The organism is Planococcus halocryophilus, from assembly GCF_022489025.1.
Taxonomy (GTDB): Bacteria; Bacillota; Bacilli; order Bacillales_A; family Planococcaceae; genus Planococcus; species Planococcus halocryophilus_A.
On sequence record NZ_JAKVTG010000007.1, the window covers coordinates 115,343 to 158,296 of the forward strand.

At 38.9% G+C, this 42,954-nt stretch carries 39 protein-coding genes and 1 riboswitch (1 of these 40 running past the window's edge); of the genes, 30 read left to right on the forward strand and 9 right to left on the reverse strand.

Translation table 11 applies throughout. The features are described 5' to 3' along the window. Both MLE13_RS10330 and MLE13_RS10335 read left to right on the forward strand, forming a co-directional pair. On the forward strand, positions 1 to 572 hold the 3' end of the coding sequence (locus MLE13_RS10330; protein WP_240749629.1) for an ABC transporter ATP-binding protein. The gene continues 1,153 nt to the left of window position 1, outside the view; the window shows 572 of its 1,725 coding nt (coding positions 1,154-1,725); its start codon lies beyond the left edge, outside the window; its stop codon occupies positions 570 to 572. After that, positions 569 to 2,395: an ABC transporter ATP-binding protein gene (locus tag MLE13_RS10335; protein ID WP_240749630.1), complete on the forward strand. Its 1,827-nt coding sequence runs from the start codon at positions 569 to 571 to the stop codon at positions 2,393 to 2,395. The genes MLE13_RS10330 and MLE13_RS10335 overlap by 4 nt, the downstream gene beginning before the upstream one ends. 33 nt (positions 2,396 to 2,428) lie before the next feature. Here MLE13_RS10335 and MLE13_RS10340 read toward each other — a convergent pair whose 3' ends face one another. Continuing rightward, positions 2,429 to 2,944 (reverse strand): CPBP family intramembrane glutamic endopeptidase, encoded by a 516-nt coding sequence (locus MLE13_RS10340; protein WP_240749631.1) that lies wholly within the window; start codon positions 2,942 to 2,944, stop codon positions 2,429 to 2,431. After that, the gene (locus MLE13_RS10345) at positions 2,902 to 3,240 is read right to left on the reverse strand and encodes a hypothetical protein (RefSeq protein ID WP_240749632.1); all 339 of its coding nucleotides are present in this window, start codon (positions 3,238 to 3,240) and stop codon (positions 2,902 to 2,904) included. The genes MLE13_RS10340 and MLE13_RS10345 overlap by 43 nt, the downstream gene beginning before the upstream one ends. 157 nt (positions 3,241 to 3,397) lie before the next feature. Between MLE13_RS10345 and MLE13_RS10350 the strand changes: the two genes are divergently transcribed. The 8 genes from MLE13_RS10350 (at position 3,398) to MLE13_RS10385 (ending at position 10,909) form a co-directional block, all read left to right on the forward strand. Continuing rightward, positions 3,398 to 3,571 carry a hypothetical protein gene (locus tag MLE13_RS10350; RefSeq protein ID WP_240749633.1) on the forward strand — a complete coding sequence of 58 codons (174 nt, stop codon included), beginning with the start codon at positions 3,398 to 3,400 and terminating at the stop codon, positions 3,569 to 3,571. Positions 3,572 to 3,932: 361 nt separating this feature from the next. After that, positions 3,933 to 5,918 (forward strand): penicillin-binding transpeptidase domain-containing protein, encoded by a 1,986-nt coding sequence (locus MLE13_RS10355; protein ID WP_240749634.1) that lies wholly within the window; start codon positions 3,933 to 3,935, stop codon positions 5,916 to 5,918. 358 nt (positions 5,919 to 6,276) lie between these two features. Further along, positions 6,277 to 6,663 carry a MerR family transcriptional regulator gene (locus tag MLE13_RS10360; RefSeq protein ID WP_240749635.1) on the forward strand — a complete coding sequence of 129 codons (387 nt, stop codon included), beginning with the start codon at positions 6,277 to 6,279 and terminating at the stop codon, positions 6,661 to 6,663. Positions 6,664 to 6,701: 38 nt separating this feature from the next. Continuing rightward, positions 6,702 to 8,018: a hemolysin family protein gene (locus tag MLE13_RS10365; RefSeq protein WP_240749636.1), complete on the forward strand. Its 1,317-nt coding sequence runs from the start codon at positions 6,702 to 6,704 to the stop codon at positions 8,016 to 8,018. A gap of 50 nt (positions 8,019 to 8,068) precedes the next feature. Further along, positions 8,069 to 9,121 carry a hemolysin family protein gene (locus tag MLE13_RS10370; RefSeq protein ID WP_240749637.1) on the forward strand — a complete coding sequence of 351 codons (1,053 nt, stop codon included), beginning with the start codon at positions 8,069 to 8,071 and terminating at the stop codon, positions 9,119 to 9,121. Between the two features lie 97 nt (positions 9,122 to 9,218). Beyond that, a complete protein-coding gene (locus tag MLE13_RS10375) occupies positions 9,219 to 9,707 on the forward strand; it encodes a DUF4306 domain-containing protein (protein WP_240749638.1) in 489 nt (162 codons plus the stop codon). Positions 9,708 to 10,046: 339 nt separating this feature from the next. Beyond that, positions 10,047 to 10,508: a LytTR family DNA-binding domain-containing protein gene (locus MLE13_RS10380; protein WP_240749639.1), complete on the forward strand. Its 462-nt coding sequence runs from the start codon at positions 10,047 to 10,049 to the stop codon at positions 10,506 to 10,508. Then, the gene (locus MLE13_RS10385) at positions 10,505 to 10,909 is read left to right on the forward strand and encodes a DUF3021 domain-containing protein (protein ID WP_240749640.1); all 405 of its coding nucleotides are present in this window, start codon (positions 10,505 to 10,507) and stop codon (positions 10,907 to 10,909) included. The genes MLE13_RS10380 and MLE13_RS10385 overlap by 4 nt, the downstream gene beginning before the upstream one ends. A gap of 281 nt (positions 10,910 to 11,190) precedes the next feature. Here the strand turns inward: MLE13_RS10385 and MLE13_RS10390 are convergent, their stop codons facing one another. Both MLE13_RS10390 and MLE13_RS10395 read right to left on the reverse strand, forming a co-directional pair. Next, positions 11,191 to 11,358, reverse strand: coding sequence for a hypothetical protein (locus tag MLE13_RS10390; protein ID WP_240749641.1), 168 nt, complete (start codon positions 11,356 to 11,358; stop codon positions 11,191 to 11,193). Positions 11,359 to 11,371: 13 nt separating this feature from the next. Further along, positions 11,372 to 11,638: a hypothetical protein gene (locus tag MLE13_RS10395; RefSeq protein WP_240749642.1), complete on the reverse strand. Its 267-nt coding sequence runs from the start codon at positions 11,636 to 11,638 to the stop codon at positions 11,372 to 11,374. 228 nt (positions 11,639 to 11,866) lie between these two features. Here MLE13_RS10395 and MLE13_RS10400 point away from each other — a divergent pair, with 228 nt between their 5' ends. The 13 genes from MLE13_RS10400 (at position 11,867) to MLE13_RS10460 (ending at position 26,037) form a co-directional block, all read left to right on the forward strand. Beyond that, on the forward strand, positions 11,867 to 13,354 hold the full coding sequence (locus MLE13_RS10400; RefSeq protein WP_240749643.1) for a flotillin family protein: 1,488 nt from the start codon (positions 11,867 to 11,869) through the stop codon (positions 13,352 to 13,354). A gap of 421 nt (positions 13,355 to 13,775) precedes the next feature. After that, positions 13,776 to 14,327: a helix-turn-helix domain-containing protein gene (locus MLE13_RS10405; protein WP_240749644.1), complete on the forward strand. Its 552-nt coding sequence runs from the start codon at positions 13,776 to 13,778 to the stop codon at positions 14,325 to 14,327. 34 nt (positions 14,328 to 14,361) lie between these two features. Further along, positions 14,362 to 15,369 (forward strand): ABC transporter ATP-binding protein, encoded by a 1,008-nt coding sequence (locus MLE13_RS10410; protein ID WP_240749645.1) that lies wholly within the window; start codon positions 14,362 to 14,364, stop codon positions 15,367 to 15,369. Between the two features lie 29 nt (positions 15,370 to 15,398). Beyond that, on the forward strand, positions 15,399 to 16,418 hold the full coding sequence (locus tag MLE13_RS10415; RefSeq protein ID WP_240749646.1) for an ABC transporter ATP-binding protein: 1,020 nt from the start codon (positions 15,399 to 15,401) through the stop codon (positions 16,416 to 16,418). Between the two features lie 36 nt (positions 16,419 to 16,454). Continuing rightward, on the forward strand, positions 16,455 to 17,678 hold the full coding sequence (locus MLE13_RS10420; RefSeq protein WP_240749647.1) for a dipeptidase: 1,224 nt from the start codon (positions 16,455 to 16,457) through the stop codon (positions 17,676 to 17,678). A gap of 21 nt (positions 17,679 to 17,699) precedes the next feature. After that, a complete protein-coding gene (locus MLE13_RS10425; protein WP_240749648.1) occupies positions 17,700 to 19,322 on the forward strand; it encodes an ABC transporter substrate-binding protein in 1,623 nt (540 codons plus the stop codon). 77 nt (positions 19,323 to 19,399) lie between these two features. Beyond that, positions 19,400 to 20,335 (forward strand): ABC transporter permease, encoded by a 936-nt coding sequence (locus MLE13_RS10430; RefSeq protein ID WP_240749649.1) that lies wholly within the window; start codon positions 19,400 to 19,402, stop codon positions 20,333 to 20,335. A 44-nt stretch (positions 20,336 to 20,379) separates the two neighbouring features. After that, positions 20,380 to 21,267 (forward strand): ABC transporter permease, encoded by an 888-nt coding sequence (locus MLE13_RS10435; RefSeq protein ID WP_240749650.1) that lies wholly within the window; start codon positions 20,380 to 20,382, stop codon positions 21,265 to 21,267. Between the two features lie 14 nt (positions 21,268 to 21,281). Beyond that, entirely contained in the window at positions 21,282 to 22,148 is an 867-nt protein-coding gene (locus tag MLE13_RS10440) for an alpha/beta fold hydrolase (RefSeq protein WP_240749651.1), read from the forward strand. A gap of 10 nt (positions 22,149 to 22,158) precedes the next feature. After that, on the forward strand, positions 22,159 to 23,001 hold the full coding sequence (locus tag MLE13_RS10445) for an alpha/beta fold hydrolase (RefSeq protein ID WP_240749652.1): 843 nt from the start codon (positions 22,159 to 22,161) through the stop codon (positions 22,999 to 23,001). Positions 23,002 to 23,332: 331 nt separating this feature from the next. Beyond that, complete coding sequence (locus MLE13_RS10450; RefSeq protein WP_240749653.1) at positions 23,333 to 23,479, forward strand: hypothetical protein; 147 nt, start codon at positions 23,333 to 23,335, stop codon at positions 23,477 to 23,479. 19 nt (positions 23,480 to 23,498) lie between these two features. Then, a complete protein-coding gene (locus MLE13_RS10455) occupies positions 23,499 to 24,545 on the forward strand; it encodes an aldose epimerase family protein (RefSeq protein ID WP_240749654.1) in 1,047 nt (348 codons plus the stop codon). A gap of 172 nt (positions 24,546 to 24,717) precedes the next feature. After that, entirely contained in the window at positions 24,718 to 26,037 is a 1,320-nt protein-coding gene (locus MLE13_RS10460) for a short-chain fatty acid transporter (protein ID WP_240749655.1), read from the forward strand. A gap of 70 nt (positions 26,038 to 26,107) precedes the next feature. Here MLE13_RS10460 and MLE13_RS10465 read toward each other — a convergent pair whose 3' ends face one another. Together MLE13_RS10465 and MLE13_RS10470 are read right to left on the reverse strand one after the other, a co-directional pair. Next, the gene (locus MLE13_RS10465; RefSeq protein ID WP_240749656.1) at positions 26,108 to 27,340 is read right to left on the reverse strand and encodes a GGDEF domain-containing protein; all 1,233 of its coding nucleotides are present in this window, start codon (positions 27,338 to 27,340) and stop codon (positions 26,108 to 26,110) included. Positions 27,341 to 27,462: 122 nt separating this feature from the next. Further along, positions 27,463 to 28,926 (reverse strand): S8 family peptidase, encoded by a 1,464-nt coding sequence (locus MLE13_RS10470; protein ID WP_240749657.1) that lies wholly within the window; start codon positions 28,924 to 28,926, stop codon positions 27,463 to 27,465. A 144-nt stretch (positions 28,927 to 29,070) separates the two neighbouring features. Further along, positions 29,071 to 29,160, reverse strand: a riboswitch (cyclic di-GMP riboswitch). A 679-nt stretch (positions 29,161 to 29,839) separates the two neighbouring features. Here MLE13_RS10470 and MLE13_RS10475 point away from each other — a divergent pair. Both MLE13_RS10475 and MLE13_RS10480 read left to right on the forward strand, forming a co-directional pair. Continuing rightward, positions 29,840 to 30,646: an Ltp family lipoprotein gene (locus MLE13_RS10475; protein ID WP_240749658.1), complete on the forward strand. Its 807-nt coding sequence runs from the start codon at positions 29,840 to 29,842 to the stop codon at positions 30,644 to 30,646. A gap of 293 nt (positions 30,647 to 30,939) precedes the next feature. Further along, on the forward strand, positions 30,940 to 31,953 hold the full coding sequence (locus MLE13_RS10480; protein WP_240749659.1) for a DnaJ domain-containing protein: 1,014 nt from the start codon (positions 30,940 to 30,942) through the stop codon (positions 31,951 to 31,953). A gap of 207 nt (positions 31,954 to 32,160) precedes the next feature. Here the strand turns inward: MLE13_RS10480 and MLE13_RS10485 are convergent, their stop codons facing one another. Continuing rightward, positions 32,161 to 32,433 (reverse strand): hypothetical protein, encoded by a 273-nt coding sequence (locus tag MLE13_RS10485; RefSeq protein ID WP_240749660.1) that lies wholly within the window; start codon positions 32,431 to 32,433, stop codon positions 32,161 to 32,163. Positions 32,434 to 32,920: 487 nt separating this feature from the next. On the opposite strand from MLE13_RS10485, the gene MLE13_RS10490 reads away from it, so the two are divergent. The 5 genes from MLE13_RS10490 to MLE13_RS10510 all read left to right on the forward strand — a co-directional run bounded on the left by MLE13_RS10490 (position 32,921) and on the right by MLE13_RS10510 (position 40,945). Then, a complete protein-coding gene (locus MLE13_RS10490; protein WP_346429160.1) occupies positions 32,921 to 34,369 on the forward strand; it encodes a DNA/RNA helicase domain-containing protein in 1,449 nt (482 codons plus the stop codon). A gap of 458 nt (positions 34,370 to 34,827) precedes the next feature. Beyond that, complete coding sequence (locus MLE13_RS10495; RefSeq protein ID WP_240749662.1) at positions 34,828 to 35,691, forward strand: hypothetical protein; 864 nt, start codon at positions 34,828 to 34,830, stop codon at positions 35,689 to 35,691. Between the two features lies 1 nt (position 35,692). Then, entirely contained in the window at positions 35,693 to 39,187 is a 3,495-nt protein-coding gene (locus MLE13_RS10500) for a DEAD/DEAH box helicase (RefSeq protein ID WP_240749663.1), read from the forward strand. A 200-nt stretch (positions 39,188 to 39,387) separates the two neighbouring features. Next, positions 39,388 to 39,996: an antibiotic resistance protein VanZ gene (locus MLE13_RS10505; RefSeq protein ID WP_240749664.1), complete on the forward strand. Its 609-nt coding sequence runs from the start codon at positions 39,388 to 39,390 to the stop codon at positions 39,994 to 39,996. Positions 39,997 to 40,006: 10 nt separating this feature from the next. Then, entirely contained in the window at positions 40,007 to 40,945 is a 939-nt protein-coding gene (locus MLE13_RS10510; RefSeq protein ID WP_240749665.1) for a hypothetical protein, read from the forward strand. Positions 40,946 to 41,283: 338 nt separating this feature from the next. On the opposite strand, the gene MLE13_RS10515 is transcribed toward MLE13_RS10510, so the two are convergent. Together MLE13_RS10515 and MLE13_RS10520 are read right to left on the reverse strand one after the other, a co-directional pair. Further along, positions 41,284 to 41,892, reverse strand: coding sequence for a TIR domain-containing protein (locus MLE13_RS10515; protein WP_240749666.1), 609 nt, complete (start codon positions 41,890 to 41,892; stop codon positions 41,284 to 41,286). 87 nt (positions 41,893 to 41,979) lie between these two features. Then, a partial coding sequence (locus tag MLE13_RS10520; protein ID WP_240749667.1) for an SIR2 family protein occupies positions 41,980 to 42,954 on the reverse strand: 975 nt, incomplete at its 5' end.

The window sequence follows — 42,954 nt, forward strand, 5'->3', positions numbered from 1 at the left end:
GTAGTGGGACCATCCGCGTGAACGGCGTCGATATACGCGAAGCTTCGCAACAAGAAGTTCGGTCGAAAATTGGCTTTGTGCCACAAAAATCTGTGCTGTTTACTGGAACCATTGCGGAGAATATTCGCTTTGGTAAACAAGATGCTAGCGATCAAGAAATGAAACAAGCTGCAAGCACCGCGCAAGCGACGGAGTTTATCGATCAAATCAAAGGTGGCTACACAGCGCCAATCGAACAAGGTGGTTCCAATTTATCGGGCGGTCAAAAACAACGTTTATCAATTGCCCGCGCCTTGATTCGCAAACCAGATCTGTATATTTTTGATGATAGTTTCTCGGCATTGGATTTTAAAACAGATGCCAAACTGCGGAGAGCGTTAAAAGATGAAACGAAAAACGCTACAGTGCTTCTTGTCGCGCAACGCGTCAGTACAGTTGTCGATGCAGATCGCATCATCGTATTAGAAAAAGGCAAAATGGTCGGCATGGGCACGCATAAAGAATTGTTGGAATCCAACAAAGTTTATCGTGAAATTGCCTTATCACAGCTGTCAGAGGAGGAAATCGCATGAGCCAAATGGGACCTCCACATGGCGGGGCAAGCATGCCGCCGCAAAAAGCAAAAGATTTTAAAGGCACGTTCCGACGTCTTGTTTCGTATTTAAAACCACGTCGGAAAAAACTGGCAGCCGTCTTTTTAGTCGCCATTCTTAGTACCGTCTTCACGATTATTGGACCGAAAATTATGGGGATGGCCATCACTGAATTGTTCGAAGGGGCTTACGGTCAATTGCAAGGCGCACCAGGAGCGGGCATCGATTTTGGTGTTATTGGTCAGTTGCTCGCACTTCTTGCCGGATTGTATGTATTTAGTAGTTTGTTCAGCTATATCCAGCAATACATGATGTCGACAGTGGCGCAAGATACGGTCTATGATTTGCGTCAAGACGTCAATAAAAAACTAGAAAAATTACCCCTCAAGTATTTTGATGGGCGAGCAAACGGCGAAACCTTAAGCCGTATGACCAACGACATCGACACAATTGGTAGCACCTTGCAACAAAGTTTGACGCAATTTATTACGTCGATTGTCACCATCATTGGGATTTTCGTCATGATGTTAACGATCAGTCCGTTGTTAACGTTAATTGCCGTCGTCACGTTGCCGTTGTCATTATTTGTGATCGGACCGATTTTGAAAAAATCTCAAAAGTATTTTGCGAGTCAACAAAAAAACCTTGGCCATTTAAATGGTCACGTGGAAGAAATGTATACGGGCCATCAAGTAGTTAAAGCGTTTGGACATGAAGCAAAATCCAACGAACAATTTGATGCAGTCAATGAAGAGCTATACAACGCAGGGCGTAAAGCACAGTTTATCTCCGGAATCATCATGCCGATGATGACATTGATTGGGAACTTGAGTTATGTCTTGATTAGTATCGTTGGGGGTATTTTAGTCACACAACGCGCGATTTCGATCGGGGATATTCAAGCTTTTATCACGTATTCCAAACAGTTTACGCAGCCGATTACGCAAACGGCGAACATCGCCAATATCGTTCAATCAACCATTGCCGCTGCGGAGCGCGTGTTTGAATTGCTGGATGAGGAAGAAGAAGTAAAAGAAGTGACAACTTCTGTTCTTGAGCGTGCGAAAGGCGCTGTCGCATTTAGAGATGTTGATTTTGGATATGGCAATGAGTTATTGATCGAAAAAATGAATATTGATGTTTCACCAGGACAAACGGTCGCCATTGTCGGACCAACCGGTGCTGGTAAAACCACTTTGATCAATTTACTCATGCGTTTTTACGAATTAAATGCCGGACGCATTTTGATAGATGGTCTAGATTCGCGTGATATGTCGAGACATGAATTGCGCCAAAACTTTGGTATGGTTTTGCAAGACACATGGCTCTTTAACGGCACGATTCGCGACAATATTGCGTACGGCAAAACCGGCGCCACAGAAGAGCAAGTCCGCGATGCGGCAAAAGCTGCACATGCCGATCACTTTATCCGCACGTTGCCAGACGGCTACGATACGATTTTAAATCAAGAAGTATCGAATATTTCACAAGGGCAAAAGCAGTTATTGACCATTGCTCGTGCGATTCTCGCCGATCCGCCAATTATGATTTTGGATGAAGCAACATCGAGCGTAGATACGCGGACGGAAATCTTTATCCAAAAAGCGATGAGTGAATTGATGGATGGCCGCACAAGCTTTGTCATTGCCCACCGCTTGTCGACCATTAAAGACGCTGATTTGATTCTTGTCATGGATCAAGGGAAAGTCATCGAACAAGGCACGCATCAACAACTGCTCGATAAAGACGGCTTTTACGCCGATTTGTATCAAAGTCAGTTTACAGCGAAATTGGCTGTTTAAAACGAAAAAAGGTCCACTGCGGTGGACCTTTTTTTATTCAGAAATGGATTCTTTCTCTGTTGGCAACCCACGCGCGAGCCAGTAAATCGCACCCAGCATAAACAAGGCACTAACGACTAGCATGACTGTATTCGGCATGGCTTTCGTGTAGACATCTGTAAAGTTGAATATGGCAACCGACTCTGGCCACTTTGGAGCTAAAAACAGCGAAGCGGCCGCGAGTGAATTATTGATGATGTGCAAAAAAATCGGGACCAGTAAATTATTTGTGCGCAAATACAGGAGCGAAGCTATAACACCAAACAAAAATGCGCCGACCACATCAAGATGCAACACGCCAAACACTAAGCTGGAGATCAAAATTCCGCCCCATACCGAAGTTTTGCCGATCAAGCGTTTTAGCAACACGCCGCGGAACATAAATTCCTCGACCACCGGTGCCAAAATAGCGATGGTGAAAATCGTGAACGCAATATACCAAGGCGACTCGGGTAGCGGGATCTCTTCTAACAAAAAGTCGACAAGCCACGGAGCAAACGGTGCCAGCACATACAGCTGAAGCCAAACATGCTAAGCGAAAAAGCAATCGATACTGCCACTAACGCAAATAAAGTCGGCAACCATTTCTTGGTGCCCGTAAACGATAAGACGTTCCAAATCGAGGCATTGTGTTTTTTAAAATAATAGCCAAAGTAAATTCCAGGGACGACGACATACATCACCAACTGGCTGACAACTTCAAACGCGATGACGCTGACATTTAACAGAACCAACGTCACCATACTGACAACGGTTCCTATAACCGAATACAAAATCAAATAACGAGCTTTCATTTCTTCAAACATGGAGCACCGCCTTTTTTGGTGTCGTATTAGATTATACGAACGTGAACGCAGTAAGTTCCAAAAGACACTATTTTTCGACAATGAACAAAAAACAGCGTATGCTTAAGGTAGTTTACCTGACCGCTAGAGCGGCGGGCAGAACGGAAGGATGATTTACATGGCATTTCTAGAAAAACTCAACCAATTCAAAGACAAGTCGATCGAAAAAGGCAGAACCCATTGGGAAGAAAACAAAGACGACTACAAAGAAAAAGCCACGAACTACAAAGACAAAGCAATGGTCATGAAAGACGACGTTGCCAATAAAATAAAAGAAAAAACGAAAAAATGATTGATGGAGTAGCCAAGCTGGTAAAGCTTGGCTACTTTTTTTGTGGGGTTGATAGGGATGCTTGGTTTTACATGAAGTTTTGGAGTCTTTACCTGAACTTTTGAGAGTTATACATGAACTTTTGAGCTCTTTACCTGAACTTTTGGAGTTTTAACAAGGATGCGAGTTTTTACAAGAATTTTTGAAGTCTTAACATGAACTTTTGAGAGTTATACCTGAACTTTTCAGCTTTTTACCTGAACTTTTAGAATTTTAACAAGGATGCCAATTTCCGTACGATAATAAAAACAGAATACTCAGACTTTAAATCTCGCGCCATTCAAGCGATAATAGAAGAAAGGAAAAGAGCGGAGGTCATAAAATGGATAAGACCAAGTTAATGGCAATTTTCTTTGCATTTATTCTTCTATTAACAGCGTGCCAGCAGGAGGAAGCGGAACCGACTCCTGAACAACCACGAGAAGAGCCAACTGAAACGGTTGAATCACCGGAAGGACGGGTGGCCGATTTTATTGAGCTATGGAACAATGGTGACTTTCCTACGATGCACAGCACTTATTTAAATCAAGGCACGCAAACCGTTTACGGGGAAGCGAATTTTGTGACATGGCAACAAGAGTTGCACAAACAGCTTGGCGTTGAGAACATCAATGTCACGTACACAAAGCCTGACGAAGATGCCGAATGGAATCAAGACCAGCCGGCGGATTTCAAAATTAACGTGAGTTTTGATTCCATTGTGGGTCCGGTGGAATTTAATAAAACCTTGACCTTGCTTTATGAAGAGGAAGATTGGTTTGTGGAATGGGACCCGTCGTTTATTTTGCCGAATTTAGAGGCAGGGGACCAAGTGACGACTACTGTTGTTGAAGGGGCGCGCGGGGAAATTCTCGATCGCGATGGTAAAGCGATCGCATCGAATAGTGAAGGCTATGAAATTGGCGTAGTTCCTGAAAACTTCGATTTATCGAAAAAGCAACAATTGGCGCAGTTGCTAGGGGTTACAGAAGAGACGATTGATGGCCGGCTCAATCAACCGTGGGTGCAGCCGCATTATTTAGTGCCGATTGCGCAAATCAAGGCAGACCAAGCGATACTGGATGAGCTATTTACCATTCGCGGTACCAAGCAAGAAAAAGTAGTGATGCGCAATTATCCGTACAACCGTGCTTTATCACACGTTACCGGATATGTGGGCCCGATTACGGCTCAGCAACTAGCGGAGTGGAGTGGCCAAGGCTATACGACTGAAACCTTGGTAGGGCGACAAGGCTTAGAAGAAGTGTTGCAAGAGCGGCTACGCGGAAAAGCAGGCGGTCGCATTATTTTGAAAAAACAACGAGAAAACGCCGTGATCACCTCGGTCGAAAATAAACCCGTACCAGGCGAAACAGTTACGTTAACCATTGACGCCGAGTTGCAGAAAAAAATCTATACGGCGATGAAAGAACAACCGGGAGCAAGTGCAGCGATTGATCCGACGACTGGTGAAACCTTGGCACTGGTCAGCTCACCGGGCTTTGACCCCAATGAATTTGTGCCAAACATCACCACGAGTCGATTCCAAGAACTTGCGAACGACCCGTTGCAGCCATTTTTCAATCGCTTTGCAGCCGTTTATACGCCGGGACAAGTAATCCAGCCAATTACCGCAGCCATTGGAATGGAAAGTGGTACGCTCGATCCGGCAGAAGGAATGGACATCACCGGCAAGTCGTGGCAACGTTACCGCTCGTGGGGCGATTTTCGCATTACGCGACCGCGGGATGATATTAAAAATCCGATTGATTTAAATAAAGCACTTGTTTACTCCGACTCGATTTACTTTGCCCAACAAGCACTGAATATCCAAGACAATGAGTTTCAAACAGGGTTGGAAAACTTCGGTTTTGGCGAAGAACTCGATTTTCCAATCGACTTGACAACGTCACGCATTTCAAAAGACGGCACATTTGGCTCCGAGGGGCAGCTTGCTGACACAGCATCCGGCCAAGGTCAGATGCAAGTCAATATCTTGCACCTTGCCAATCTCTATAGCCCGATTTTGACGGACGGCAAACTGTACAAACCGACCTTGTATGTGAATGACGAAAAACCACAATTATGGAATGAAAACTTGTTGAGTGCTGCGAACGCTGAGATTTTACGGGAAAGCTTCAGCAATACCGGTGAACAACTTGGCATTGAAATCGCTGGCAAAAGCGGTACAGCAAATGAAAGAGGCAAGCAGACAAAATGGTTCGTTGGTTACCAAGTATCAAATCCTAAGTTGATTGTTGCGATGATGATCCAAGGCGACGAAAAAGTTGAGAAAATGGTGGAACAAGCTCTTGTTACAGAAGAATAAAAATGAGCCAGGCAGAGGGTGCCTGGCTTTTTTAGTTGTTACATGAAGTTTTGAAGTTGTTATCAGCATATTTGAGTGCTATACATGAACTTTTGAACTCTTTACATGAACTTTTGGAGTCTTAACAAGGACACCCACTCACACAAAAAGTTTTACCATCTCCACCCAACTCCCTATACAATAAATGTCGATATAATGTCGCTAACTTGCACCCATTTAGATTTTATTCGAAAACCAGCACGTTACACTGTATGCTTTTTCGCAGAACGTGCTATATTTTTTAGTACAACGATCTGGTGCTATCGAGTCACAGATCAAATCGGCTAAAAAAGGAGGCGTCTGCATTGGGAAGGAGTTAATGAAAATCGGGGAAATTGCAAAATTGAGCGGAGTATCGACGAGAACCATCGATTATTACACGGTATCGGGATTGCTCCGTAGCGAGCGATCTGACACAAATTATCGGCTTTATCCGGCTTCTACCATACAGACGCTTGAACGCATCCAATTATTAAAAAAACAGCGCATGTCGATTTCGGAAATTAAAGAAGTATTGAATACACCAGAAAATCCGGAGACAGAGCTTCTGGTTGATGAAGTATATGAAGAATTCGAATGCTTGCAACGAAAAATCACGAGCTTGGAAGAGCAGTTAAAAGATGCGCCCAGTTCTGTGAAACTGCACGTCAGCAAAACACTTGAGCATCAATTAGCAGCAATCACATCATTGATCGCTTTGTTGTAAATAATTTTGGAGGTGAATCCCTTTTATAGGGAAGACACGTGGATATAGTTACCTTATTGAATTTGGCTTTATTAATACTATTGCTCGCTTTAACAGCATTTTTTGTGGGTTCGGAGTTTGCGGTTGTTAAAATTCGCATGTCGCGGCTCGATCAATTAATTGCAGAAGGCAATAAAAAAGCAGTAATCGCGAAAAAAGTGGCGAGCGACTTGGATTATTATTTGTCGGCTTGTCAGCTCGGTATTACCGTTACAGCGCTTGGACTTGGTGCGCTCGGAAAACCGACAATTGAACGATTAATGTACCCAGTCTTTGAGTTTTTTGCGGTTTCCGATGCTATGGCATCAACCGCTTCTTACGCCATCTCATTTATACTCGTAACCTATCTTCACGTAGTGGTCGGCGAAATGGCACCGAAAACATTGGCGATTCAATTTGCTGAGAAGATGTCTCTGCTTTTGGCACCGCCACTGTACTGGTTCGGAAAAGTCATGAAGCCTTTTATATGGGCATTGAACGGAGCAGCTCGCGTATTGCTAAGAATTTTTGGCGTTAAACCAGCAGGTCATGAACAAGCTTATTCAGAAGAAGAATTGAAAATCGTGATGGCGCAAAGTTTTGAAGGCGGAGCCATCAATGAAACCGAACTTTCGTATATGGAAAATGTGTTTTCATTTGATGAGCGCGTAGCCAAAGACATCATGGTGCCACGCACAGAACTCGTCACACTTGATAAAGACATGCCGCTCGAAGAAATTATTGAGATTTTGGATGAAAACAATTACACGCGTTACCCGGTCACAGAAGATGGTGACAAAGATCAAATTCTCGGATTTGTCAGTGCCAAGAAAATGCTTCCGCATATTGTCGCTGGACGCGAATGGTATCTGGAAAATTTCGTCTTAGATTTACCGACTGTTTTTGAAGCAACGGGTTTGCAAAATGCATTAATGATTATGCAAAAAGCCCGTGTCCACATTGCCATCGTTGCAGATGAATATGGTGGGACAGCCGGCATGATTACAATGGAAGACATTTTAGAAGAAATCGTTGGGGAAATACGCGATGAATTTGATTTTGATGAAGTGGCGGACATTAGCAAAGTGAGCAACAATCAATATTTGATTAACGGCCGCGTGTTGTTGAAAGATCTTGAAGAACGCTTTGATTTAACATTTGATGAAAGTGATGACATCGATACGATTGGCGGATGGATTCATTTCAAGGGCCCGGGAGATGTTGAAACCGGCGCAACCTTCACGGATTTGAATATTTCGTGGACCATCGTTGAAATGGACAACCAGCAAGTTAAGCAAGTGATGTTCCACAATCATTCGAATAAGTTGAATGAATAACGTCAACTTAACCATTAATGGAGGTGAATCCCTCATTTGAGGGAGACCAATTGGACGGACAAATAGTCATTAGTTTACTACTTATTGCGTTATTAATTATCGCAACTGCCTTTTTCGTCGGTGCCGAATTCGCCATTTTAAAAGTGCGCATGTCGAGAATCGACCAATTGATCGCTGAAGGAAATAAAAAAGCCGTACTCGCAAAAAAAGTAACCAATGAGTTGGATTATTACTTATCTGCTTGTCAGCTAGGAATCACGATTACGGCACTCGCCCTTGGTGCATTAGGAGAGCCGACCGTCGAACGCATGCTACACCCGTTATTTGAAGCGTTCGATGTTCCCGCAGCGTTATCAACCATTTTGTCGTATGCTATCGCACTTACAATCGTGACGTTTTTACACGTTGTAATCGGTGAATTGGCGCCGAAAACCTTGGCAATTCAATATGCTGAAAAAGTTACGCTATTGCTGGCACCATCGCTTTATTGGTTCGGTAAAATCATGAATCCGTTTATTTGGTTGATGAATGGTTCAGCACGATTGTTGTTGCGTTTATTCAAAGTAGAGCCAGCCGGCCACGAAGAAGCTCATTCGGAAGAAGAGTTAAAGCTTATTATGGCGGAAAGCTTTCAAAGCGGCGAGATCAATCAAACCGAGCTAACGTATTTGAAAAACATCTTCGCTTTTGACGATCGCATTGTTCGCAACATCATGATCCCAAAAGCGGAAATCGTGTCAGTCGATAGTCACCTGACGCGCTCTGAACTTTTTAAAGTATTGGATAAACACCAATTTACCCGTTACCCCGTAGCCGACTATGGCAATGAAAACAACCTCATCGGTTTTATTAACACGAAAGAATTGTTAACGAGCATGGCAGCAGGAAGAACGCAAAATCCGGAATCGTTTATCCACGAGATGTCGCGTTTCCCAGAAACGACACCTATTCAAAAAGTGTTGACCAATATGCAGCAAAGCCACACGCATATGGCCATCATCACAAAAGACGGTGCTATGACTGGACTTGTAACAATGGAAGACATTTTAGAAGAAATCGTCGGCGAAATTAGCGACGACTCGTTTGAAGCAGAACCAATTTAATGCGAATAAAAGAAGAGAGGAACCCATGGGTTTCTCTTCTTTTTTTGGTAAATTATTGGTAAGGTGAAAGGGAGAGTTACAAAAAGGAGAGATGTGTATGCAAGAACGTTCAACGAGAAATATGCGAGAAGTGATATTGTTTTTCGGCGCGTTAATCTTTTTCGCCGTCGCCACTTTCTTGAGTTTGTACGAAGGTAGCCAGTTAGACGATGTCTCTTGGGAATGGCCGTACTCTGCGATCTTTAGCAATTGGTTAAACGGCGGCGTTGAATCGGCAGCCGATATTTTGACCATTGATTACTTAGTGTACGCCGCGAAATTCGAGCCGTTGTTTCCGATAATCATGTTTATTTCTGCATTTATTTTACTGTTGCAACTCGCTTCATGGATCTTTAGAAAAAACAAAATCGCGTTGAGCGTGTTTTATTTAGCGTGCGGAGTGGGACTTTTTGTCGTGAGTGGTGTATTCATGTCGTCGCCAACAGTCGGACTCGAAATATTTTCTCGAATTTTCTTCGTTTTCGGCATTGTTTTGGTGATTTCTGGTGTGACTTCGTTAGTTAAAGCGCGAAAGCAGGAGGCGTGAGTGACGTTGTTTGCGGAATACGCGGGTTTGTTTGCGGGGAGCGACGCGTTGTTTGCAGCAATGAGTGATTTGTTTGCGCTATCCGGCTCGTTGTTTGCGGGATAGACTAGTTTGTTTGCAACTCGACCACAAACGACTCAAAAAAAATAAGCACTCCTCAAAAAAACAGGTCAGTTGGCCTGTTTTTTTGTATGTGACAAAGCAATCGCTACACCTTACGTGGTGATTTCTGCGTGTTACCGGAAAAGCACAGACAAAGAATGGATAGTAGCATAAACTTGGATTATAAGTAGATGATCGATAAGGATTTTAATATCGAGAGATAAGAGGTGAGGTCAGATGAAAGTATCTTTGAATATCGATAGTCAATTTGAAGAGACGAAAGTAACCATTGAATGTAAGGGAATGGACGATTCGATTAAAAGTATTATCGATTTTATCAATAGGCAAGAAGAGACGCGTTTTCTCGTTGGACGAGACGGTGATATGCAACACATTTTGAAGCCAGCGGACATTCATTATTTCCACGCGAACAGTGATAATGTCACGGCGGTAACGGCTAAAGGCGAATTTCGCTTGAAAGAAAAGCTGTATGAATTAGAAGAAATGTTTCCATCGAGTCAGTTTATCCGACTGTCAAAATCAGTCATCGCCAATCTGGACGAATTAAGTCGCTTTGAAGCATCTTTTAACGGAACACTGTGCGTTTATTTTAATTCAGGCGCAAAAGAGTACGTGTCACGGAATTACGTCAACAGCATTAAAGAATCCTTGAAAATGAATAGGAGGAAAGGAAAATGAAAACTTTTTTGATCCGCAGTATTGTTGGAATATGCTTTGGTGCTTTTTTCAGCATTCTCATAACGTATAGCGTCATTTTAAGTGGGCAAGAAACGTTGGATAGCGGTTCGTTCATGCAAAACTCGTTAGGCAGTATGCTATGCGGTTGGTTTTTCGCAGTCAGCAGTCTGATTTTTGATCAACACAACTGGTCATTGCGTCGTCAGACAGTGACGCATTTCATCATTGTCATTGTGTTGTATTTCGTATTGGCATTCGGAATCGGTTGGGTCCCCTTTACTGTAGAAGGCTTTCTATCAATCCTTGGAACCTTTGTGGTTTTCTACTTGTTGTTCTGGTTAGCTTTTTATTTCTACTTTAAAAATCAAGCGCAGAAAATGAATAAAGAGTTGAATAGTTAATAGGAAACCAGCCCTCGTGGCTGGTTTTTATAGTATGACGAGTTTTGAACGGGGGAATTGGGTGAGAAATCGATCGTTGTTTGCGGCTTGTCGTAGTTTGTTTGCAGGAAGCGACGCGTTGTTTGCGCCAATGAGCGATTTGTTTGCGCTATCCGGATCGTTGTTTGTGGGATAGACTAGTTTGTTTGCAACTCGACCACAAAACACCACCCCAACCCCGAATTACCCAAAACAAGAAAAAGGCGTTTCAAGCGCGACTCGCTTGAAACGCCTTTTTCGATTTAATCTTGTGTCAGCTTCTCTAGTTGTTTGTGCTCCAAAGCAAGCTTTTCCCGCTGCAATTGAATATCAGCGAGCTTGATCTCGGATTTTCTTTGAATATCGAAAGCAGCGAGAAGAATCGATCCAGTAAAAATAATCGTAATCATTAAGTAGAAACCAATTTCCAAAGTTATCTCTCCTTTACCCGTTCAGCGCTTGTTGCGCACGATGCTGATCTTTTTTCTCTACATACAAATCGTATTGAGTCGTGTTTGTCACAGCGTCGCGCATATGCGAAGAGCCGATATGACCTTCAGTGCCATGAACATTGGCGTTCACTTTTAGTACCGCGTCATAGCCGATGCCTTGTGCGCGAAGACAGTCGACCGCTTGATAGTACATGTCGTCACCAAAAGCAGTATAAGCCAAATGGTTCTTCTTAAAAAATAGCCACCGAACGAGTCCCATATCGTCACTCCTCTCAAATTACGAAGTCCTTATAATGAGTAATACGAAAGAACAAGCTAAGGGTTTCATCTTATTACCACTAACATGTTGTAGAGAAGACAAAAAAATCCAGTAGGAATATTTGGTTTTATTGAAACATTTAGACAGTTCAATCGTATATATATTATAGGCCACCATCACAAGCTTGAAAGATCGTGCGTCAATTAGCCAAAGGGGAGTGGAAAGAACATGCAGTCATTAGGAATTATTACAGTCATTATTGCGTTAGTCATTATCGCAGCAATCGTAGGGGTTGGGTATTTTTTCTGGATGAAAATCCGTTACCGCACTGCGAAATCCAATGAAGCGTTGATCATCACGGGACCAAAATTAGGAGATCCAGAAAAAGACACGAATATTTTCAACGACGACGAAGGTCGTTCGATGAAAATCATTCGGGGCGGTGGCTATCTTTTAAGACGCTTCCAAACGTCGACGCCGGTTAGTTTGACGTCATTCCAATTAAAACTCGCAACACCGCGTGTCTACACAAATGCGGGTGTGCCGATTGTGGCGGACGCTGTTGCCATGGTCAAAGTCGCTGATACGTTAAACGGTATTGCCAATTACGCCGAGCAGTTTCTTGGCAAAAAACAAGAAGAAATTGAAACGGAAATTATCGAAGTACTTGGCAGTAATTTACGTGCCATTCTATCGAAAATGACAGTGGAAGATATCAATAGCGACCGCGAAAAATTCAATACGGATGTGCAAGACGTTGCTCAAAAACAACTAGACTTGATGGGCTTTAAAATCACGTCACTCGGTTTAACTGATTTGCGTGATGCCGATGAAGACAACGGCTACTTAGAAAACTTAGGTCGCCCGCGTATTGCCGAAGTGCGCAAGCTAGCTGAAATTGCGGAAGCCAACACGGAACGTGAAACACGTATTCACCGCGCACAAACCGACCAAGAAGCGAAAGAAGAAGAATACAAACGCCAAATTTCAACGGCTCAATCGAAAAAAGAAAAAGACATTAAAGATGCTGCGTTCAAAGAAGAAACCGAACGTGCGCGTGCCAAGTCCGAGCAATCGTATGAGCTCGAAAAAGCGAAACTTGCGATGGAAATCCAGGACGAAGAGCTCAGTATGCAATTCGCGGCACGTGAACGCGCAGTTAAACTCGAAGAAGAAGAAAGCAAGGTGCGCAAAACAAAAGCCGATGCCACGTACTACGAAACAACGCGTTCCGCTGAAGCCGACGCGCGCCGAGCAGTCATTGACGGGGAAGCAAAAGCGAAGATCAAACGTGACGAAGGTGCCGCAGAAGCTGAAGTTATTCGCGAACGTGGTAAAGCCGAAGCCGAGTCTCGTAAACTACTTGCTGAAGCAATGGAAGAACATGGCGACGTCATCATCACCGAAAAACTAATCGACATGCTGCCAGTATTTGCAGAGAAAGTTGCTTTGCCACTAAGCAATATCGAATCGGTGAAAATCATTGATTCCGGCAACGGCCAAGGCATCCCGTCATTCGGCAAGAGTGTCACGAAAACCATGGTCGACATGCAAGAGCCGCTCAAAGAAATGACCGGTATCGACATCGGCGAATTGCTGAAGTCCTACGTCAACCGCAACAACCAACCGGCTCCACAAGCACCGGTTGCAACAATGCCAGTGCTGCAAAAAGAAGAAGTTGTTGAAGATACGAATAAAACCGAAGAAGACTTATAAAAGAATCATGTAAGGAATAAACCCAAGAACGTTTGCCGAAGAGGCAAATGGTTCTTGGGTTTTTATATAGTTAAAAAAAGAGGTTTTTTGTATTGTCTAATAAAATAACAAAGCAAATATTCCAATCACATTGAAAGGAATATCTAAATGTATAAAAACACTTAAAAGTGTAATTAAATATGTTGAAATTCGCATTTAAACACTATTCCTAAGTAGAAAGAGTTTATTGTATTCAAAATTGATGCATAAAAATTTTTTGAGTCAATAATTAAAATAATCTGAAAATATTATTGTTTTTTATTTTAATGATGATATACTATTAAAAAGTTCACTCATACTGAATAAATACACTAATACAGTAAAAATGGAACAAAATTTACAATCGTTTAAAAATGAAACATATTTTCTAGGAGGAACTAAATTGGACGACATTGCAGTAAGAGTAAAGGAATTACGTAAAAAAGCAAAAATGACTTTAAAGGATTTAAGCGAAGCCACTTCGTTATCAACAAGTTTTTTATCACAAGTAGAAAATGGATCTTCAAACCTCGCGATTAGTTCTTTAAAAAAAATAGCTGAAGCATTAAAAGTGAATATATCAATATTTTTTGAAGACGATAAAAGTGAATCATATAGTTACATGACAAAGAAAGAAGATAGACGGGTGTTTCAAGTAGAAGGCTTAGAAACCATCTACTCCAATCTTTCCGGAAACTTCAACCAGCGAATATTAGCACCTTACATCCTTACGCTGGCGCCTAGTCAAAAAAAGAAAGACAGTTTTCAATTTGCCGGTGAAGAATTTTACTATGTATTGAAAGGCGCGGCAAAATTTACAATTGATAATAAGGAATATTTTATCTATGAAGGAGATTCAATTCACTTCCCTTCCAGTCTTGACCATTTCGGCGAAAATTTACTGGATGATGAAGAAACTGAATTATTGGGAGTCATTACACCGGTTGTATTTTAATGGTTCATTGAAGAGCTAAAGGGAGGCTGATTTTTTGAAAACATTATTGGAAGTGAAAAATCTAAGTGTTGAATTCAAAACAGAAGATGGAAGTGTCAGACCCCTCGACCAGGCATCTTTTCAAGTAGAAGAAGGACAAACCGTATGTATCGTTGGAGAATCCGGCAGTGGGAAAAGCGTCACCAGCTTAGCCATTATGAGGCTTTTAGAGTTTGAAAACGGAAAAATTACAGATGGCCAAATACTGTTTGAGGGTGAAGACCTGGCGACTAAAAGCGCAGAAGAAATGAGGAAAATAAGAGGCAGTGAAATGTCGATTATTTTTCAAGAACCAATGACTGCGTTAAATCCGGTATTTACAATTGGCCAACAGCTGATGGAAGGTCTTCAATTGCATCAAGGATTTAGTAAAAAAGAAGCGTGGAACCGATCTTGTGAGCTGCTGAATTTAGTTGGGATAAACGATGCGCAAGATCGCATGAAGCAATATGTACATGAACTATCCGGTGGAATGCGCCAGCGGGTCATGATTGCCATTGGCTTATCGTCCAACCCTAAACTTTTGATAGCAGATGAACCAACAACTGCGCTAGATGTCACGATTGAAGCACAGATTTTGAACTTATTGACGGAGTTGAAAGACAAAATCAATATGTCGATTATTTTGATCACCCACGATATGGGTGTAGCTGCTGAAATGGCTGACTATATCGTTGTGATGTATGCAGGAAAAATCGTGGAACAAGGAACTGTTTATCAATTGTTTGACGAACCAACTCACCCCTATACTAAAGGTCTTTTGCAATCCATTCCTTCAGCTGAAGCAACTACAGATGAAAGATTGTATTCAATCAGAGGGACAATCCCAAGCTTAAATAATCTTCCAACCGGATGCAGATTTCATCCGAGATGCGATTTCGCTACTGATAAGTGTTTAACAGAAGTGCCACCTTTAGTTAAAGAGAATGACCGGTTGGTCGCTTGCTGGAATATAAATGATGTTTTAGAGAAAAGCCGAGGAGAGAAGGTGGAAATACTATAGTAGAGAGTTAAATTAGAGGGGGCTATAGCATGATTGACAGTGTGGAAGTAAAGCTAAGGTTGGATGATACACAGAATCAGAAAAAAATTATTTTAAAAGCGGATCATATAAAAAAATATTTCCCTGTTAAATCTGGGATTTTGAGCAGAGAAGTAAAATACGTCAAAGCAGTCGATGATATTTCTTTGGAAATATTTGAAGGGGAGACGTTCTCATTGGTTGGGGAATCCGGGTCTGGTAAATCGACATTAGGCCGAGCCTTGTTAAGGATTCAGGAACCTGATGAGGGAACCATTTCCTTTGATGGTAAGGATATTACCGCCATGAATAGACAACAAATGAAAGACGTTAGAAAGGATATGCAGGTCATCTATCAAGATCCTTTCGGCTCGTTAAACCCAAGAATGAAAGTTATCGACTTAATAGCAGAGCCTCTGGATATTAATAATTTATATAGAGGAAAGGAGAGAGTGGAACGGGTAATCGAGTTAATGGAATTGGTAGGTTTAGATCCAAGTAGACGAAATCGTTATTCCCATGAATTTTCAGGCGGACAAAGGCAGCGGATAGGAATTGCCAGAGCCATAGCGTTAAATCCGAAGTTTATCTTAGCGGATGAAGCAGTATCCGCATTAGACGTGTCTGTTCAAGCACAAGTAGTGAATTTAATGAAAGATTTACAAAAAGAATTAGGACTCACGTATCTATTCATAGCCCATGGATTAAACATTGTCCGCTATATTTCAGATCGTGTTGGGGTGATGTATTTAGGTAAATTGGTTGAAGTCGGAAATGTAGAAGATATCTACAGTAGACCGGCGCATCCCTATACAAATGCTCTTATTCAGACCAATCCAAATCCAAATCCAAGATCGAGAAGGGAGAAATTGATATTAAAAGGTGAAATACCTTCGCCTTCCAATCCGCCATCGGGATGTAGATTCCACACTAGATGTCCGATTGCTAGTGACAAGTGCAAAGAAGTTTCTCCAGAGTTAAGAGAAATTTTACCAGGAAGATTAGTCGCGTGTCATTATCCATTGATTTAGAAATACAAAATAAAAAATAAGAGGAGCTAATATTACATGAAAAAGACGGAATATTCAAACTCGAATAAAAAGAATTACGATGGATACAAATCCTTTCAGTACTTGGAAAGTGGGGTAGACTACCAGGAATATAAATTAGCAAAAGAAATAGGCCGTGTACCCGCGTATACATATCCGGTCAGTGAAGATCAGGAAGAAATCGTACAGGGAATTCTCGCAGAAGAAAATATTGTATCGATGCACGAACATACTTTTGTTACACCTGAAAATGTTAATGAATTTTATGAGTTCAGAAGACAGGGGCGTGATTGGACAGGTTATGAAGCATTAAGCATTTCAGGTTTAGACGTTATTTTTGAAAACTTCATGGATGGTACAGCCATGATCACATCCCAAGCAGGGTGGAAGTGGAATGATGTTATTCATGACCTTGGAATTCGGATGAGTGATATTGAGCATCAGGACATGGTATTTATGGCCAAGCGTATAGATGATTTATACCGCGCTAAGAAAGAAGGGAAAATCGCCTTTGTTGGCGCATTAGAGTCTTGTTCTATGATCGAAAATGAGTTGGACCGATTGGATATTTTATATGGATTTGGGATTCGGACGATGGGTGTAGTTTATTCTGAAGCAAATATGCTTGGCTCAGGGTTAAGAGAACCAAATGACAGTGGGTTATCAGTATTTGGTAAACAAGCCGTCCACCGGATGAATAAGCTGGGAATCACGATTGATGTATCCCATTCCGGAGACAAAACAGCACTGGATACAATTGAAACAAGTTCTAAGCCAGTAACGATCAACCATGCTGGTGCGCGAGCTTTATGGGATACGAGACGTATGAAGCCAGATGATGTCATCAAAGCTTGTGCTGCAAGAGGCGGAGTGATTGCTATCGAAGCTGCGCCACATTCCACAGTGACAAAAAATCATCCGAGACACAATATTGAATCGTTTATGGAACATTTCGAATACACGGCAAATCTGGTTGGGATTGAACATGTTGCTTTTGGTCCTGATACATTGTTTGGGGACCATGTTGGGTTACATGATTTATTGTCAGGAAAATTATCGATCAAGAGTTCACAAAAAGATGATTTGGAGCGAGTGGAATACGTAGAAGGAATTGAAAACCCTGCTGAGAGTTTTCCGAACATTATTCGTTGGTTAGTTAAACACGGTTACAGTCATGAAGACATCAAAAAGGTAATTGGAACGAATATTTTCAGAGTGTTGAAAGAAACATGGGCAAAATAACTTTAAAAAGGGGGAAACATGATGAAAAGTAAATTAGCGACGCTATTAATGGTGTTTATATTATTCATTGCCGGTTGCTCTAGTGATACAAATACTTCGGGTGAATCATCAAGTGGTGGGAAAGAAACAGAAGGTGTCAGCAAAGGTGGAAATGTATCCATTCCAATCGTGGGCGACCCAATTTTTAATCCGTGGCATCCCAATGCCTATGCTGAATCCAACCTCGTAAACCGTGTTTTATTCCAGGGTCTTACAAAACCTGGACTTGATAATTTGCCGGTAGGAAATTTAGCTGAAGAATGGACAACATCTGAAGATGGTTTGGTTTGGACATTTAAATTGAAAGAAGGCGTCAAATGGCACGATGGTGAAGAATTTACGGCAGAAGATGTGGCTTTCACATTTAACGATCTAGTATTAAATGCTTCATTAGGGTCAAACGGTGCTTCTAACTATAAAGCATTGGATAAAGTAGTAGAAGTCGATGACTATACAGTGGAATTCCACTTGAAGAGTCCATTCGCATCTTTGCCGGCATACTTGGCATTCAACTCGGAAATTCTTCCGGCACATAAGTTTGAAGGTGTGGAAGATCCATGGGAATTCACGGATTTCAATAAAGAAAATCCAGTTGGAATTGGTTCATTTAAAATGGGTGAATATATTTCAGGTCAAAGTTTAAAACTTGTTAAAAATGCTGAATATCATAATGGTGAACCGAACCTAGATTCTGTTACATTTAAGATTTTGCCAGATGTAAACACTCAAATTGCCCAAGCATTGAGCAATGAGCTGGATATTTTCGTGCTGGAAGATAAATCGTCATTAGCAAGAATTGAACAAGCGGAAAATATTGAATTAGTAACAGCAGATATTACACGCTATTTCTGGATTTCGTTGGATATGGAAAATCCGAAATTCCAGGATGTAAAAGTAAGACAGGCTATGCTTCACGCAATTGATAGAGAAACCATTATCGATTCTGTGCTAGAAGGTTACGGAGAAATTGCAAATGCTGCTATCACACCAGATCAAAAGCAATACTTTAATGAAGATTTAAAGACATATGAGTTTGACCCAGAAAAGTCTAAACAACTATTAAAAGAAGCTGGTTGGGAAGATACAGATGGTGATGGAATCCTTGATAAAGATGGAGAAGACTTTACATTCCAATTTGACATTGCACTTCAAGGAGATCTCGAACAAATTGCTGTATTGGTTCAGCAATACCTTAAGGATGTTGGGTTTGATGTTGAACTTAACACGATGGAATGGAATGCAATGATTCAAAAGAACATTATCGATCGTGATTTTGACATGATCCTCAACTGGTGGTCATACCCATCCGATCCTGATATTTATGCACAATACCACTCAAGTAACGCGGGGACAGGAAACAATATCCCAGGATACCAAAGTGAAGAATTGGATAAATTGCTGGAAAAAGGACAATCTACAAGTGACCCGGATGAGCGGGCTGTAGTATATGACGAAGTACAGGAATATATGGCTGAGAACTTACCTTATATCTACTTATGGTATCCAAAAGAATTAAGTATTCGCAGTAATAGATTGTCTAATGTTCCAGATATGTATGTAGGTGGTGCCCTGCACTATATCTACGAATGGTCTGTAACAGAATAATCCCTATAAGGTAAGGCTGATCTACTTCTTAGGCAGTAGATCAGCCCCTCTTATGAAGGAAAGAAGGTGCATAGTGAATGCTTCAATTCTTGATAAAGCGTTTTGGGCAATCTGTGATTTTAATCTTAATCGTAACCCTAATTACATTCTTTTTAATAAATTTAGCCCCGGGTGGACCTGCATCAATGATGCGAATGGATGCGACAGCGGAAGAAAGAGCGGCACTTTCTGAAAGATTGGGGTTAAATGATCCAATTCCAGTCAGGTATGGGAAGTGGTTGGGAGACGCGGTCCAAGGAGATTTAGGTCCTTCATTATCAAGTGGGCAACCAGTTATGGACCGAATTGTAGAGCGGTTTCCGCATACGTTAAAATTAGCTTTTTGGACAATTATATTCTCAGTGATTATTGGTGTGGTATTAGGAATTATTTCTGCCCGCAATAGGAATACCTGGCGAGATCATACGATAAACTTTGGCAGTGTAATCGGTTTATCCATTCCTTCTTTTTGGTTAGCGATTATGTTGATCTTGTTATTTTCTGTTCAATTACAATGGCTTCCTTCTGCTGGAACTGGAGAAGGATTTGTTGGCCAGTTCAAGTCAATGATCATGCCGGTCATTATTTTATCTACTGCTACCTTACCCACAATAGTCAGATTTACACGTTCCTCAATGTTAGAGGTAGTATCACAAAACTATGTTAGAACCGCTCGGGCAAAAGGCATGAAAGAAAAAACAGTTATTTATTCGCATGCACTCCGCAATGCGTTGATCCCAGTTATTTCGATCATCGGTGTTTTGATTCCGAGATTGTTAAGTGGCACGGTAATTGTAGAATCGGTATTCGGCTGGCCTGGAATGGGAAGGCTGATTGTAGAGGCAGCTCAATCCCGTGATTATAACTTGGTGATGGGCGTCACGGTAGTTGCCACAGTCCTTGTGATATTTAGTAATTTTATAGTTGATATCATTTATTCCAAAGTTGATCCTAGAGTGAAAAATATCGGATAAATTAACCTGAAATGTATAGGCAGTTTTTTGTAGGAGGTATGAAGATGAGTGAGTTGACCCAAGAGGGAGTCGCAAAGTTACCAATTCAAGAAAGAGGTTTTATAAACTTTTTTAGAAAATTGGCCAAGAATAAGATTGCTTTTATTTCGTTCGTTTTTTTACTGCTTGTTCATTTAGGTGTATTTTTGGGTCAATTCGTTTGGACGATTAGTCCAGAATCTGTGGATCCGGCCAACTCATTAGCCAGTTGGACATCTGAACATCCACTAGGAACGGATGATTTAGGAAGAGATGTACTTGCCAGATTAATGTATGGCGGGCAAATCACATTGCTTGTCGGTTTTTTCTCCATGGTTTTTACCGTTTTAGTGGGTGGCATTATTGGTGCTGTGGCAGGCTTTTTTGGAGGCTGGATCGATATTATCTTAATGCGATTCACGGAAGCTATGATGTCTATTCCTAACTTTTTCCTAGCCTTGGTAGCCTTGACTGTATTAGGGAAGAGCCCATTCATGGTAATCCTCGTTATCGCATTTACTTCATGGATGGAGATTGCTCGAGTTGTTTATGGAGAAACGTTGAAATGGAAAGAAAGTGAATTTGTTGAAGCCTCTAAGACAATGGGGTCTAATGCTATGCGGACCTTATTCAAGCACATTGTTCCTCAAATCATTCCAACAATCATTATTGCGAGTACATTGGGAATAGCGTGGGCGATTTTAACTGAGAGTGCTATTAGCTATTTAGGATTAGGTATTCAGCCACCAACCGCTACTTGGGGGAATATGTTGCAAAATGCACAGCAATATATTTGGACGGCACCTATTTTAGGCGTATTGCCTGGCCTCTCTATTACTCTAGTAGTACTTGCTTATAATTTCCTTGGAGATGGATTGCGTGATTTACTAGATCCAAAACATCATAAAAAGTAAAGGGAGATGACAAGGTGATTAAAAAGATTAACGATTGTGATTTGTACTATGAAATACATGGGGATGCGACGTCAGAAGAAGCAATCTTTTTCATTCATGGTGGCCCGGGGCTAGGTGATTGTAGAGGAGATGTTCAAACGTTTAGCGACTTTGCTCCGGCATACCAAAAAGTATTTCTAGACATGAGAGGTTCCGGGAGATCAGGTGATGTCCAGCCCTTTTCACATGAGCAATGGATTCAAGACATTGATTCATTACGGCAAGAACTCGGCTTTCAAAAGATTATTTTACATGGCACTTCATACGGAGGGTTCATTGTGCAGGAATATGCATTGAAATTCCCAGAAAACACACAGTCTGTAGTTTTGAATGTGACTGCTCCTGACAATCGACATCATTTTGCGGCTATTGAAAATGCAGTGAATAGTGACAAGACGAAGATTGGGCCAGAAGATTTAGTTCGATTATTTGAAGGGAAAGTCGAATCTGATGAAGACTTTAAATACTTATATGATGGCATAGTATCTTTATATACAATAAATCAAAATATCGAAGAACAACAGGAAAAAGTAAATCAAATCTATTATCACTTTGAAACACATAATGCGGCCTTTAATACTTGTCTGATTGATTTTGACTTAAAAGAGCAGTTATCAAAAATCTCTACGCCTGCTTTAGTGACAGCCGGTAAAAGAGACTGGATTATTCCACCAGAATATTCAAAGTTGATAGCAGATCGCATACTGAACTCGACATATATTGTATTTGAAAACTATGGTCATGCTTTGGTTAGAGAACAAAGTGAAGTCTATAAAGAATATTTATTGAACTTTATCGAAGGGAAATTATCCGATAAAGAGATTCGGGAAAATATCGCTTAGGAGGGAAAGCATGCGAGTAACATTGAATGAGTGTGAAATCTATTATGAAATCCATGGCAAGGAAGATGGAGAAACTATCTTCTTTATCCATGGTGGACCAGGGATGAGCGACTCCAGGGGAGATGTATCTGCATTTTCTGCTCTTGGAGACCAGTACAAATTGGTGTTCATGGACATGAGAGGCTCGGGACGTTCTGAAGAAAAAGGTCCTTATACACATGAACAATGGATAGATGATATTGATGCACTGCGGGAGTATTTGGAAATCGAGAAACTACACATACTTGGCGGGAGTTACGGAGGATATCTAACAATGGAGTATGCATTGAAGTATCAAAAATACCTTCAATCAATTACATTAAGAGATACGGCTGCGAACGACAAGTATAACTACATATCAATTGATAAGGCTTTAGCTAGTAATCTTCCAGGTATAGATGAGGAAATGTTAACTCGCTTATTTGGCGGAGAGGTAAGGTCGAACGAAGAATTTAAAGAAATGATTCGAGCCATTCTGCCTTTATATACGGTAGAAGATACCGGCAACAATGAAGCCAAGCTAAATAATATTTATTGGCATTATGAAACACATAATTTCGCTTTTAGTACGAATAAGAAAATGTATAACATTAGCGATCGACTAAGCGAAATCAAAGTGCCAACATTAATAACAGTCGGCATTCATGATTGGGTTACACCACTAGAATGCTCTGAGGAACTTGCTGAAAAAATTCCAAACAATAAATTTGTTAAATTTGAAAATAGCGGTCATTCTCCTCATCAAGAAGAGAATGAGGCATACATCAAGTTATTGCGGGTACATTTAGCTGCCAACCTCATAAGCCTGAAATGAACATTTTTAAGTCTAGTTATCTCATCGTATCTAGTTAAAAAGGCTGTCCCTTAAAGTCATTTCTTTGACTTTGGGGGACAGCCTTTTCTTGAACTTGCTATAACTAATCGAGGTTAATCTGTACTGTGTTTTACAACAAGATAATACGGCTAAGTAAATAAAATCACGTCCTAGGGGAAGGGAAAATCTAAACGATTCCGACAATACGCTATAATTTATATCATATACATTGCTGCACCCGCTGCATCTATATTATTGGTGTGTTTTTTTCGTATTATTCATCTGTATAAATTGTGTGGGAATTGTTTCGCTCCCAGGGAAGCAATTTATCTTGCCGGAAGTTCGTAACACTATTAAAGCATCAGCACTGACGCCTGCTGCAAGCGAGACGACAGTGGAAATCTCCAAACTAGGAGACGATGCAACATTAATCGGCGCCGTCACTTTACTATTAGTGGACGTTTTTGAACTAACATAAAAGAGAGGATGAACAGAACATGGAGATTAGTCAAAAACTATTTGGTCATAAAGACCGTAAACCTGTCACGTTGTATACCTTAACTAACGATAGAGGCTTTCAAGTGTCGTGTATGGATTATGGCTGCGTCGTTACAGAAATCGTTGCGCCAGACCGTAACGGCAAATTTGAGAATGTCGTGCTAGGCTTTGATACGTTTGAAGAGTATGAAAGCAATCCTCATTTTTTTGGTGCATTGGTGGGGCGCTTTGCTGGCCGGATAAAAGACGGCGAATTTACACTGGATGAAACTCGTTACCAAGTCGCTAAAAATGCCAATGGCCATCATTTACATGGCGGCGATCAAGGCTTACATGCGGTTATTTGGGAGTCCAAAGTTATCACATCAGACCAAGAAGCCATCATTGAATTTACGTATGTCAGCCCGGACGGTGAAGAGGGCTTTCCAGGAAACTTGTCCATGATGGTCCGCTATAGCCTGAAAAACGACAGCAACCAACTGGTCATTTCTTACCGAGCAACCTCCGACAAAACCACATTGTTGAACGTGACCAACCATTCCTATTTCAATTTGAGCGGCAATCTTCAAAATACCGTGTTAGACCATGAACTGACAATGGCTAGTGACCATTATTTAGACGTTGACGAGGAATTGCTGCCGACTGGAAATCTAGTCGCGGTAACTGAAGACCCGTTATTCGATTTTCGTCACGGCAAAACCATCAGAGAAGCCATAACAGCCGAACATCCACAAACTCAATTAGCAGGTAACGGTTATGATCATCCGTTTTTACTAAACTCTTCAGATCAACCAGCTGTTCAATTAACCGATCGAACAAGTGGCCGAACGTTAGTGGTTGAAACAACTGAACCCGCAGTAGTGTTTTATACCGGCAATCATATTGGAGGTCCTTACAAGATTAGAGGGACAGCAGCGCAAAATCAGCTTGGCATGTGCTTTGAAACACAAAGTCCACCGGATTCGGCGCGTCATTCGCATTTTCCATCGTCCGTCTTGCATGTAGGAGAAGAGTTCAAGTCTGAAACGAGCTACACGTTTTTATAATTAAAGAGTTTTCGCCCCCAATCTGCCTTGATGGATAAAGGAGACAGGCTGAGGGGCTATTTATATTCTAAGAAAAAGATTGCTCTTAAATTCCATTTTTTATGCACGAAAAGAGCAAAATAAGGTAGCATTAGAAATGCAGTGAAAATTTAGATAAAAGGGGAGTCAAAAAATGAAAGGGATTACACGTTTTTCGAATAATTTAATGGAGCGCTATTTACCCGATCCATTTTTATTCGTTATTATCTTGACGGTGGTCGTGTTCGGGCTAGGCTTAGGCTTAACGGATTCGTCACCTGTTCAGATGGTGGCGTTTTGGGGTGAAGGATTTTGGGCATTACTAGCGTTCTCGATGCAAATGGTGCTCGTACTGGTTACCGGGTTTGTACTAGCGAGTAGCCCGATATTCAAAAAGGGGTTAGGCAAGCTTGCGAGTTTTGCGAAGTCACCAGGAAGCGCAATCCTCTGGGTGACAATCGTCTCACTAGCAGCAAGCTGGATCAACTGGGGCTTTGGCTTGGTTATTGGTGCCTTGTTCGCCAAAGAATTGGCGAAGCGCGTAGAGAATGTCGATTACCGCTTATTGATTGCAAGTGCGTATTCAGGATTCTTGATATGGCACGCAGGATTCTCTGGGTCAATTCCGTTATCGATTGCGACAGAAGGACATCCATTCGTTGACAAGATTGGCATTATCCCAACGACGGAAACGATTTTTTCTAGTTATAACTTAATCATCGTTGCTGCATTATTAATCATTGTACCGTTATTAAATCGCATGATGATGCCAAGTAAAGAAGAAACAATCACAGTCGACCCGAAAGTTTTGATCGAGCCAACGGTTGAAGAACTTCCGACAAAAGCAAATATGACACCAGCAGAACGATTGGAAAACAGCTGGATCTTATCGATGGTTATTGGTGTTTTAGGTATTGCATTTATTGTTTATTATTTTGCAAACAACGGCTTTGCGTTAACGCTCGACGTGGTTAACTTTATGTTCTTGTTCCTAGGTATTCTTTTCCACGGCACACCGCGCAAATATTTGGTCGCCGTTCAAGAAGCGGTCAAAGGAGCCGGCGCGATTATCGTGCAGTTTCCGTTTTACGCAGGAATTATGGGGATGATGACAGCGTCTGGGTTGGCAGCTGTCATTTCAGAAGCGTTCGTCAATATTTCGACGGTAAACACGTTCCCACTTTTTGCATTTTTAAGTGCAGGACTCGTCAACTTTTTCGTTCCTTCGGGCGGTGGACAATGGGCCGTTCAAGCACCGATTATGTTAGAAGCTGCAGAAATGCTTGGCAGTGACCCGGCGAAAGTGGCCATGGCAGTTGCATGGGGCGACGCATGGACAAACATGATTCAGCCATTCTGGGCTTTACCAGCACTGGCAATCGCCGGACTCAAAGCGAAAGACATCATGGGCTTTTGTGTCATCGTCTTAGTTGTTAGTGGCGTGGTAATTGGAGCAGGTTTATTGTTTTTGTAAAATAAAAAAGGACGATCTTGTAAAAGGCATCAAACATGTCTTTTACGAGATCGTCTTTTTTGTCGTTATGTTATTTAGTGGCCAAGATGAAACGTTCAGCCTCACCTAATTCGTATAAGCTAACGACATTTCTTCCTTTGCGTTTTGCTTCATACAACGCTTCATCCGCTGTTTTTATCAACGAATGAATATCTGCTGCGTCTTCTGGATAGGTTGCAACGCCCAGGCTAATCGTCAGTGACACTTTGTCGTTTTCTTCGCTTCGGACGTCTAAGCTTTGCACATTTTTCCGAATCGCTTCAGCGTGGCGGAAAGCTTCTGCTTTCGTCGTTTCAGGCAACAGCATGACAAACTCTTCGCCACCAAAACGTGCCACGGTAAATTTGCCTTTTTGGTTTTGCTTGAACACTTTTCCAACTGCAATGATGGCAGTATCGCCTGTAGAATGGCCATACGTATTGTTGATATTCCGAAGAAAATCCATATCCCCAAAAATCAATGACAGTGATGTGTTGTTTTTTTGGCTCTTTTTGTACAACTCATTTATCTTTTCATCAAAATGGCGGTAATTGGGGATGCCGGTTTTGGCATCAATGTAGATCAACTCAGCACTATTAGCCTTTTGCAATAAATTTTGCAAGAGTAGTGCCGGAACGATCAAAAACAAGATTAAATACGGGTTGTAAAGATACGTAATCGCTAAAATAGCGCCAGTGATTAACAAGATCCCTTCGGATGACACAGTATTCACTTTGATCACCGGAGCTGATTTCCAAGCGATGCCTTCATCCAAACTGATCAGTGTGTTGATCAAAAAGATGCGCGTGATACCAAAAACCAACATTTCTAGCAACAACGCAATGGTAAACAGCAATTCGGAATCTGGGCTAGTACCGGATATTTCTCTAAAAATCGAGTACCCCAATAACCCAGAAATGATGGTCGCAGAAGCATTAAAATCAGGACCCGTGAATGGTTCAGGGTGCTTTTCTCTTAATCGAAAAGCGATGTTGACCAAACATGAAATCACAATACTCAATGCAAATAAAGGAAAGGGCAAAATGATCAATGCCGCAAATTCAACGACACAGCCCATCCCAGCAGAAAGCTTGGAATCGACGAAATCGAACAATCCACCATGTCTAGCAACAATCACCAGCGTTAGCCAAATGACAAAAGTAATAGAAGCGAAATCAGATAGTTGCGGTGGCTCGAGTTGCCAACTAACCAAGAAAACAGTAAGGGCTAGCATATTGGACAGCACGATAAAATATATGGCTTTTCTTGGATGTTTGGTATTCATCACTATTCACCTCATGGACAAGAAGTCCAGTTCTAATCACTAATGAATACAATAGGGAAGCGAGTACTCGCTAGCTTAGTAAACTAGAATGTCCGACTTGCAAGTTACTGAAACGTTTCAGTTTAATCAAAGTTATTTCGCCAAGCAATATTCCTCCAAGCAATATTGGACCAAGAGACGTTTCGCCATGCAATGTTCGACCAAGAATCCGGAGTGTCTAGACTCGCATTGTCGCCTGTTGCAGACGTAATCAGTGAAGACAATTCGAAATTTTGAGTAACATTAGCTGGGAGATTACTTGGATTAAAAAATACAGCTGCCTCTGCAGTGACAAGTCCAGCGCTACCTGCAGGTTGCTTTCCATAAGTGCGTGTTGTTTTCTTTAAGATCCATTTTACTTGGTCAGGAGTCAAGTTTGGATTTTGTTCAAGCATTAACGCGACAATTCCACTTACCATTGGTGTCGACATGGACGTGCCACCCATGGTGAAATAGTCATTGCTTACAACATTTTCAGGTTTTAATCCCCGCAAATCACCTTTTGGCATATAAGCAGTTATTTTAGAACCAGGTGCAACAACTTCTGGTTTAGAAAATCCTTCTGAAGTAACCCCATTGCTCGACCAGCTTTTTAAGGAATCATCTTCGGTATCCTTTGTACCCTTATCATCTATAGATCCTACTGTAATGACAAATGGATCGTTTGCGGGTGCATAACAAGTCGAACAACTTGTGCCGCCTTGGTTGCCTGCGGACACGACAACTACGATTCCTTTTTGCCAAAGAAGTTCAACTGCCGCGTTCGTTGCACTTTCTTTATAGTTTTGCTGAGTGGCAATTTGGTTAGAGATATTCACGACGCGGATATTGTATTTTTCATGGTTGTCATAAATCCATTGAAGACCGTCCACTAAGTTTTGTTCGCCAGCTTTGCCTTCGTCATCACTCACTTTGACGTTGACAATATTAACGCCAGGAGCAACGCCAGGATAGACTCCGTTACTTTGAGTTCCGTCGCCTCCAAGAATACTCGCTACGTGCGTACCGTGACCGAAAGAATCCGACATGTTACCGGCAGTTGAAAATTTAGCATTTGCCGTAATACGTTTTCTGAAGTCCGATTGAGCACCGTTAGCAATCCCGCTATCAATAACTGCTACCGTAACCCCTTTACCGGTAATTCCTTTTTTAAGCACTTTGTCGCTAGTGATGACAGACTGATAAACATTGGCAATTAACTTATCATCCGAGGTTTTACTAGATCCTTTGTTTTCAACCACTTTTTCATCTTGGTTAACGAAAACCACGCCAGGGACTGACTGAATGGACTGTGCTTTGTCCGGATCTATTTCCACTAAGTACGTATGGATAAAAGTCCATTTATCAACAATTGTGCCACCAAGTTGTTGAATAGCTTGTTCAATTCCTTGTGTTCCTGCTACTGTTCCTACCATATAACGGGCAGTAGGTTGTTTTTGTTCAGCAACAATCATCGCGTTTGTGTGAGTAGGTGCGAGAGAAACTGCAAAGCCGCTTAGTACAGCTGCAGCCACCAGCATATGGGATACTAATTTTTTGATATTCATTTTTTCCCCTCCTTTTATTGGCTATCTTTTCAAAAGACGGTATTGGATGATCAGCCCCAATCTTTCCAATGTGAGTTTTGTATATGTTTTTCGTGAGGTGCCTATAAAAAAAGGACCATTCGCAGAGGAACAGTCCTTAAACCATTCGGTAACCCAGCCATCGTAGATTGTTTATCAATCCTTAGACCTGTGGTTTTGCGTCGTTGTCTTTCAACAAGTTTGCCTTTTCGTTTTAAATTGTGGGTTATTTTACTTAAATTTACTGAATGATTAGAAAATGCAATTTATTAACATTATAAGAATCTTTATACCTACTGTCAACTGAATGTGTAATTATAATTGCTTATTATTGGCTTTATTTCTTTTATATTTTTCCAACTTTTTTTATTAATTTTCATAGTCATAAATAACATGTATGGATGGAATTCATATATAGCTATAGAAAATCGTTGGATAAGAGGGGAAAGTTCATATGAATAAAGCACGAGTTATGAAATCATGCGGAACGATCCTTATTTTTTAAATTTACATGGCAATTAAAATTATTTTGTAAAGTAGTAGTTCAATAGGAGGCGGCAAAATTGGTGCAATAAAGTGCTAAGAAAGAGGTAACAAATTTCGACCTTTCCTATTAGATGGATAAGGTCATTTTTGAATATCGGCGAAAGTAGAGAACAGTGGGATGAAAACTCTGATCAGCATATAGAATTTAGTTCAGGAGATGCTATATGAACTAGACTCTCGCTGTGTTATATTGGTAATATTATAGTATAAATGGTAATTATATAATGCTATAAAAGAACTATATTGGAAATTATTTTACAGAATAATCGATTCAATACATTGCTAACTCATAGCAAGTCAAAATAGTAAGCACGATCTAATTTTCATAATCAGAAAGGGGCTTATACGTGTGTGGAAAAACAAAAAACTAGTAGCAACAGCTGGGCTAATCGTTCTGTTAAGTGGCTGTGGCGAAGAAACACTCGAGAAGGATGAACCGGTCCTTGAAACAACAGAAGTTGAAGCTGCAGAGCCAGAAAAAGCCGAAGAAGAAGTAGCACAAGATGAGGCAGAAGAGAAGGAAAAAGCGGAAGCGGAAGAACAAGCAAAGGCTGAGACAGAAGCAAAAGAAAAAGCCGCGGTAGAGGAAAAAGCTAAGGCAGAAGCAGAACAACAGAAAAAAGCAGAAGACCAAGTAAAAGTGGAAGCGGAAGAAAAGGCAAAAGCAGAAGAACTAGCAAAAGCCGAAGCCGAAGAGGCAGCACGTAAAGAAGCAGAAAATGCAGGTTCAGCTTCCCAACAACAAGCGGCAAGAATGGCCGAAGAATACCTATCGTATACAGCGTTTTCGAAAAGTGGACTGATCGATCAATTGGAATTCGAAGGATTTAGTAACGCAGATGCTACATTTGCTTCAGAAAAAATCGATGTAAATTGGAGCGAGCAAGCAGTAAAAGCGGCTGAAAACTACATCGCCTACACGGCTTTTTCAAGAAAGGGACTCATCGAACAATTGGAATTTGAAGGCTATAGTAACGACAATGCGACCTACGCAGTAGACGAAATCACTGTCGACTGGAGCGAACAAGCTATTTTAGCCGCAGAGAATTATATCGAGTACACTTCGTTTTCAAGATCTGGACTGATTGAGCAATTGGAGTTTGAAGGGCATAGTAAAGCGGATGCTACGAACGCTGTGGATGTTATTGGGCTTTAATAAAATATAGGAGATCAGTCTCTGACTAAAGACCGACTTGTGGTTATTCGAGTTGTCTACCGTATCTTCTGGGATACAAATCGCTCCGGCGCTTTGGGCATGGCTTTCGCAATAAGCCAGGAAGAGCACCTGTCTTATTGCTTCGCCTAGCCCTTGGACGCGCCGTCGCTGGTGTGGGGTTCTCCTTATTCATAGTAGGAAGTAAACTACTTTTCTAAGTAGTTTATTTAAATCACACCCATGGATAGCGAAACTAATTAAATGTATTAGACTACTGAGGAAGAGGGGGAAGTATGGAGAAATTTATTGATTACTATGTATTGTTGAATATATTACCGACAGCTAATGAAGAGTTGATTAAACGTGCATATCGCATTCAGTCTAAAGAATTACACCCGGATCAAGGAGGGAACGAGAAACAATTTATCTTACTAACCGAGGCATATAAAGTTTTGAGTAATCCCATAAAAAGAAAAGCATACGACCAAGACTATGCCTTTTATCAACAGACTCAAAAGCGAGATAATGAACGTTCTCAGCAAGAAAGAAAACATGCGAATTCTAAACGTGCATCAGAATCCCCGGAAAATAAACCATTCTTCTCTTTTGACTATATACGATTTGGAAAAGTTGCGCTTGGAGGGTTCATTAGTCTAGGGGTTCTTGCGAAAGCAATTAATGCTTTTGAAGAAAGTACTGAACCTGAGATTCCAATAGACCCTATTGTATTTCCGGTTGTAGAAAGTGAACATTCTAAAGATATTGTTGAAGAGTCCGTTACCTCTGAATATGATGTAGGTGAAATAGAAGAATCAGGTGTGGAAACAATGGAGCAATTAATTGGTATTCCTGAGGAATCTGAACCTCTCGAAGATTTGATAGAAGAATCTGAACAAGCAGAAGTAGAGAAAACTGCCACACTGACATTTAGTACAACTGACTCTTTATCTTTATATGTTCGGTATTTAGACAGGATTTATAAATTGGAAGCGGATTTAGAAAGCTATGGGAAAGTATGGGAAACTGGAAGCGATGCCGAAATTACGCAAGCATCATATAATCAATTGAAAATTTGGGATGATCTATTAAATGAAATTTATCAGACGTTAAAAATAGAACTAACAGAAAAAGATTTTTTAGAGTTGAGGGATTTGCAGCGTGCTTGGATAGCGAAGAAGGAAAGAATTGCAGATGAAGCAAGGACGGGTTTCGCTGGTGGCTCTTGGGAGGTTCCTGTATACAATGATGCTCAGTTGGAAGAAACAAAAAAGCGTTGTTATTGGTTAGTCATGAATTATATGAATTAAAAAGTAACATCCAGTGTAAGAGAAAATCTGCAATATTTCAGTAATATACTATATCTGCTAAATCAACATTTTGGGAGTGGCTATTTCAACTTAAAATCATGTCCCAAGGAAGGGAACAAATAGGAGTTTTTTGAGAAGGTAGAAGAGGCTGAAAAAGACACAAAAAAATGCATGAACCCGCTGCAACGGATTCATGCATTTTCATCGTTAACAAATTGTCGTTTCGCCCATTAGAATATCTCCGTTTTGACCATCTAAGTAATCGATTCCCCATTCACAATTGCCTTTATTTTGCCATTCAACAATATACTGTCCATCGTCATAGCGAATTGAAAGAATGTCTACTGTCCCAAACGAATTCGCATGTCGTTGTTCCACGAGTGCTCGTGCATCTGTTTCGGTAATCGTCGGGTTTGCAGCAGAGCAGCCGCTCAATAGCAAAAGACATATCACTAAAAGAGAAACTATAAATTTTTTCATCGCATTCACCTCTAAATAGGTAGACTGACCTGCAAGGAAGAACGTTACATAGAAGCATGGAATCAATAGAAAAATAGACTTTAAAGAGAATATTAATAAAATTGTAAAAATATTTCGTTTATTCGCCCAATAACAGTTAAATAATGTTAATATATTTGTATTGAATATCCAATTTTTGAGGGGGACGCCGCCGTGTTTATCTACAACGAAAGCTCTTCAAAGTTCATCGATCACGTACTAGAAGATCGGATCGAATCGGTGTACGATTCTAAACTTGAACTTTAATACAAAAAACTGATTTTTCATCTAGAGAGGCTGAAGCTTTATGGGCACGATTGAACTAAAGACATGGGACTTCAATAAAACCGCGTTAAACAGTATCAAGAAAGAAGCTTACTTTGATTATCCAGTCGTTTACTTTTTGAACAATAATACCACTGTATATATTGGAGAGACTGTTGCCTTTAAAAATCGGATGAAATCTCACTTGAATAATATTGAGAGAAAGAAATTAGAAAAAATGACGCTCATTATTCATGAAAAGTTTCACCGATCAGCTACCTATAATATAGAAACCAAATTAATCAATTATTTTTTAGGCGACAATCGTTACAAGTTGCAAAACAAGAGTCAGACGGTACAAAGTGTTATGCACAATTACCATGAGAAAGAATTTTACGACATAAAAATCTTCAATGAGATTTGGACAGAACTGTTGAATAGGAATATGGTGAATAGCCCTGCTCATGTAATTGAAAATAGAGACATCTTTAAACTGTCTCCTTTTAAAGAGCTGACAATGACACAACTTGAGCTTAAAACAAAAATTCTAGAAGTGTGTGAAGAACACATCGATGATGATGAAACGTTTGTATTTATGGTTAAAGGTGAAGCGGGTGTTGGTAAAAGTGTGGTCTTAAGTTCCGTGTTCAATAGCATCCAGGAACGAGCGGCTGACAAAAATTCCAACCTCCATCAAACAAAGAATTACTTACTCGTCAACCATTCAGAAATGCTGAAAACATATAAAAATATCGCAGCTAATGTGAAGTTTCTTAAAAAAAATAACTTTGATAAGCCGACAAGTTTCATTAATAAGCAAAAGAAAGCTCCAGAAAAAGCAGATATCGTTTTAGTCGATGAAGCACATCTATTGCTGAGCAGAGCGGATGCGTTCAATGGCTTCAATGAAAACAACCAACTGGAAGAAATCATCAATCATAGCAAAATCGTCATAGTTGTCTACGACGAAAAACAAGTATTAAAACTGAAAAGCTATTGGGACGAGGAGCGGCTCAAGAAAATAGTGTCAGGCTATCAAAGAGAAGAGCCCTATGTTTTAAGAGAACAGTTCCGCATGAATGCTGGAGACGATGTAATCGACTGGATCGATAATTTTGTGGAGAAGCGCATTCTGGAGTTACCAAAAGATGAGCTGTATGAATTTAAAATATTCGACTCTGCCAAAGAAATGCATGACGCCATAGTGGAAAAGAATAAAGAGCATGGCCTCTCCAGAGTGGTTTCAACATTCGATTATGAACATAAAAAAGACGGCGAGCAGTACTACATCAGAGAAGACAATCTTGAAATCCCATGGAACTCAACCGATACCAAAATCACCTGGGCAGAAAAGCCGGAGACAATCAAAGAAGCCGGATCCATCTATACGATTCAAGGCTTTGATCTGAATTATGTAGGCGTGATATTGGGGCCATCAGTCTCTTATGATGAGCAAAACGATTGCTTGAAAATCCTTACTGAAAAGTATAGCGACACCGAAGCTTTCAGAGGGAAAGATGGCATTGAGGAAGTTGAAAGAGCGAAAGAACAGATTATATTGAATTCGATTAATGTGTTGATGAAGAGAGGGATAGAGGGGCTTTATGTTTATGCTAGTGATGAGGGGTTGAGGGGGCGGCTTTTAAAAATATAGTAACGAACTGGTGATGTGCAAGACTAATACATCAAAAGAATTAGTGGAAACTTTCAATAAGACCTAATAGTTTAAGTTCGTGATTTCGCAATGCCGTGGAGTGAAACATCAATTTTCTATTGGGACATTCTTTCAGAAAACGCAGGCAAAATTAACTGCATTCATGCCGTTCAAAGACTCAAAATATAATACGTGGTCAATTCCATCTGAAGTGATATAACCTTTAATTCGGATACGTAATAATTTGAAATGATACGGCGAAAATTCGAAGTTAAGATACCGTACCGATTTGACTAAAAAGAACGCATGAGATCAAGCGGTTTGATTGTGTGTTGAAGAATACAAAATGACGTTGATGACTTGAGGAAGAGGCGTAAAGTGTATGCTTTGTCAGGAACTTCAGGTAAGTATCAAAAGGAACGAAAAATTCAAACTAATATATTTTTTTAGGAGGAAAAATGATACAAGCAGAGCTAGAGTCCTTGATAGAGTCCGAGATGAAAAATTTTGCTTTGAAATTAAACGTTAGCATTATAAAAGCAGCTACTCATCATGCAATAATTATTGATGGAATAGTAAATGAACCAGCAATTATTCGTAGTATTGCAGTATATATGGTGGCACTTATTACTAACTCAGTGGAAGCAAATCTAGAAGTAAGAGCAGATATAATTGAATACACAACAGTAGGTTTGGAAGAAATAAAAGAGAGTGTAATTGATACTATTGGAGAAAACAATAATCTGGATCAAGATTTTATTGAAGATGAAAGAAATCCGTGGTTGGCCGAGGCTTTAATTCATTTATTATTAGTAATTTCAAGCGATGTGAAAGATATACATCCGATTGGTGAAATAAAAGCGGTGGGATTAGTTCATGATGATCCAAAAGATAAAGGGCTAGATTTAAGTGCTTTATACTATTCAAAAGCTCTTGGATTAACAATAGGAGAATGTAAAGCTTATAAGTTGTATCCTAACAAAGCTATTTCTAATGCTATGAAATTTTTTGACGGAGTTGAAACCAATAAAAAAACAGGGAAGAGGATTAGAACTCAGGTACAAATTCTTAGAAATTTTTTGCCACCTGATATCTCAAAACTAGCTACAAACGGCTTTTGGAAAAACGAAAAGTGTTATTTAACAACTCCAGTATATGATAAATCAAAAAGTGTAAATTGGAGTAGAAAAAGAAATAAAACATTAGGTAGTTTAAAAGTGCCGATTGAAAATAGATTGGTTATCCCTTTGGAGATCGAAAACTTTGACGAATTTTTTAATAGTTTAGCGGATGAGATGAGAATTTTTGTAGAGGAGTTATAAAATGTTCGATAGTTATTCTTATTCTTTGTTTAATGACTTGCCTAATTTGCCAAATATAGATATAGACGCGTCTAGAAGAACCTTATCAAGAGCCTATATTTTTTCTCTTGAAATGCAATTAGATTTAGCTCATAAAGAATACTTAAGTATACAACCAGGACACCTGACTGAAAAAGAACTTGAAGAATTAGAAGATAAAATTAATGATGATTTAGATAGCGTGGTACTGGAGTTATACAGTGAATTAAGACGTTTAGGAGATACTTTAGAAAGCAGTTGTATATTTGATAATAATGAAAACAAAACAGAAGTTAAAGCTTCCGCGTTTGTAGCTGCTGAGTCACTATCACTTTTAGCAACTATACTCAATAGTTTTGAAAAAGTAGAAGAAGACGTACTACTTTCAAATGAATTCGTTTATACAAGGCTTGAATCGGCTATGCTTTTCTTAATTTCTGGATATGATGCCAACGCTTTGACAGAAGTAAACAAAATATCTGATCATTTATTAATTAAGGATTGGTATGAAGATTTATATAAAATAGAATACTGGTGCATCCAAAATCTTGTTTCTCTATTAACAAATACATTAATAACTATAAATAGAGACAAACCTTTTATTGTAAAAAACGATAGTAAGACTTTAAAGAATTTAATTATAGATAACAAAATTCAAATGTTTTCTAATATCGGCGAGGCAATAATATTATATACTGATTGGTTAGTGGGAGATGATGGTCTTGGATATAAGAAGTCAGTTGAGTTACTCGATAAAATAGTTAAAAGTACTTTTAAAAATAGGTTTGCTCTTTATCCTGAAATATATCATTTTTCAATGCTACTTAAAAATATGATATCGATTACTTCTGAGCGAGCACTGCTTCATAATATTAAAAGTCCTGAAGACACTGAAGGCAGATTCATAGAATATATAAAAGCCAGAATTAAAGGTGATTTGGAAGTGAACTCAAGGCCATTTATATGGGAATCAGCTAGTAAGTTCATTGAAGAATGTTTACCTGGACCAAATAAACATGTAATAGTAAATCAACCAACAGGTAGTGGAAAAAGTTTTATAGCTGAAATAGCGGCTGCCCAATCTTTATCTAAAGGTTGGATACTTTATTTGGCGCCTACAAATGCTTTAGTTCATCAAATTAGAAAGGACTTAAAAAAATCAATGAAGTTTTATCAGTCCTTAGAAATTAAATCATTTATAGGAGGAGAAGAATACACTAAGTTGGAAGAGGAAACTCTGGACGCGGATAAGTTAAGTGAAAATTTTATCGCTGTAATGACTCCTGAAAAATGTGCCATGTCACTAAGAATGAATCCTGAAATATTTGAAAATTGTGTGCTATGTATTTTTGATGAATGTCATTTATTGGGGGAAGGCACAAGAGGAGCAAATGCTGACCTTGTAGTTGGAAAAATTTTATCTATCAATAGTAATATTAAATTTATATTAATGTCTGCAATGATAAATAATCCCGATGATTTAGCGGAGTGGTTAACTGCCGCAACTGATGGGAAATCATTAGTGACGTCTATATCTTGGAAGCCGACTCGTTCTATTCGTGGAACTATTGGAATTGAGACTAATATACTCCAACAAGATTCCTTAATCGCAAAAGAAAATTTAAAACAGAAAATGGAAAGTAGAAAAAACGAAAAGTTTAATTCTAATTTGTCAATTTTATATTCACAATCCGGTGTTTGGAAAAAAAACTATAGTGATTACTCGTTGTTACCCACAAATATATTGGGTAAATTTGTATGTAAGAGAGAAAAAGAAAATAATAAATGGACTTATTTTATTGAACCTTTAAGTTGGGTGAATAATACATCTAGAGAAATAGGAATTAATCTATCCTCTAATGGAATTCCTACCATAGTTTTCATATCCACAAACAGGCACTATCCATTTACGTTGGGGAAGGGTATATCACTAAAATCACAAGATTTTCGTATCCCACAACTCGAAGATTGTTTATTAATCTTAGCTGAAAGCGATCTTGGAATTGAGTCTGAAGTTAGAAATTTACTTATGGATGGAGTTGGAGTACATACTTCATATATGTTAGAAACTGAAAAAGAAGCTGTCGAGCGCCTATTTGCTAATCGCCATATAAATTTGTTGTTCGCAACAGGTACACTAGCACAAGGATTAAATCTTCCCTCAGTAGCAATTGTAATAGCGGGAACGAGAATAGGAGATGTGAGAGATTCTTTTTCTCCTGAAGCTCGATCTAGATCTAAAGCGTTAATACTGAACGCCATTGGTAGAGGAGGAAGGGCAGGTTTCTCTAACCAAAGCCTAAGCATATTAGTACCAGATAAACCTTTACAATTTAAACATAATAATACTGATGTTGATAGAGCAATATATGAGTTACCTGTTTTACTTGATAACGATGCTTCAATTACTATTAGAAGTAAATTAGAGGAATTTCTAAGAGCAATTATAAATAAGGAGATTCATCCGAATGAATCTTCTTTAGAAGAATTAACTATTATATCTTCATTAGTTTCTGGGGATGAAGAGATAAATGAAAATATAATTAATACTTTAAGTAAAACTTATGCAGCAAAATTTATAGAGACTGGCGAAAAAAACGAAAAGTTATTTGAAGCAACTCGAGAAATAATTAAGATTAAAAATGAGTTTCTTACCAAATCTGAATCTCCTGAATGGACTATAAGTGTTGCTAGAAAATCAGGATTTGATTTTTTTACGACTAATGAATTTATAAAAGTTGTAAATCAACTTTTTCCAAATTATATTCAAACAGATATTAATAAATGGACGACAAAAATGTGGCTAGAATTTTTATTCGAATGTATGAAAAAACTCCCCCCCTTATATATTCAAAAAATTTTACCGAAATCTAAATCTCAGAAATCTACATTTCTCAATAGAATGTTGGAATCTATATTAATTCAAGATGGATTTGAAAGAATAACGGATGAAGAAGCTTGGTATAATCATTGGAATGAATTTTTTAATATTACACTAGCTTATATTGAAGGACAAAGCTATGAAAAAATTGCAAAAATGTACTTGAGCTTAAATGGTGATGTAGAAGTGTCTAGAGCGGCAGGAAAACCAGTTCCTTCAATAATCGCTTTAGTAAAAAATCAAATTGACACTCTATCAAGTTATGCAGGGTTGTTAATAGCAACTTTAGAAGAGAGTTTCTTAAAAGAAGAAGAAATTCCATTTAATTTAAATATACTCCCTATTGCTATAAAAAATGGTTTACACAATCAATCAGTCTACTATTGGTTCAATCATGGAATAAGAAATAGATTTGCAGCTCATGTATTAGCAAGAATAATGCCATTAAAAGACTTTAAAGATCATGAAGCTTCGAAAAAAGAAGTTAAAGGTTATAAGGAATTATTATTAAACAACGATATAGAATTTAAAGACATTACCCTCGAAGATGAACAAATAATAGAAGCTGTAAAAATAATTTTAAAAAATTCCATTTAGACTTAATTGCTCTCCAGAGATAGAGGGAAATCTAAATGATTTTGACTATCAATGTTGCAAGCATAATTATTACATTATATTCATACGTATAAAATGCTCGGAAATTTTACCGCTCCCAAGGTATTGAATAAAGTAAATGAATAAAAATCTATTTAGCTTAATTGCGATGTATTAGTGAGTACAGTCTAGGAGGGCTATGATTGTTTTACGGCACTAGATGGTTCTATAAAATTTTATATTTTATAACAGCAATGTCACCTGCGTATTTTCTGTTTTTAATACAAATTGATGACAAGTTCTCCAAGCCGTTTAATTATCACTTGATATTTTATGACGTTACCTTACAAATAAACATTTTTTGGTGGTGTGGATTACTACTCGTATTCATATTAGTATTAACTCTTTTATTGAAGTTTATATTAATTAGACAATACACAAAATCTTCAACTGATCAGGTGTTGGCGCCAGAGAAAAATTACTTTAAAGAAAGCAATTTGGAAGAAAAAAATGGTAACATAATTTCATTTCTTTTAGGGAATATTTTGCCTGCTGTATTTATTATTGAGAGTAACTTACTTTTATCTATTTGTATATTTGTCATATTACAAGTTATTATCTTTATTTTAATCGTTAAAAGCACAGATATTTTCCCGAACATTAATCTGATTATTTTAGGAATTGATTTATGTAAGACTCAGAACAATAAGTACGTTTTTACTTTTAGGTCTAGAAAATATAATGATTTTAAAGTTTATATGATTGGAAACCCTTATAAAACGAAAATCCATATAACTATGTATGAGAAGTGAGGAATTTTAAATGGCTTTAGAACGTATTTATGTATGTACATCTAAAAATTCAAAGCTATATAGAGTCTACTTATTACAAACTGGAGATGCAGAAAAAAGTGGAATTTATGAGCATTTTGAAGGAGACCTAATCCCAAAAAAATCCTATGAGGCAGAGATGGACGAGTTGAGTGGTACTGCTTTAATTGAAGATATCCCCTATTACTTAGAATTAGAAAAAGTTAATGAAGACAGTTATTTATTTGGATTTAAAGAAGTAATCGGAAATTTATTAAACAATCAAACTCAAAATGTTATTCAGTTTTCTAAATTCGGAAAATTGGCTGGAGAAGTAAACAACTTTGATGAAGATGAAGGAATTAAATTTATAATCGCCCAAGACGAAAGTTCTCTATATTTCCTAGCTATTTCAAACAACTCCGTCATAAAAAATAAACCTGTTCTTTCAATATCTATTACTGATAACACTACGGTAGTAAATGTTCCGAAAGGTATTCAATTACCACCTGCAGTTACCGCTAGGTTAGATAGAAGTAGTAAATTTCTCTACGTATATGATGTTAATCGATTTGAAAATATGTTAACACTGAATGAAAACCGTAAAGCTAAATCACAAGCTGTTATTACAAAATTTGTACAAGGAGAATACACAATTTCAACATCTAATTTTAAATTTGTAGGCCTTGAACAAGAAGCAGTTAAACAAAAACTATTTAGTAGTGCTAGGGCAGTGAGAAGATTATCGAAATATACCGAGCCTGAGAGTAGTTATTCTATTCATCAAATAAAACAAGCGGTTAATCGGCTAGATAATGAGCTGAGAGTTGAATTTGATGAAGCTAACAACATTATTAAAGTAACCCCTGAAACTGCAAAAACATTTGTCGGAATAATTAATAATATCATTGTAGAAAGATTGATTTCTGGAGATGTGGAAATTATTATATAGTTTTCCAGTCTGAGATAATACTTTAATTCTTAGGTTAATGTAAATGAATAATTCCTTGTATAAATAACAGTTTATGACCTTCATGAAATAACAGGTCACCACAAATAAGATTGATTCTTACGTCATCTTTATTTGTGGTGACCTGTTTTGAGTAAACCGCGTCCCAGGGAAAGAAACAATTCTAAACGATTCTGACAATACACAACAATTTATATCACATACATTGATGGACCCGCTGCGTCTATGTTTAAGGTGCAGCTTTTTCATATTATGCATCTGTATAAATTGTGTGGGAATTGTTTCGCTCCCAGGGAAGCGATATCTTCAAGTCTGAGCGTCTATATTTTCCTAACGAGTCTATAATTATATATTTTCTTACTTTTATTATATGCATTATCTATATATTTATTAGGATTTTTAAAAAAGTCTACTTCATTAACTAGTGAAATATATGAACCTGTTAAAACATCTACATTTTCACAAATTTCGCAATTGTATTCAGGAGGATCTTGATTAAATCTATTCTTATGGATAATATCATATAAATATGTATTTCGAGTTTGAATGGAAGAATGCCCATCAGAATTAATTACAGAAGGTCTTAACCACGAATATCCTCCATTATACTCCATGACCACTCCAAGAATGCCATTAGTTCCAGAGGTGCGATCATTTCTTTTTATTTGTTTAAGAGCATATTCGATTTCCCAATCAATCCAATTACTCGATTTTATATTTGGAGAAATTACAATAATAGTGACAGAGGTAGAATATATCATATCCTTCAATTTATTTTTAATATACTCAGTTGTCCTGTCAGACATATCTGGTGATTCGCTTGTTTCTCCTTGATAATATGTAGCATCTTTCCCTAATACTTTTACTATTCTATCTCTTAGATTTTTAGCCTCTGAATATTTGTAAGATATAAAAGTTTTATAAGCCAATTAATTTCTCCCTCACTTATCTCTTTAAGATTTATGAACAGTCAATGGTATATTTACCATATATATAATTTGTAGAATTTATAGAAGTTAGTGCTTCGCTAACTTGTTAATAATTTTTATTACCGTTTTAATTAATTCATCAGAAGACTTACTATCATCTCCTAAATCAGCATACATAGGTTTTACTTCTTCAATGCCAACATACTTTTCGAAACTATCCATAACTTTCTGCCATAAATCTTTAGAAGTAAAACCAGTTGCCCCAATTGGAATAGGGATTGCTCCATTCTCAACAGAAATTTCAAATTCCTCTTCCATACCATTTGCAACAATGACTTTTTTAGTTTCTTTATCTATTTTGTTTCCAAAAATAAAGACAGCAAACCCCACACTAGAAATCATTTCTTCACGATATTTGGTCCATAATTCAGGAATAGTCATTTGTCCTGTAGTAACTTGGGGGAATGGTCTACATCTAAGTCTCTCTTCAACCTTACTATTTTGACTTGAATAAAGTTCTTCTAAAGCACCTGAAATGATGCAGCTTCCTATTCCTAAACCAAAACCAGATACAATATTATTATTATTTTTTATAAGAGCTTTACTTATTGCAGTACTAAATTTAAAAATGCTCTCCTCACTCCATTCTCCGTAATCACTTGCACTACCAGATACAAAGACATTTTTTCTCATCACTAGTGAATTAAGGTGAGAAAGAATATCTGTTATTTGAGGATAATCATCCACCAAAAGAACTTTAATGCCATACCTCATTAAATCTTTGATTTTTAAATCTTGTTTAATTTTTGCATAATAATATTCTTTTTCATTATCCTTATAATCATTCATATCAACTTTCTTCATAAAGCAATAATGAGTTCTAGTGTTTTCATTTAAAAGAACTCTAATTCTACTTAAAATTTGAGATAAATTTGGATCATCAAAACTAAAACCTATAAATAAAAAGGTTTTAGAAACTAAATCCCCCCTAAGAGCTGTACTGAATAACTGTCTCTTTTGGTTGTAACTCTCATAATCATCTTTTGTTAGAACTGCCTCGTG

Bases quoted from the DNA above. Each gene is read 5' to 3' on its own strand.
- MLE13_RS10500 (WP_240749663.1), top strand. From the start codon at position 35,693: ATGTTCGATAGTTATTCTTATTCTTTGTTTAATGACTTGCCTAATTTG.
- MLE13_RS10445 (WP_240749652.1), top strand. From the start codon at position 22,159: ATGCGAGTAACATTGAATGAGTGTGAAATCTATTATGAAATCCATGGC.
- MLE13_RS10430 (WP_240749649.1), top strand. From the start codon at position 19,400: ATGCTTCAATTCTTGATAAAGCGTTTTGGGCAATCTGTGATTTTAATC.
- MLE13_RS10510 (WP_240749665.1), top strand. From the start codon at position 40,007: ATGGCTTTAGAACGTATTTATGTATGTACATCTAAAAATTCAAAGCTA.
- MLE13_RS10495 (WP_240749662.1), top strand. From the start codon at position 34,828: ATGATACAAGCAGAGCTAGAGTCCTTGATAGAGTCCGAGATGAAAAAT.
- MLE13_RS10460 (WP_240749655.1), top strand. From the start codon at position 24,718: ATGAAAGGGATTACACGTTTTTCGAATAATTTAATGGAGCGCTATTTA.
- MLE13_RS10470 (WP_240749657.1), bottom strand. From the start codon at position 28,926: ATGAATATCAAAAAATTAGTATCCCATATGCTGGTGGCTGCAGCTGTA.
- MLE13_RS10385 (WP_240749640.1), top strand. From the start codon at position 10,505: ATGAAAACTTTTTTGATCCGCAGTATTGTTGGAATATGCTTTGGTGCT.
- MLE13_RS10435 (WP_240749650.1), top strand. From the start codon at position 20,380: ATGAGTGAGTTGACCCAAGAGGGAGTCGCAAAGTTACCAATTCAAGAA.
- MLE13_RS10415 (WP_240749646.1), top strand. From the start codon at position 15,399: ATGATTGACAGTGTGGAAGTAAAGCTAAGGTTGGATGATACACAGAAT.
- MLE13_RS10380 (WP_240749639.1), top strand. From the start codon at position 10,047: ATGAAAGTATCTTTGAATATCGATAGTCAATTTGAAGAGACGAAAGTA.
- MLE13_RS10355 (WP_240749634.1), top strand. From the start codon at position 3,933: ATGGATAAGACCAAGTTAATGGCAATTTTCTTTGCATTTATTCTTCTA.
- MLE13_RS10395 (WP_240749642.1), bottom strand. From the start codon at position 11,638: ATGGGACTCGTTCGGTGGCTATTTTTTAAGAAGAACCATTTGGCTTAT.
- MLE13_RS10465 (WP_240749656.1), bottom strand. From the start codon at position 27,340: ATGAATACCAAACATCCAAGAAAAGCCATATATTTTATCGTGCTGTCC.
- MLE13_RS10485 (WP_240749660.1), bottom strand. From the start codon at position 32,433: ATGAAAAAATTTATAGTTTCTCTTTTAGTGATATGTCTTTTGCTATTG.
- MLE13_RS10350 (WP_240749633.1), top strand. From the start codon at position 3,398: ATGGCATTTCTAGAAAAACTCAACCAATTCAAAGACAAGTCGATCGAA.
- MLE13_RS10480 (WP_240749659.1), top strand. From the start codon at position 30,940: ATGGAGAAATTTATTGATTACTATGTATTGTTGAATATATTACCGACA.
- MLE13_RS10425 (WP_240749648.1), top strand. From the start codon at position 17,700: ATGAAAAGTAAATTAGCGACGCTATTAATGGTGTTTATATTATTCATT.
- MLE13_RS10360 (WP_240749635.1), top strand. From the start codon at position 6,277: ATGAAAATCGGGGAAATTGCAAAATTGAGCGGAGTATCGACGAGAACC.
- MLE13_RS10455 (WP_240749654.1), top strand. From the start codon at position 23,499: ATGGAGATTAGTCAAAAACTATTTGGTCATAAAGACCGTAAACCTGTC.
- MLE13_RS10345 (WP_240749632.1), bottom strand. From the start codon at position 3,240: ATGTTTGAAGAAATGAAAGCTCGTTATTTGATTTTGTATTCGGTTATA.
- MLE13_RS10400 (WP_240749643.1), top strand. From the start codon at position 11,867: ATGCAGTCATTAGGAATTATTACAGTCATTATTGCGTTAGTCATTATC.
- MLE13_RS10420 (WP_240749647.1), top strand. From the start codon at position 16,455: ATGAAAAAGACGGAATATTCAAACTCGAATAAAAAGAATTACGATGGA.
- MLE13_RS10375 (WP_240749638.1), top strand. From the start codon at position 9,219: ATGCAAGAACGTTCAACGAGAAATATGCGAGAAGTGATATTGTTTTTC.
- MLE13_RS10335 (WP_240749630.1), top strand. From the start codon at position 569: ATGAGCCAAATGGGACCTCCACATGGCGGGGCAAGCATGCCGCCGCAA.